This window comes from Streptomyces sp. NPDC101237 (assembly GCF_044767465.1).
GTDB classification, from domain to species: Bacteria; Actinomycetota; Actinomycetes; order Streptomycetales; family Streptomycetaceae; genus Streptomyces; species Streptomyces gramineus.
Window position 1 is genome coordinate 1 of record NZ_JBIWNY010000021.1, and the last position, 56598, is coordinate 56598.

The following is a 56598-nucleotide window of genomic DNA, read 5'->3' on the forward strand; positions in this document are numbered from 1 at the left end:
TGGCGTTGACTTTTGGCACGCTGTTGAGTTCTCAAGGAACGGTCGCTTCCTTTGTACTCACCCTCTCGGGCTTTCCTCCGGGCTTCCCTTCGGTGCTTCAAACTCTATCAGTGTTTTTCCGGCCCTCTGACCACCTTCCCGACGACATGCGGAAGGTGATCCCGAGTTGGGATCTGACGAATTTGGTTGCTGCCGAGTGAGGACGCCTTTACTGCGCGCCGCTCGGTCTCAAGCAGGGATACGACTGTACACGGGGCTTCGGAGCCCACGCAAATCCATTGAGCTGGTGGTCTAGACCACTAGGTGGTAGCTTCCATGCGGAACCGCCACTTCATCTGACATACGCTGCTGCTCAGTGCCGTCCGGAACAAGCAGTGACGGCCCAGGAACAGCGCCATCTCCGGGAGGCTTCCCATGACCACCGTGACGTCCCCACTGGCTGGACGCGCCATCGGACTGGCCGCCGTGCCGGACCCGGTCTTCTCCGGGGCCATGGTCGGCCCCGGCACAGCGATCGACCCCGCGCGCGAGCCCGCCGAGGCCGTGGCGCCCGTCGACGGTGTCATCGTCTCCCTGCACCCGCACGCCTTCGTCGTCGTCGACGAGAGCGGTCACGGAGTCCTTACCCATCTCGGCATCGACACGGTGCAGCTCAACGGCCAGGGCTTCGAACTCCTCGTCAACAAGGGCGACACCGTGACCCGCGGCCAGGGCATCATCCGGTGGAACCCGGCCGAGGTCGAGGCCGCCGGCAAGTCCCCGGTGTGCCCTGTCGTCGCGCTGGAGGCGACGGCAGACTCCCTCTCCCACGTCCGTGACGACGGGGATGTGAAGGCCGGCGACAACCTCTTCGTCTGGAGCTGACGGCCCCGACGCCGTCCCGTCGCCCGCCGAGGACGACGGCGACCACGACAACCACCGCGGCGGCGGGACCCGCCGCACTTATCGGAGACGGGTGAGATGGAGACAACGCTGCGAGGCGTCGGCGTGAGCCACGGTGTGGCGATCGGCGAGGTTCGGCACATGGGAACGGCGGTGCTGGAACCGCCTGCCAAGCAGATCCCGGCGGACGAGGCGGCGCGGGAGCCCGCGCGTGCCCGGCAGGCCGTGGACGCGGTGGCCGCCGATCTGACGGCGCGCGGCAACCTGGCCGGCGGTGAGGCCCAGGCCGTGCTCGAGGCGCAGGCCATGATGGCCCAGGACCCCGAGCTGATGGCCGACGTGGAGCGTCGGATCGCCGTCGGCAGCACCGCCGAGCGTGCGGTGTACGACGCGTTCGCCGCGTACCGCGAACTGCTGGCCGGGGCCGGCGAGTACCTGGCCGGCCGTGTGGCCGACCTGGACGACGTGCGGAATCGTATCGTCGCCCGGCTCCTCGGAGTTCCGATGCCGGGCGTCCCGGACAGTGACGAGCCGTACGTACTGGTCGCGCGGGACCTGGCGCCGGCGGACACCGCTCTTCTCGACCCGACCCTGGTGCTCGGCTTCGTGACCGAAGAGGGCGGGCCCACCAGCCACAGCGCGATCCTCGCGCGGGCGCTCGGCGTACCGGCCGTGGTGGCGCTGCCCGGCGCCGGTGAGCTCGTCGAGGGCACCGTCATCGCCGTTGACGGCAGCACCGGCGACATCTTCGTGAACCCGAGCGCCGAGAAGAAGGCGGAGCTGGAGGCCGCGGCCGCCGAGCGCAAGGCGGCGCTGACCGCCTCGACCGGTCCGGGTGTCACCGCGGACGGTCACAAGGTGCCGTTGCTGGCCAACGTGGGCGGACCGGCGGACGTGCCGGCGGCCCTGGCTGCCGGGGCCGAGGGTGTGGGTCTGTTCCGTACCGAGTTCCTGTTCCTGGACGACAGCAAGAACGCGCCGTCCGAGGAGAAGCAGGTCGAGGCCTACCGCCAGGTGCTGGAGGCGTTCCCGGAGGGCCGGGTCGTCGTACGGGTGCTGGACGCGGGTGCGGACAAGCCGCTGGACTTCCTGACGCCGGCGGACGAGCCCAACCCGGCGCTGGGTGTGCGTGGTCTGCGGACGCTGCTGGACCACCCGGACGTGCTGCGCACGCAACTGACCGCGCTGGCGAAGGCGGCCGAGGGGCTGCCCGTCCACCTTGAGGTCATGGCGCCCATGGTGGCGGACCGTACCGACGCCAAGGCGTTCGCGGACGCCTGCCGTGCCGCGGGGCTGCGGGCCAAGTTCGGCGCGATGGTGGAGATTCCGTCGGCCGCGCTGCGGGCGCGTTCGATCCTCCAGGAGGTCGAGTTCCTGTCGCTGGGCACGAACGACCTGGCGCAGTACACGTTCGCCGCGGACCGTCAGGTCGGTGCGGTGTCCCGGCTGCAGGACCCGTGGCAGCCCGCGCTGCTCGACCTGGTCGCGCTGTCCGCCGAGGCGGCGAGGGCCGAGGCCAGGAGCTGTGGTGTCTGTGGTGAGGCCGCGGCCGATCCGCTGCTGGCGTGTGTCCTGACGGGTCTGGGTGTCACCTCCCTGTCCATGGGTGCGGCGTCGATCCCCTACGTGCGCTCGACGCTGGCCAAGTACACGCTGGCCCAGTGCGAGCGGGCCGCTTCGGCCGCGCGGGCCGCGGACAGCGCGGACGAGGCGCGCGCGGCGGCTCAGGCGGTGCTGTCCGGCGAGTAGCCGGGCGCGGCCCTGACCGGCTGTCCTTCCGGGGGCGCTCCACCTGCGGGTGGGGCGCCCCCGTCGCGTGTCAGTGGTGGTGACCCGGTGCCGCCTCCTGGTCGCCGAGGTCGGGCGGGGTGCAGTAGTCGACGCCGGACTCCGGGGAGATGAGGTCGCCGGATGCGATGTCGGTGCAGTAGGCGTCGAAGACCTCGGCGGCGGTGAGCGGGGCGAGCCTGTTGCCGCGCAGGCGCCAGCCGCAGACGCGGTCGGCGGTACCGGGGGCGCTGGTGCGCATGACGAGGCCGCCGGGGCTGCGGGTGGCGAGGCCGAGCGCGAGGACGCTGGTGAATTCGAGGACCTCGGCTTCGTCGAGTCGGGTTGTGCCCTCGGTGTCCCGGTCGGCGTGCAGGACGGTGATCAGTGTTTCGGGTTCTCCGGAGACGCTGCACACGAGGTGCCGGTCGCCCGGCGGGGCCGTGTCGAGGATGCGGGTCAGGAGGTGGGAGGCGCGGGTGAAGGAGGCGCGTCCGATGTCCTCGCCGCAGGTGGGACAGGGGCCGAGGCGGGCCAGGAGGGTGCTGGCGTACTCCCAGGTGGCCTGGCGGACCGCTTCGTCGACGAGGACGGGGACGAGATCGGTGAGGGGGCGGCCGTCGTAGGGGACGGTGGCGCCGGTGGCCGCGAGTTCGGCGGTGAAGCGGGTGCGGGCCGCGGGGTCGTCCGGGTCGAGTCCGGTGTCCGTGCAGAACTCGGCGAATTCCTCGGGGTCGAAGAGGGCGAGGGTGGTGTGGGTGCCTTCCGCGGCGCGGGTCCTGAGGAGGGCTTCGATCTGTCCCAGGTAGGTGGGGTGGTCGTCGAAGACGAAGGTGCGGTAGCGCCGCATGGCGCGGAAGTCGTGTTCGTCGGTCAGCAGGCCGATGGTGCCGGCGATTTCGCGGCGCAGGACGCGTCGGAGGGCGCGGTGGTCGGTGCGTGCCATGGTTCCCCCTGTGAGCGGTCGATCAATGCTCACTCACAGTAATCGCCACCACTGACAGTGCGGCCCGCACGCCGGTCGTGCGGGCCGCCGGGGTCGGTCAGGCCCGTTTGCGGGCCAGGTCCTCGTAGAAGCTCAGCAGGTCGAGGTCGTCGATGGAGCCGGGGTTGACGGCCTTCTCCACGGGGGCGCCCTGGAGGAGGCGTTTGACCGGGACCTCGATGCGTTTGCCGGTGAGGGTGTGCGGGACGCCGGGGACCTCGATGATCTCGTCGGGGACGTGGCGGGGTGAGAGCTGTTCGCGGATGGCCTGCTTGATGCGGTTCAGCAGGGCGTCGTCGAGTGCGGCGCCCGGCGCCAGGTGGACGAACAGGGGCATCCAGTAGCCGCCGTCGGGCTGTTCGACGCCGATGACGAGGGATTCCTTGATCTCGGGCAGGCGCTCGACCACCTCGTAGATGTCGGCCGATCCCATCCGTACGCCCTGGCGGTTGAGCGTGGAGTCGGAGCGCCCGTGGATGATCACCGAGCCGCGGGAGGTGACGGTGATCCAGTCGCCGTGCCGCCACACGCCGGGATACATGTCGAAGTAGCTGTCGTGGTAGCGGCTGCCGTCGGGGTCGTTCCAGAAGCGGATCGGCATGGAGGGCATGGGGTTGGTGACGACCAGTTCGCCGACCTCGTCGATGACGGGGTCGCCGTTCGGGTTCCAGGCCTGGAGGTCGGTTCCGAGGCCGGGTGCCTGGAGTTCGCCGGTGTGGACCGGGAGGGTGGGGACGGCGCCGGCGAAGCAGGAGCACACGTCGGTGCCGCCGCTGACGGAGGCGATCCACAGGTCCTCGCCCACCTCGTCGTGGAGCCAGCGGAAGCCGTCCGGGGGCAGCGGCGAGCCGGTGGTGGCGACGCAGCGCACGCGGGACAGGTCGTAGTCGCGGGCGGGGTGCACGCCGGCCTTGCGGCAGGCCATGACGTAGGCGGCGGAGGTGCCGTACAGGGTGGCTCCGGTGCGTTCGGCGACCCGCCACTGGGCGCCGGTGTCGGGGTATCCGGGGCTGCCGTCGTACAGGACGATCGTGGTGCCGGTGAGGAGGCCGGAGACGAGGAAGTTCCACATCATCCAGCCGGTCGAGGTGTACCAGAAGAAGCGGTCCTCGGGACCCAGGTCGCAGTGCAGGCCGAGCTGTTTGAGGTGTTCGACCAGGATGCCGCCCTGGGACTGGACGATGGCCTTGGGCAGGCCGGTGGTGCCGGAGGAGTACAGCACCCACAGGGGGTGGTCGAAGGGGACCTGTTCGAACTCGGGCTCGGCGTCGGCGGAGGTCAGGGCCGACCACTCCAGGGCGCCCTCGGGTGCGGCGGTGCCGAGCAGCGGGATGTGGACGACGGCGCGCAGGGTGGGCAGTTCACGGCGGAGTTCGGCGACGGTGTCGCGGCGGTCGTGTTCCTTGCCGCCGTAGCGGTAGCCGTCGACGGTGAACAGGACGACCGGTTCGACCTGCTGGAAGCGGTCCAGGACGCTGCGGGCGCCGAAGTCGGGTGCGCAGGAGGTCCAGACGGCGCCCACGGCCGCGGTGGCGAGGAGGGCGGTCACGGCCTGCGGGATGTTCGGGAGGTAGCCGCTGACACGGTCGCCGGGGCCGACGCCGAGGGCCCGGAGTTCGGCGGCCAGGGAGCCCACCTGGCGGCGCAGTTCGGACCAGGTGACCGGGAGCGGTTCGTGGGTCTCGTCGACGTACAGCAGCGCGGGCTCGTCCGCGCGGCCGGCGGCGGCGCGCAGCGCGTGCTCGGCGTAGTTCAGTGTCGCTCCGGGGAACCACTGGGCGCCGGGCATCGCGCGGTCGCCGAGCACGCGCGCGTAGGGCGTGGCGAACCGGACGTCGAACCATTCCGTCACGGCTTTCCAGAACGTGTCGAGATGGTCGACGGACCAGCGGTGCAGGGCCGGGTACCCGCCGTCGGCGGGGGCTCCGTGGCGTTCTGCCGCCCAGGCCTGGAACCTGGTGACGTGCGCCTGGGCGATCCGTTGCGGATCGGGCTGCCAGAGCGGCTGGGGGTTCGCGGTCGACATGGGGCGGCTCCCGGGCTTCTGCGCTGGTGTGCGTCGGGCGCGCACGGGCTGGGGTGTGCGCGTACGCGGCTGACAGGGACGATGCCATGTGATCGACTTCTGCACCAGGGTGCGCTCCCCATGGTCCGTGTCGTGAAGATGTGGCCCCGGCACGGGTGAACGGCGGTTGAACGGCACACACGTGGGGAGCGCTGAGTGGCAGGGTGAGCAGCATGGACGGTCGTGACCTGGTGCGTTCGGTGAGTGTGGTCGGTTCGAGGAAGGCAGCTCAGGGGTTGCGCACCGTACGGGCGGCTTGGCGCAGGAGGCGCATCGACGCCGCGGGGCTGCCCGCGCGGGGGGTCGAGCGTGCGCGGGTGCCGGGTCCTGTGCAGGAGGCGGTGCCGGGTCCCGGTGGTGGTGTGATCCGCTTCAGCCGGTCGGAGCTGCGGATCACGGTGGCCGTGAACGGCGCGGTCTTCTGGGGCTGGGACGGTGCCGGTCCCGAGCCGTCGTACGCGCTCGCGGGCCGTTGCCCGGAGCCGGATCCGCGGGCGGTCCTCGAACCGGACACGGACGGCGGCTGGCGGGTGGTGGCGGAGCGGGTCAAGATCAGCGTCTCGCGGCACGGCGCGGTGGAGGTGTGCACGCCCGGTGGTGTGATGCTGCGGCGGGATCTGCCGCCGCGCTGGTGGGAGCCGGTGGACGGCGGGCCCGCGCGGTGGCTGCAGCGGTCCGAGGTGGCCGCGGACGCCCGGTTCTTCGGTCTGGGCGGGCGGGCTTCGGGGCCGCGGCTGCGCGACGGCACGTACCGGTTGTGGAACACGGATCCCGGGCGGCCCTTCGGACCAGGTGACGATCCGCTGTACGTGACGATGCCGGTGCAGCTGGTGGTGGCAGACGCGGCCGCGCACCTGGTGTTCCACGACACGTCGTGGGACGGGTCGGTGACCCTGCGGGAGGGCGAGGAGGGTGCCGGCTCCGGTCATGACCGGGCGGGGCGGTGCGAGGTGCGGATGGAGGGCGGTCCGCTGCGCTGCTGGGTGATGGCGGGCACGCCCGCGCGCGTGCTGCACACCTGGGCCTCGCTGACCGGTGCGCCCGCGCTGCCGCCGGCGTGGGCGCTGGGCCATCACCACGCGCGCCGGGGGTTCGGCGGCGAGCAGGAGGTCCGGCGGATCGTCGGCGGTTACCAGGAACGCGGTCTGCCGCTGGACGCGGTCCATCTGGACATCGATCACCTCGACGCCCATCAGGTGTTCACCGTCGACCAGGAGAGCTTCCCGAAGCTGCCGACGCTGGCGGAGGAGCTGCGGCGGGACGGGATCCGGCTGGTGTCGATCGTCGATCCGGCGGTGAAGGTCTCGCCGGGGAACGCGGTGTACGACAGCGGGACGGGGGTCGACGCCTTCGTGCGGGATCCGTCGGGGCGGCTGGTGGAGGGTGTGGGGTGGCCGGGCGAGGCGGTCTATCCCGATTTCACGCACGCGCGCGTGCGCAAGTGGTGGGGCGGGTTGTACGAGGAGCGGCTCGCGCAGGGCTTCTCCGGGGTCTGGCACGACATGAACGAGCCGACGTCGTTCACCGCCTTCGGCGAGTCCACGCTGCCGCGCGCGTCTCGGCACGCTCTGGAGGGGCGCGGCGGAGACCATCGCGAGGCGCACAACGTCTACGCGCTGTGCATGGCGCGCGCGGCCTACGAGGGGCTGCGGGAACTGGCGCCCGAGGAGCGGCCGTTCCTGTTCTCCCGGTCCGGCTGGGCCGGTGTGCAGCGGTACGGGGGCACCTGGTCCGGTGAGGTCGCCACCGGCTGGCCCGGGCTGGGCGCGTCCCTGTCGCTGGTGCTGGGGCTCGGGTTGTGCGGGGTGCCGTACTCGGGGCCGGACGTGGGCGGTTTGGACGGGAGTCCGTCGCCGGAGCTGTTCCTGCGCTGGTTCCAACTGGGCGCGTATCTGCCGTTGTTCCGCACGCGCGCGAGCATGCGGGCCGGGCGCGGGGAGCCGTGGGAGTTCGGGGCCGAGGTGCTGGAGCACGCGCGCGAGGCGCTGCTGGAGCGGCGGCGTCTGCTGCCGTACTTCGTGACGTTGGCGCATCTGGCCCGGCGGACCGGCGCGCCCTATGTGCGTCCGCTGTGGTGGGGTGCGCCCGAGGACCGGGCGCTGCGTGACTGCGAGGACGCGTTCCTGCTGGGCGACGGGCTGCTGGTGGCTCCGGTGCTGGATCCGGGCGCCGAGGGGCGTGCGGTGCGGCTGCCGCGCGGGCGCTGGTACGACACGCGGACGGAACGGGTCTACGAGGGGCCGGGGCAGGTCCTGGTGGACGCTCCGCTGTCGCGGATCCCGGTGCTCGCGCGCGCGGGTGCCGTCCTTCCGGTGCGGGCGGAGGACGGCGGTGTGGGACTGGAGGTGTGGGCGCCCGCCCGGGGCAGGACCGGGGGCGGGCTGTTCGTGCCGGACGCGGGCGACGGCTGGGACGAGCCGGAGGTCGAGCGTTTCGTCGCCCGCTGGGAGGGCCGGCGGGTGGTGGTGAGACGCGAGGGGGACGACGGGGTGAGCGAACCGCCGTACCCGGTGCGGGTCCGGGGGCTGGGGTAAGCCGGAGGGCTCAGTAGCGGCCCTCGAACCACGCGCGTACGGCGACGCTGTGCAGCGGGAAGGCGAGTTCCTCGGGCCTGCGCAGCAGGTGCCAGCCCTCGGTCTCGTCCGTCGCGTCGGAGGGCGGGAGGCCTTCGGCGGGACGTTCGGGGAGGAGGCCGAACAGCAGCAGGTGCCCGTCGGGTGAGCTCATGGCGTCGACGAGCCGTACGTCGCGTGCGGCCGCGTCGATGCCGGTCTCCTCCTTGAGTTCGCGTACGACGGCGTGCCGCCAGTCCTCCCGGTCGTCGACGTACCCGCCGGGCAGGGCCGTGCCGCCGCGCGCGGGGGCGACGGTCCGGGTGATGACGACGAGGGCGGTGCCCTTCGTGTCGTACACGGGCTGGAGGGCGATCGCCACCGGCAGCGGGTTGCGGTAGGCGATGTGGCCGCAGGCCGGGCAGGTGCGCGGCCAGCCGGAGACTCCTGCTCCGTAGGGCGCTCCGCAACTCGAACAATGCGAGTCCGGAGCGGAGTTGGCAGTTGGGTGCTGATTTTCGGACACGCGCGGACTTTATCCGATCACGGGGGTGACGTCTCACGGTCACGGGAACGCCTCGTTCCGGAAGTGAACCGACGCCCGTGACCGGTGCGGTCCTGGGCGCGGCCTGTCCGCGCGCGGCGAGGCGTGGCACACTTCTGACGTTCCGTCAGATCTGGTGCCCTGGAGGAGCTTTGTCGCGTACACGCACGCCTGCGGTCGAGGGCTGGTTCAGGGGCGAGGGGGACGGGTTCCGGCTCCTGGGCACCCGGTGCGCGGCCTGCGCCTCGGTCTTCTTCCCGCGCGAGGACGGCCACTGCCGCAATCCCGGTTGCGGCGGCGACGACCTGGTGGAGATCCCGCTCTCCCGGCGCGGGCGGATCTGGTCGTACACCGACAGCCGCTACCGGCCGCCGTCACCCTATGTGAGCGACCCGGAACTTCCGTGGGAGCCGTACGCGTTGATCGCGGTGGAGCTGGAGCCCGAGCGGATCGTGGTGCTCGGACAGGCGGTTCCCGGGGTCACCGTCGCCGATCTGGCGGTGGGCATGGCGGTCGAGGTCGTCCCCGGAGTGCTCGGCGAGGACGCCGGGACGCTCTGGACGACGTGGCACTGGCGGCCGACGGGGGTGGCGGCGTGACGGCGGACGTGGCGGTGCTCGGCGCGGGCATGCACCCCTGGGGCAAGTGGGGGCGCGGCTTCGTCGAGTACGGGACGGCGGCGGCCCGCGCGGCCCTGGCGGACGCCGGACTCGCCTGGCGGGACATCGGATCCGTCGTGGGCGCCGACACGGTGCGTGGCGGGTATCCCGGCTATGTCGCGGGCGCGACCTTCGCCAGGGCGCTGGGCTGGCAGGGCGCGCGCGTCGCGAGCGTGTACGCGGCGTGCGCGTCCGGGGCGCAGGCGGTCGCGGCGGCGCGGGCGCAGATCCTGGCGGGCCTCGCCGACGCGGTGCTCGTGGTGGGCGCGGACGCGACGCCCAAGGGGTTCTTCCGGCCGGCCGGCGGAGAGCGCCCGGAGGATCCCGACTGGCTGCGCTTCCGGCTGCTGGGGGCGACGAATCCCACCTACTTCGGGCTGTACGCGCGCCGGCGGATGGCACTCTTCGGCGACACCCCGGAGGACTTCGCGCTGGTCAAGGTGAAGAACGCGGCCCTGGGCGCCCTGAATCCGTACGCCCGCTACCGCGAGCGCGTCACCGCCGAGCAGGTGGCGGCCTCACCGGTGGTCGCGGATCCGCTGCGGCTGCTGGACATCTGCGCGACCTCCGACGGCGGCGCCGCGCTGGTGCTGTCCAGCATGGAGTTCGCGCGGCGGCACGGCGCCGCCGATCCGGTGCGCATCCGCGCGGTGTCCACGGTCACCCCGCGCTACCCGAACACGGTCCTGGACCTCCCGGACATCGCCACGGACTCGGCGGCCGCCGTCGAGCCGCCGGCGGAGTCCTTCCGCGCCTCGATCGCGCGGGCCGCCTACGAGGAGGCGGGCATCGGCCCCGAGGACCTCTCGCTGGCGGAGGTGTACGACCTGTCCACCGCGCTGGAGCTGCAGTGGTACGAGGACCTGGGCCTGTGCCCGGAGGGCGAGGCGGCCAAGCTGCTGCGCGAGGGCACGACGGGCCCGGGCGGCCGGACACCCGTCAACTCCAGTGGCGGGCTCGCCTCCTTCGGGGAGGCGGTACCGGCCCAGGCGATCGCCCAGGTCTGCGAGCTGACCTGGCAGTTGAGGGACGCGGCGGGGGACCGCCAGGTGGCCGGCGCGCGCGTGGGGATCACGGCCAACCAAGGCCTGTTCGGCCACGGCTCGTCCGTGATAGCCGTGCGCTGACGGGACGGGTGTGGCAGCGGGGGCCGCGCACCCTGTGTGATCGCTCCGGAATGACGCGTGAACGTCGTATGAACCGGCCCTGGGCGTGCACCGATGGCGTCATCATGCTCCCGTGCGCTCATGGACGGGTGCTCTCCGTTTCGCCTTCCAGCCGGTGGTCGATCTGACGACCGGCGGGGTCGCCGCACTGGAGATCCTGGCCCGCCCCGAGGCCGGTGACATCCTCGCCGAGGCCCGCCGCGACCCTCGACGGCGGACTCGTCGTGCTGGCCCTGCGCGCGGCGGTCCGCCGGGAAGCCCTGCTGCCGCTGCACGTCAACGTGTTCGCCGCCACCCCCGCCGACCTGGGCGGCATCGGCCCGCTGCCCGGAGCCGTCCGGGAGGCCGGCCGGATGCCCTGGGAGGTGACCCTGGACATCGTGCCGCCGTACCCGCACGTGCCGCACCGGGCCCTGCTGGAGGCCGTGGCGGCGCTGCGCGGCGAGGGCTTCCGGATCAGCGCCGACGGCATCGGTGACGGCGACGTGCCGCTGCGGCTGCTCACCGACCTCTCCCCCGACCTGGTCAAGCTGGACGCCTCGCTGCTCGGCCGACCCGCCGCGGTGCGGGCGATGCGGACCCTGTGCGCGGAACTGGGCGCCCTGGTCGGCGGGCGGCCGTCCCGTCACGCTGTCCCTGGCCACCGTCGTGTGCGGTCCCGGCGGTGTGGCCGACCACCGGGAGGCGGCCGCGTCCCTGGCGCCCCTGAAGAAGGCGGCGAAGGCGTTGCGGGGCGCGAGTTGGGTGCTGGGGCGGTCGGGACTGCCCGGGCCCGAGATCCGGCGGGGCTCGGGCGCGTGTCCGGCCCAGGCCGGCTGCGCGACGGCGGAGCCGTGAGAGCGGTCTTCGGCGCGTCGCCCGTCATCGTTGCCGTCGGCGACCTTGACGCTCCCTGAGTGCCGGTGAAAACTTCCGGTGTCGGTCGACATCGCCGCACATTCTCGGCGTAATCAGGCACTGCGCCATGGGCCGCTCCTGTCCTGCGGCCCGTCCCCGCGTGGGCGATTCGGCTGCCACGGCACGCTCGTCACCGACGCCGGGCGGGGCGCGGGATCTTCCCTGCCTTCGGCTGACGTCGTCAAGGGAACCGTTCCTGTTCGATGCGCCGGGGCAGATCCTCCGGCCAGCGCCCTGGGAGCCGCCATGAGCGACGGAGACATCTTCACCGGCGAAGTCATCGGCACCGCCATCCTGATCCTCTTCGGTGCCGGCGTCTGCGCCGCCGTCACCCTCAGACACTCCAAGGCGAGAGCGGCGGGATGGGTGGTGATCGCGTTCGGCTGGGGATTCGGCGTCCTGGGCGGCGCCTACACCGCCGCCCCCCTCTCCGGCGGCCAGCTCAACCCCGCGGTCACCATCGGCATCGCCGTCGACACCGGGGTGTGGGGCAAGGTCTGGGTCTATCTGCTCGGCCAGTTCACCGGCGCGGTCCTCGGCGCCGTCCTCACGTACCTGGTGTACCTGGCCCAGTTCCGCGCCAACGTGCCCGACGCGGAGACCGCGGAGGAGCCGACGCCGACGCTCGGCGTCTTCTCCACCATTCCCGAGATCCGGAACCCGGTGGCCAATCTCATCACCGAGATCATCGCGACGATCGCGCTCGTGCTGCCCGTCCTCGCCTTCGGGCTGACCAAGGGGCTCGGCGAGTCCGGCACCACCGTGCTGATCGTCTCCCTGCTCGTCGTCGGGATCGGGCTGTCCCTCGGCGGGCCCACGGGCTACGCCATCAACCCGGCGCGCGACCTCGGCCCCCGGATCGTGCACACCTTCCTGCCGATCCCCAACAAGGGCACCTCCGACTGGGGTTACGCCTGGATACCGGTCGTCGGCCCCCTGATCGGCGGGGCCCTCGCGGGCCTCATCTACCACGCGGCCTTCTGAGCCGCGGTCCGCCCGCCGCGGTGCACCGCCCGCGGCCGTCCGGGGAACCGATCGTCCCGGACGCGGCCTTCCGATCCCACGCAGCCTTCCGACCCAGCCACCGAGGGGTAGCCATGACGGACACCGCCGAGCGGTACGTCGCCGCGATCGACCAGGGCACCACGTCGAGCCGCTGCATCATCTTCGACCACGGCGGCGCGATCGTCGCCGTCGACCAGCGCGAGCACCGCCAGATCTTCCCGAAGCCGGGCTGGGTGGAGCACGACGCCACCGAGATCTGGTCCAAGGTGCAAGCCGTGGTCGACGGCGCGCTCGCGCGGGCCGGCCTGCGCCCCGACCAGCTCAGCGCGCTCGGCATCACCAACCAGCGCGAGACGACGGTCCTGTGGGACCGCGCCACCGGCAAGCCCGTGCACAACGCGATCGTCTGGCAGGACACCCGCACCGCGGCCCTGTGCGGCCGCCTCGGCGGCAGCGACGGCCAGGACCGGTTCCGCGACCAGACGGGGCTGCCCCTGGCCAGCTACTTCTCCGGGCCCAAGGCGGCCTGGCTGCTGGACAACGTGCCGGGGCTGCGGGACCGCGCCGAGCGCGGCGAGATCGCCTTCGGGACCATCGACTCCTGGCTGATCTGGAACCTCACCGGTGGCACGGACGGCGGCCGGCACGTCACCGACGTCACCAACGCCGGGCGGACCATGCTGATGAACCTGGAGACCCTCCAGTGGGACCGCTCCATCCTGTCCGCCATGGACATCCCCGAGGCGGTCCTGCCCGAGATCAGGTCCTCCGCCGAGGTGTACGGCACCGCCGTCGGCCGGCTCGCCGGAGTACCGGTGGCGTCCGCACTGGGCGACCAGCAGGCGGCGGTCTTCGGACAGGCCTGCTACGACGTCGGCACGGCGAAGAACACCTACGGGACGGGCAGCTTCCTGCTCCTCAACACCGGCGACCGGCCGGTGCCGTCCAAGAACGGGCTGCTCACCACCGTGGGCTACAAGATCGGCGACGAGGCGCCGGTGTACTGCCTCGAAGGGTCGATCGCCATCACGGGCGCGCTCGTCCAGTGGTTCCGGGACCAGCTCGGCATCATCCGCTCCGCCGACGAGATCGAGCCCCTGGCGGCCGGCGTCGACGACAACGGCGGCGCCTACATCGTGCCCGCCTTCTCCGGGCTGTACGCGCCCTACTGGCGCGCGGACGCGCGCGGGGTCGTCACCGGCCTCACCCGGTACGTCACGAAGGCACACCTCGCGCGGGCGGTCCTGGAGGCGACCAGCTGGCAGACGCGGGAGGTCGTGGACGCCATGTACCAGGACTCAGGGGTGCAGATCACGACCCTCAAGGTGGACGGCGGCATGACGGTGAACAACCTCCTGATGCAGCACCAGGCCGACGTCCTCGGGGTGCCGGTCGTCCGGCCCCGGGTCGCCGAGACGACCTGCCTGGGCGCCGCCTACGCGGCCGGCCTCGCGACCGGCGTGTGGGACGACCTCGACGAACTCACCTCGCACTGGCGGAAGGACGCGGAGTGGACGCCCGCCATGGAGGCGTCGGTGCGCGACCGGGAGTACGCGAACTGGCGCAGGGCGGTGGAGAAGAGCTTCGGCTGGCTGGAGGACGGCGCGTAGCCGCCCACACCGGGACCACGGCCCGTACCCCGGTCGGCGGGGGTACGGGCCGTGCCGGAGCGTCAGGTGGTGACGGCCCGGCCCCGGTCGGCCGCGTACGCCATCGCGTGCTGGACCACGCCGATCAGCACCTCCTTGGCCGACGCGCGGTCCCGGGCGTCGCACAGCAGGACGGGGACGTCCGGGTCGAGGTCCAGGGCCTTGCTGACGTCCTCGGCCGGGTAACGGTCGGCTTCCTCGAAGCAGTTGACGCCGATCACGAACGGTATGGAGCGCCGCTCGAAGTAGTCGACGGCGGCGAAGCAGTCCTCCAGACGGCGTGTGTCGGCGAGCACGACGGCACCCAGCGCGCCCTCGGACAGCTCGTCCCACATGAACCAGAACCGCTCCTGTCCGGGCGTGCCGAACAGGTACAGCACCAGGTCCTCGCGCAGGGTGATGCGGCCGAAGTCCATGGCGACGGTGGTGGTGTGCTTGCCCTCGACGCCGTCGGTGTCGTCGATCGGCCGCCCGGCCTCGGTGAGCACCTCCTCGGTGCGCAGCGGCCTGATCTCGCTCACCGCGCCGACCAGCGTGGTCTTGCCCACGCCGAATCCGCCGGCCACGAGGATCTTGAGCGTGACGGGCTCGACCGGGGGCTTGCCGCGCTCAGATCGCCCGAAGATCATCGATCTCTTCTCCTGCTTGATGGGGTCGTTCCTGGTGGGGATCGTTCTTGCCGGGGTCGGGTGACGGCCGTCCGTATCCGCCGCCGCCCGGTGTCTCGACGACCAGTACGTCGTCGGCGCCGACGTCCGTGCTGTCGCTGCCGCCGAGTTCGGTCACCGTCCCGTCGGCACGCTCCACGCGGTTCGCGCCGAGCGTGCCGGGTGCGCCGCCGGCCATGCCGTACGGCGGGACCCGGCGGTGCTGGGACAGGGTGGAGACGGTCATGGGTTCGAGGAAGCGGATCCGGCGGACCGCGCCGTCGCCGCCGTGCCAGCGGCCGGCGCCGCCGCTGCCGTGCCGTACGGCGAACTCGTCGAGCCGCACGGGCAGCCGCCACTCCAGGACTTCCGGGTCGGTGAGCCGGGAGTTGGTCATGTGCGTCTGTACGACGCTCGCGCCGGGGAAGCCGTCGCCCGCCCCGGATCCGGAGGCGACGGTCTCGTAGTACTGGTGGTGCTCGTTGCCGAAGGTGACGTTGTTCATGGTGCCGGAGCCCTCGGCCTGCACGCCGAGCGCCGCGTAGAGGGCGCCGGTGATGGCCTGGGAGGTCTCGACGTTGCCCGCGACGACCGCGGCCGGCGGCTCGGGGGCGAGCATCGAGCCGGGCGGTACGACGATGTCCAGGGGGCGCAGGCAGCCGTCGTTGAGCGGGATGTCGTCGGCGACCAGGGTGCGGAAGACGTACAGCACGGCCGCGTGGACGACGGCGGAGGGGGCGTTGAAGTTGGTGTCCAGTTGCGCGGAGGTGCCGGTGAAGTCGACGGTCGCGCGCCGGTTCTCGCGGTCCACGCGCACGCGTACCCGGATGACGGCTCCGGAGTCGGTCTCGTAGGCGTACGCACCGTCGTCCAGGGCGTCGACGACGCGGCGGACCGCTTCCTCCGCGTTGTCCTGGACGTGCCGCATGTAGGCCTGGACGACGTCGAGGCCGTACTCCTCGATCATGCGGCCGACTTCGTCGACGCCCTTGCGGTTGGCGGCGATCTGCGCGCGCAGGTCGGCGAGGTTGGTGCGGATGTTGCGGGAGGGATGGCGGGCGCCGGCGAGCAGCGCGCGGGTCTCGGTCTCGCGGAACCGGCCGTCCTCGGCGAGCAGCCAGTTGTCGAAGAGGACGCCTTCCTCCTCGATGGTGCGGCTGTCGGCCGGCATCGAGCCGGGGGCGATGCCGCCGATCTCGGCGTGGTGGCCGCGGGAGGCGACGTGGAAGAGGATCCGGTCACCCTGGGTGCCGAAGACCGGGGTGATCACGGTGACGTCGGGGAGGTGGGTGCCGCCGTGGTACGGGTCGTTGACGGCGTAGGTGTCGCCGGGGCGCATCGAGGTGCCGCGGCGGCGGACGACCTCCTTCACGCTGGTGCCCATGGAGCCCAGGTGGACGGGGATGTGCGGGGCGTTGGCCACCAGGTTCCCGTCCGGGTCGAAGAGGGCGCAGGAGAAGTCCAGGCGTTCCTTGATGTTGACGGACTGGGCGGTGGACTCCAGCCGGGCACCCATCTGCTCGGCGATGGACATGAAGAGGTTGTTGAAGACCTCCAGCAGGACGGGGTCGGCTTCCGTGCCGAGATCGGAACTCTCCGTGACCGCCGCCCGTTCCATGACCAGATGCCCGTCGTCGGTCGCCGTGGCCCGCCAGCCGTCGTCGACGACGGTCGTGGCCCCGGCCTCGGCGATGATCGCCGGTCCGGTGACGGGCTCGCCGGGAGGAAGGCACTCGCGGCGGTGCAGGGATACGTCGCGCCAGGTGCCGCCGGTGTGCAGGCGGACGCTCTCCGGGGCGGCGGGGCGGCCTTCGTACGGGGCGAGGGCGCGGGGATCGGGGGGTGGGGTGATGCCGGTGGCTTCCACGGAGAGGGCTTCGACGACGACCGGGCGGTCGAGGGTGAAGGAGTACGTGGCGCGATGGCGTTCTTCGAAGGCGTGTCTCATGGCGTCGGGCTCGGTGAGCTCGACGGTGAGGGTGGTGTCGGTGCCGTCGTAGCGGAGCTGGGCGCGGCGGGTGACGTCGATGCGCTCCTCGGGGACGTCCTCGGCGAGGAGTTCGGAGCGGGCCGCGGCCTCCAGGTCGTCGGCGGTCCTGCGGACGCCGGGCATCGCGGCGGGCTCCAGGGGCACCTCGACGGACTGTTCGCGCATGGCGGTGGTGTCGGCCAGCCCGATGCCGAGTGCGGACAGGAGTCCCGCCATGGGCGGGACCAGGACGGTGCGGATGCCGAGCGCGTCGGCGACCCTGCAGGCGTGCTGGCCGCCCGCCCCGCCGAAGGTGGTGAGGGCGTACCGGGTGACGTCGTGGCCCTTCTGGACGGAGATCCGTTTCACGGCGTTGGCGATGTTGGCCACGGCGATGCTCAGGTAGCCCTCGGCGACCTGTTCCGGTGTCCGGTCGTCGCCGGTCCGTTCGCGGATCTCCCGTGCCAGGTCGGTGAAGCGGTCGCCGACCAGGGCGTCGTCGAGCGGCTGGTCGCCGTCGGGGCCGAACACGCGGGGGAAGTGGGCGGGCTGGATCCGGCCGAGCATCACGTTGGCGTCGGTGACGGTGAGCGGGCCGTCGTCGCGGTAGCAGGCGGGGCCCGGGTCGGCGCCCGCCGAGTCGGGGCCGACGCGGTAGCGGGAGCCGTCGAAGTGCAGCACCGAGCCGCCGCCCGCGGCGACGGTGTGGATGTCCAGCATGGGGGCGCGCAGCCGGACGCCCGCGAGCTGGGTGGTGAAGACGCGTTCGTACGAGCCGGCGAAGTGGGAGACGTCGGTGGAGGTGCCGCCCATGTCGAAGCCGATGACCCGGTCGAAGCCCGCGAGCTGCGACATCCGGGCCATGCCGACGATCCCTCCGGCCGGTCCGGACAGGACGGCGTCCTTGCCGCGGAACTGTCCGGCCTCGGCGAGCCCGCCGTTGGACTGCATGAACATCAGCCGGACGTCGTCGAGGTCGTCGGCGACCCGGCGGACGTAGCGGCGCAGGACCGGCGAGAGGTAGGCGTCGACGACCGCGGTGTCGCCGCGCGGCACGAGCTTCATCAGCGGGCTGACCTCGCTGGACAGCGAGATCTGCGGGAAGCCGGTGCGGGCCGCCAGCTCGCCGATCGCCTGCTCGTGCGCGGGGTGGAGATGGCTGTGCATGCAGACGACGGCGACGGCCCGGATCCCGTCGTCGTAGGCGTCCTGGAGCGGGCCCGCGAGGGCGTCCAGGTCAGGGGCGCGCAGGACGGTCCCGTCGGCGGCGATCCGCTCGTCCGCCTCGACGACCCGCTCGTAGAGCGGCTCGGGAAGGTCGATGCGGCGGGCGAAGATGCGGGGGCGGTTCTGGTAGGCGATGCGCAGGGCGTCGCGGAAGCCGCGGGTGACGACGAGCAGGGTGCGCTCGCCCTTGCGTTCCAGCAGCGCGTTGGTGGCGACGGTGGTGCCCATCCGGACGGCGTCGACCCGCTCGCCGGAGCCCGCGAGCAGTTCACGGACGCCGGCCACGGCGGCGTCGGCGTACCGCTCGGGGTTGTCGGAGAGCAGTTTGTGGGTCAGCAGCCGGCCGTCCGGGCGCCGCGCGACGACGTCGGTGAACGTTCCGCCCCGGTCGACCCAGAACTGCCAGCCTGTCACGTCACCACTCCGTATCCGCGCCGGTCACAGCGCCCGGAGGCCGTTGATCACGTCGCGCAGAATACTCTCGTCCACCAGCTCGGCCGGGGGGACCGGCCGGTTGACGTGCACGAGTTCTCCATCGACGAGGTCGCCGACGAGGACCCGGACGACTCCGACGGGCAGGTCGAGTCCGGACGCCAGCTCAGCGACCGACTGCGGGGTGTCACGGCAGAGCTCGACGATGTCGACGTGCTCCGGGGACAGCATCCGGTCGTCCTCCGGGTCGTCCGCGTGCGGCTCCGTGACGACCACCGCGATCAGATCGAGGCGGTGCTGGGCCGCGCTGGTGGTGCGGCCCCGCGTCATGGCGTACGGACGGACGACCGGACCGGCCTCGTCGTCGAACCAGTGACTTCTTCCCTGACCGTCTCCGCTCATGTCATCCCACTACCCGCCCGCGGGCAGATCGGTGCGCGGAGCGGACACCAGATGTGCGCCGACCCGCTTGACCAGGAGCGTCATCTCGTACGCGACCTGGCCGACGTCGGAGTCCGCGTCGGACAGGACGGCCAGGCAGCTGCCGTCGCCGGCCGCCGTGACGAAGAGGAAGGCGTCGTCGAGCTCGACGACGGTCTGCCGGACGCTGCCCGCCTCGAAGTGGCGGCCGACGCCCTTGGCGAGGCTGTGGAAGCCGGAGGCCACGGCCGCCAGGTGCTCGCCGTCCTCCCTGGTGAGGTCCTTGGAGACCCCCATGGCCAGGCCGTCGCCGGAGAGCACGACGGCCTTGCGGATGCTCGCGACCCGGTCGACCAGGTCGTCCAGGAGCCAGTTCAGCTCGCCCTTGCTCGTCGCCGTGCGGCCGGTCGCCTTCGGATCGGTCATCGACCGTCCCCCTTAGTCGTTCCTCGTGCTGTGTCGTTGCCGGACGCGTCGCCCGCGGTGTTCTCCGCCCGGCCGCGCTGCCAGCCGCGCTGGAGCGAGGCCATGCGGCTGCGGACCTCGTCGGCGTCGCGCTCGGCGGGTTCCTGCTCGGACCCGGCGGGTCGGGCCGGGTCCTGCCGCAGCTGTGGGGCCAGGTTGGCCTGCCGTACCCGCCTGGGCAGCGGCCGGCTGCCGGGAGCGGCCTCGACGGGTGTGCTGCCGAGGGGCGGGACGGAGTCGTCGGTGCCGCTGCCGGAGCCGATCGCGGGGCGGCGGGTACGGCGGGGCAGGGCCGGGGGCCCGGCGGGTTCGGCGGCGCTGTCCGCGTCGGCCGCCGTGTGCCGCCCGTCGCGGCCGTCCGGCCGGCCGGAGCCCTGCCCGGACGGATCGGTGCGGCGGCGTGAGGGCAGCGGGGCGAGACCGCCGGGTTCGGGGCGCCCCGGGTCCGCCGGGTCCCGCTCGTCGGGTCCGGTGCGGCGGGAGCGTGGCTCGGTGACGGGCTTGCCGTGCGAGCTGACCAGCTTGGGGGCGCTTCGCCGGGGCAGCGGCACCGGAGAGCCGGGACGCTCGTCGCGGAAGCCGTCCGCGGCGTCCGGTGCGGGCTGACGCAGCTCGCTCACGGCCGGCTCCGTGTCGTCGTCGGGGTGGGCGAGGGAGCGGCGGGGGCGGAACAGGCCGCCGCGCTCGCTGTCCTCCTCGCCGAGGGCGCCGGGAAAGCCGTCGAGGGCGTCCAGGTCGACGGGTGCCTCCAACTCGACCGGGCCGCCCAGCAGCGCGGTCGGCAGCCCAGGGCGCTGCGCGGGCACCTGGGCGAGGGTGCCGGCGCGGCTCTCCTCGGCGCCGGTCTGCGCGGCGGGCCGGGAGCGGTCCAGGCGGAAGCCGACTCCGTTGGTGTCGGGGATGTCGTCGGTCAGCAGCAGGTCGGGGATGAAGACGACGGCGGTGGTGCCTCCGTAGGGCGACGGCTGGAGCGAGACCCGGACGTTCTGGCGCTGTGCGAGGCGGCTGACCACGAACAGGCCGAGCCGGTCGGTGTCGGACAGCTCGAACTCGGGGGTCTCGGCGAGCCGCAGGTTGGCGTCGAGGAGCGCCTCGGCCGCCATGCCGAGTCCCCGGTCGTGGATCTCCAGGGTGAAGCCGTTGGCGACTCGTTCGCCGAGCACCTGGACGGCGGTGTGCGGCGGCGAGAACACCGTGGAGTTCTCCAGGAGTTCGGCCACCAGGTGGGTGAGGTCGGCGACGGCGGGGCCGGTGACGGCGACCCGGGGGAGCCGGCGGACCTCGATGCGCTCGTAGTCCTCGACCTCGGCCACGGCGGCGCGCACCACGTCCATCAGCTGGACGGGGCGCCGCCACTGCCGGGAGGGGGCCGCTCCGGAGAGGATCACCAGGCCCTCGGCGTGCCGGCGCATGCGGGTGGTGAGGTGGTCGAGGCGGAACAGGTCGGCGAGTTCGTCGGTGTCCTCGGTCCTGCGCTCCATGGTGTCGAGCAGGGTGAGCTGCTTGTGCAGCAGTACCTGGCTCCGGCGGGCGAGGTTGACGAAGACCTCGGAGACGCCGGAGCGCAGTTCGGCCTGCTTGACGGCGGCTTCCACGGCGGCGCGCTGCAGGGTGTTGAGGGCCTGGCCGACCTCGCCGATCTCGTTCCTGTCGTATTCGAGGCGCGGGACCTCGGTCTCCACGTCGACCTCTTCGCCCGCGGACAGCCGGCGCATCACGCTCGGCAGCCGGATCCCGGAGGCCTCGTGCGCCTCCTGCCGCAGCAACCGCAGGTCGCGGATGAGGCTCCGGCCGACCCGGACCGACACGATCAGCGAGAAGAGCACGGCGACCAGGCCGAGGACGCCGACGACGGCCGCCTGCACGATCACGCCGACCGCGACGGGCCGGATGCGGTCCTGGTAGCGGTCGCCGAGCTGGTCGTCGAGGGTGCGCAGTTCGTCGAGGACGATGCCGGCGGAGGTGTCCCAGCTCTTGGCGGTGACGTCGTTCGGCACGCCGGACCCGGCGTCGGTGACGGATTTCTCCGCGGCGCGCAGTGGGGCGGTCGTGGCGTTCTTCCAGAAGCGGTCGAAGCGGTCGCGTTCCGACGCGGGCAGCAGCGGCAGGCTGATGTCGTACAGGAGGGTGCGCTGGGCGACGAGGTCGGATATCTGGCGGGTCTCGGTGCGGGAGATCCTGCCGACCACGAGGGCGGAGCCGAGCAGGGCGTCCTCGCGGGAGAGGAGTTCGCGGGCGCGGGTGACGTTGACGAGCGCGCGGGCCTGCTTGTCCATCTCGACGTCGTCGAGCCCGCCGAGGGAGGCGAGCAGCGTGTAGCAGGGGTCGACCACGCGGTTGTAGAGGTCGAGGGCCTGGGCGCGGCTGACGGTGCCCTGTTCGACGCTGTGGCGCAGGGCGCCGATGCCCTCGAACGCGTCGAGGACGGCGGTGAGCCGTTCGGTGTCGTCGGCGCTCATGCCGTCGCGGGCGCTCTGCCTGCCGGCGTTCCCGCGCAGTTCGGCGACGGCGGTGTCGGTGGCCGCGCGGGTGCGGTACAGGGCGGCGAGGGCGTCGGCGGCGCGCGGGTCGGCGAGGTAGACGAGGGTCTGCCGGCGTTCCTGCTGGAGGACCCGGGCGGTGTCCTCGGCGGGGTAGCCGAGGTCCTCCACGGTGTGCGACACGTGCAACATCCGGGTGACCTCGCGGCCCGTGAGCACGGCCGCGAAACCCCAGACGGCGGTCAGGGACACCAGCGGCACGAGAAGCAGCGCCACGATCTTCCGGCGGATCGACTTCCCGCGAAAGCGCATGGCCTCCCCCAGCTCGACCCCCGCCGGCCGGGGGTACACGTGTACGTCAACAAACGGCGCGAGCCTACTACCGCCGCGTGGATAACTCGAAGGCGTGTCGGGACGGTGAACCTCCGCCGCCGGGCCGGGACATGGGGACGCCACGGGGAGAGATGTCCGGGCATTACGGGAGATTGCCGCCGCGATCGTGCCGACTTCGCGTGCGTGAGGGCGGGAACGGCCCGAAGGATCAATTGGCCGGAATTTTTCACCGGTGGGGAATCTTCGGGCGAGTTCGTTCGTCCTTGTTGGTGGGCGACGGGTGCGAAATCGGCCACAGGAGCCGTAGTTCGCATCCGGGCAGCGTAAAACAGCGCAAGCCGGGCAGCCACAGGGGAGCCGGGGTCGTGGGACCCGGGTGCGACGGGGTCTGTCGGCGGTGGGGAGTGACACCTTGATGGGGACGGCTCAGCGACGCTCGGCGTCCGAGGACGGCACGGCGGAGCAGGCGCGGGAAGAGGCGCAGTACCGGCCGTTGTGGGTCGAGGAGCCCGCCAAGCGGTACCGGATGCCCGATCCGGTGCGCAGGTCGGCGGTGCGGGCGCTGATCATAGTCGCCGTCACGCTGATCCAGGCCATGGTGGCGTTCTTCTGCACGATGGCGGAGTCCTGGCTGGCGTTCCCGATGGTGATCAGCAGTGTGGCGAGCACGGTGGCGGCCACCTGGGGCGCGGTGGACGTGCTGGTGACCCGTCAGGTGTGGAACCAGCGTTACGGCGTGGTCTCGGAGCCGAGCAGCACGGCGCGTTCGCTCCGCCGTGAGCGGCGCGCTGCCCGGCGGCGCGGTGGCGCCGGGCAGCTGTCCCACTCCTGAGACCGATGGGCGCCCCGGGAGACCGGGGCCTCAGGCCGACGGCTTCCGGTACATGCGGGTCGCCGTGATCTCGCTGTGCCCGGCCTCCCCGGCCTGCGGCTGCTGCGGCAGCCCGGGGCGCAGGTGCTCCTCGACGCTGATGTACTTCAGCCCGGCCCTGAGGTCGGCGTCGTTCCGCAACCGGATGACCAGCGGGAACTCGGCCAGCGCGGTGGTGTCGAACAGTCCGGTCGTGTAGAGCAGCTGCACGCCCAGCGCGTCGGACACGGCCCGCTGGAGTTCCAGCAGATAGGTGGCGTTGGCCCGTCCGATGGGGTTGTCGAGGAACAGCGTGCCCGCGTGCCGGTGCTTGTCGCGGCCGCGGTCGTTCGACCTGAGCGCGGCCATGGTGCAGTACAGGGCGATGGCCGCGGTGAGCAGCTGCCCGCCGGAGAAGACGTCCCCCATCTGTCCCACCGGCACCCGCTCCGCGCGCAGCACGGCGTCCGGCTTGAGGATCTCGACGGCCACGCCCTTGGGCTGCAGGGCCGCCCCGACGCCCCTCAGCAGCAGGGACATGCCGTCCCGCCGCAGGTCGGAGTTCTTCTTCACGGCGGCCCTGGTCGCCTCGTCGATGACCTCGCCGAGCCGTTCGGCGAGGGTGGCCTGGTCGGGCTCCTCGAAGCGGATCCGCAGGAACTCCTGCCCGGACCACTCGCCGAGTCCTTCGGGCAGCCGGGACAGCCGCTGGGCGGACCGCAGGGTCGCGAGGGCCGACTCGACGAGCCCGCGCAGCCGGTCCACGATGGAATCGCGGTTGCGCTCCAGCTGGGCCAGCTCGTCGGTCAGCACGCGCAGTCGGGGCGCGAAGGCGTCCGCCCACTTCTGCGCGTGCTCGGGCAGCGCGGAGGCGGGCAGTTCCCGGATCTGCTGCCGCGCGGGCGTGCGGACCGCCTCGTAGCGGGTGGAGTTGGCGTGCCGGACGAGGACGTCGCTCGCCTCGCGCACGGTGGACTCGGCGGCGGAGAGGTCACCGGCGCAGCCGCGCAGCGACCGGCGGGCCTCGGCGGCGGACTGCCGGGCCTCCTCCAGGGTGCCGGGGTAGGGCTCGGGCTCCTCCTGCTCCTCCTCGGCGACGTGTTCGCGCAGCAGGTCGCGGAGCATGGCGGCGATCTCGTCGAAGCCGCCGGCCGCGTCCTCGGCCGCCCGGTGGGCGTCCTGCAGTTCGGCGTGCGCCTCCCGGGCCTCGGCCAGGGACTCGGTGCGGGTGGCGAGTTCGGCGGTCGCGGTGCGCAGCAGGGCCTGCGCGTGCTCGGCGTCGCGCGGCTGGAGCTCCTCGGGCAGTTCGGTGTGCGCCTCGCCGTCCTCGGGGGCGTGCCGTTCGGCCTCGCCGCGCAGCCGGCCGAGCTGCTCGCTGGCGGTGGACATCCGGGTCTCCAGGAGCTGGACCAGCTCCTCGGCGCGGGCCGCGGCGGCCTGCCGGGACGGGCCGTCGGAGCCGTCGGGCGAGCCGAGCAGCTGCTCCGCGCGGGTGCGGACCTTGTTGGTCAGCCGTTCCAGTTCGGCGAGCGCGGCGCTCTCGTCGCTCTCCGAACGGGCCTGCTCGGCACGGAGGTCGGCGCCGACGCCGACCTTCTCGTACACCTGTGAGGCGGCCCGGTAGGCCTCCCGCAGGGCGGGCAGCGAGGACCTGGCGGTGTCCTCGTCGGCTTCGGGCACGTCGTCGGGGGCGCCGGCGATCTCGGCGCGCTCGGCGCGCAGCGCGCGGGCGGTGCGGCGGGCGTCGTCGGCGGCGCGCTGGGCGCCGCGCCGGTCCTCGTCGGCGGCTCGGGCACGGTCCAGGCAGGACTGGGCGCGGGCCTCCGACTCGGCGGCCTCGTCGGCGAGTTCGCGCAGTCTGACCTGCCAGCCGGCCCGCTCCCGAAGCCGGAACGCGAGGCCGGCGAGGGCGTCGGCGGCGCGCCGGGCCTTCTGCGCCGCCTCCTGCCGTTCATCGCGTACCTGAGCGGTCTCGGCGGCCGCCTCCTCGGTCTCGGCACGCAGGGTCCGTGCCTCGGCCAGCTCGGCCTCGGACTCCTCGGCGAAGGCGCGGGCCTCGCGGGCGGTGCCGGCCAGCTCCAGGAGCCGTCCGGCCGGGCAGCCGGTGCGCCAGGAGGCGAGCCGCGCGGCCAGCTCACGGTCCTTGCCGAGCCGGGCGGCGAGGCCGCGGATCTCCTCGTCCCGATCGGTGGCACGGGCGCGCAGTGCCTGCCGTTCCTCGTCGGCGGCGTGCTCGTCGTGCATGGCCGGGTTCGGCGGGACGAGGAACACGTCGCCGAGTGCGGCGTCGGCGGCCGGGGTCGGCGCGAGCAGGGCGGCGGCGGTGCCGACGGCGACGGCGGAGCGCGGGAGCAGGGCGGCCTCGCCGAGTGTCTCGCGGGCGCGCGCGTGGGTGTCCGGGTCCGTGATGATGACGCCGTCGACGAGTTCGGGGCGGGCGGCGAGCACGCGCGCGTGGTCGGCGGGGTCGACCGCCTGGGCGAGATAACGCCAGCCGGGGAGCGCCGGGATGCCGTGCTCGCCGAGGTACTCGACGGTGGCCAGCACGTCGGGGCCGGGCGGGAGCAGGCCGCCGTCGCCGAGGGCGCCGAGGATCCGGGAGTCGTCGGCGGCCGCGGTGCGCAGTTCGAACAGGTGCCGTTCCGCGGAGCCGACGGCGTCGTCGAGCAGTTCGCGCAGCTCGTCGGCGAACCGGTCGAGTTCCTCGGCGCCGAGGGACTCGTCGGTGTCCTCGCCCCGGGGGCGCGGAATGGTCGTGCGGGAACCGGTGAGGCCCAGCAGTTCGGTGAGCCGTTCCTCGGCGGCGAGGGCCGTCGCCAGGCGCTTCTCGGCGTCGTAGGCCCGCTCGGCGGCGCTCGCGGCGTCGAAGGCGCGGGCGGCGGTGAGTTCGGCGCGGGACTCGGCGGAGGCCGCCTCGCGTGCGTGCTCGGCGGCCTTCCGGGAGGCCTCGCGTGCGGTGTCCCAGGCGGCCACGGCGGTCTTCTCGGCGTCGCTGGCCGCGAGGGCGGCGCGGGCCGGGTCGGCGTCCGGGGCGCTGTCGTCGAGCCAGCCGGCGCGGACCGCCTCGGCGGTCTCCTGCTCGACCTCGCCGAGGCGCTGGCGCAGGTGCCCGGCCTCGCTGCGGGCGCGCTGTGCCTCGGTGGCGGCCGAGGTGGCGTCCCGGTGGGCCGCGTCGCTGACCTCCTGGAGGGCGGCGGACCGCTCCTCCTCCTCGTTGGCGAGGTGCTCCGCACTCTGGGCTGCGGCGTGCAGGGCCCGTACGAGGTCGGCAGCGGCCTTGGCGCGGGCGGCGAGCGCGGGTGCGGCGTCGCGCTCGGCCTCCTGGATGACCGCGGACACCCGGGCGACGCGGTCGGCGGCGGCGCGGTGGCGGAGCACGGCTTCGGCGGCCTGCCAGGCCGAGTGCAGGGTGCGGGCCTCGGCCAGCTCGCGTTTCTGCGCGGCGGCCGACTTCTCGCCGACGGCCAGGGCCAGCGAGGCGTGCCGGTAGGCGAGTTCGGCGGCGATCCGGGCGCTGCGCTCGCGGGCGCCCTCGGAGTGCGTGACGGCGTAGGCGGCGGCGGTGACGCGCTGGGCGAGGTCGGCGGCGCGCACCCGTTCCCGCGCGGCGCGCGCGGACAGCCGGCGCGCGAGCGTGCGGGTGCGGCGCTCGGCGCCCGTGTGGATGTCACGCGCGCGCGAGCGTGCTTCCGCGGCGTCCACGATCCGGCCGAGCAGGTCCACCGATCCGGCGGTGAAGTCGCGTTCGGCGATCAGCTCGGCCCGGCGGCCGAGTTTGTTGCCGAAGCCGCCGACCAGGTCGGCGAGCCCGTCGGTGTCGCGGGTGTCGGTCACGGCCCGCAGCAGCAGATCGGTGAAGTCGGAGTCCTTCTTGACCGCGAAGAGGCCGGCGGCCTCGCCCTCGTCCGCGTTCATCTCCCGCTGGTAGCGGAAGAGTTCGGGGTCCAGGCCGAGGTCGCCGAGGTGCTCGATCCAGCGGTCGTGGATCTCCTCCCAGTGAACCTCCAGATGCGGGTACGCCTTGCCGGCCTCGGTGAGGGCGTCGCGGAAGCCCTTCATGGTGCGCCGCCGTCCCCGCGCTCCGGAGGCGCCTTCCACGGGGGGCCGTACGGCGGTGGACTCGGCGACCGGCAGGTTGTCCAGGGCGAGCCCTGGTCCGGGCCGGAACGAGTACCAGGCCTCGGCGAACTTCCGCGGGTCGTTGGAGACCTGCCGTCCCCGCCACTCGCTCACCTTGCCGACGACCACGGATTCGCCGGTGAGCGTGTGCTGCCATTCCAGGGCGACGTGTCCGCAGTCGTCGGCGAGCAGGAACTTGCGCAGCACGCCGGAGCTGGCGCCGCCGAGGGTGTTGCGGTGGCCCGGCAGCATCACCGAGAAGATCAGCTTGAGCAGGACCGACTTGCCGCCGCCGTTCTCCAGGAAGAGGACGCCGGCGGGCGCGGGTCTGCGCGGCGGGCCGGTCGGCTCCTCCTCGAAGAACTCCGCCTGGGTGGGGGCCGGGTCGGGCACCGGGCGGCCGACGCCCCGCAGGTCCAGCACGGTGTCGGCGTAGCGCGCACCGGCGGGCCCGATGGAGTAGAGGCGGACCCGGGACAGCTCGTACATGGCGGACTCTCGTAAATCTGGGGAAGGGTGCGGTGGTTCGGGACGGTCAGGAGTGGAACGGCAGCCCGGCGTCGGCGGCCAGGTCGTCGCTGTCGTCGGCGGGCAGCAGGCTGGCCGTGCCGTCGGTGACCGGGACGACGCCGAGTTCAAGGAGTTCGGCCATGGCGGCGCTGCCGGCCATGTCCCGTACCTGGAGCTGGTAGCGGGCCGTCGTGCGGTAGGTGCCGCCCTGGTCGTCGCCGGTGCGCTGGAGGAAGCCCGAGTCGGTGAGGAAGACGACCGCCTTGCCGATGATGCCGGTGGTGGATCCGGCGAGCCGGCGGGCGTCCTTGGTGGCGCCGGTCGCGCTGCGTCTGGCCCAGATGCGCCAGGCGGCCTCCAGGCCGGGCGCGTCGCTGGCCGGGTCGGTGTTCTCGCCGCGTTCGTCGGCGCGCTCCTCCAGGCGGCGGCAGGCCTGCCGGACGAAGGTGTCGACGCCGTTGACCGTGATCCGCCCGATGTAGCCGTCGTCGGCCAGGTCCTCGGGGCGCGGGAAGGCCAGCGCGGCGACGGCGAGGTGGGCGAGTCCGTGCAGGAACCGGTCGCTGCCGTCGGCTGAGGTGCGCCGCGCGTAGTCGCCCATGCGGACGGCGAACACCGAGTCCTCCGCGGCGGTCACGGCCATGCCGGCGCGGGGCGACACCTCCAGCACGACCAGGCCGAGTCCGGCGGCCACGGCGTCCGCGAGCCGCGCGAAGGGCGGGTCCTCGCGGTAGCGGCGCAGCAGCTCGGTGTACTCCTGGTCGCGCGCGGGCTGCAGCTTGGGCTGCAGCCCGAAGGCGACGAGCCGGGCCGCGTCGGCGGCGTCGGCGGGCGTGACGGCAGCGTTGGCAGGCGCGGGGGGCGCGTCGGCCTCCACGTACTCGTTCACGAGGGCAACTCCTTGAGCTTGAGGACAGGGGCCGGCGTGAGCGGCCCGTGGGGGGCGCGGGGCGGCGTCGGATGCGCGCCTGCCGCCGCGCGCAGGCGGCCGGCCGCGTACGGCCCGCACCCGACGCACGGCATCACGCGGCCTCGGTCCGGTCCGCGGCCATCCCCGCCGCGTCCAGCAGGGCGGTCCCGACGATCAGGTCGGCGCCGCCGAAGCCGGGGTCGTCCAGCTCCGCGCCGTCGTCCACGGCGAAGAGCAGTTTCTCCTCGCCCTGGCGGTAGGCCGTGCCCACGGCCGGGCTCGCTGCGTGCACGGCCAGCAGCGCGACCAGGTAGGCCAGCTCCTCGCCGCCCGCCCGCCGTGCCTCGGCGAGCAGTCCGGACAACCGGCGCGGCGCGTCGGCCGGAAGGTCCAGCAGCCGCATGGCGTCGGCCAGCTGCTCCTCGCTGAACCGGCTGTCGTCCGGTGTGGCGATCAGGTCCGGCTCGGGCATCTCCGCGCCCAGGTGCTCCCGTTCGACGGGCGGGGTCAGCAGTATGTCGACGAGGTCGCCGACGCGCACCGCCACCGGTGTCCGCAGTCCGGTGCCGCGCGCGAAGAACGCTCCGGTGACCCGGCTCGCCTGCTCCAGCGGCAGCGGGAGCAGCGGCGCGAGCAGGTGCCCGTACAGGTCCGTCCCGGACGTGGTCATCGGTGTCGCGAACGCCTGCCGGTCCTGTTCCGCGCGGAACAGCGGGCCGGCCTCCAGCAGCCGGGACTGGAGCTGGGTGTGGCGTCGGATGCAGTCCTTGACGATGTCGACCAGTTCGGCGGCGCGCCGCTTGTTCTCCGGGTCCTCGGTCTCGTCGCGGGCCTTGCGGATGTTGGTGAGGATCGCGTTCTCGTGGCGGTAGCGGTCGGCGACGTGGTCCAGGGCCTCGGCGATCATGTCGGGGACGGCGTTGAGCCAGTCCACCGCGCGGACGTTGCGGCGGGTGGCGTCCAGGGCGCGGCGCAGTGTCTCCGAGTACTGCACGGTCCGGTAGCGGGCCTGCTCGGCGGCGAGCTGGGCGTCGGCGAGGCGGCCGCGGTTGATCAGCACCTCCAGCTTGACCTCGGCGGCGATCTGGGCGCTGGTGACGTCCGTGTCCAGGGCGCCGACCAGGACGTTGACCGCCTCGTCGGTGGTCCGCAGGTACACCGTGCCGCCGGGGCCCGGGACCTCCTCGATCAGCTTGAAGTCGTAGTCCCGGCGGACGTAGGACCCGTCCGGCGCGAAGGTGCCGTACACCGCGCGGAAGCCGCGGTCGACGCTGCCGACGTTGATCAGGTTCTCCAGGACCCAGCGGGCCACGCGCTCGTGCTCGGCCACGGGACGGTGCGGGGTCTGGGCGGAGATGCGGGGGATCAGCCGGGCGACGATCTGTTCGTGGTCGGCGCCGGTGTCGAAGTCCATGTTGAGCGTGACCAGGTCGATGGCGGTAAGGGCCACCTCCGCCATGCCGTACACCGAGTACTCGCCCGCGAGGTTCGCCTTGCGGGTGTCCAGGTCGTGCAGCGGCGCGGTGCAGGCGAGCGCGCGCAGCCGCCGCGCCAGCCCCTCGTCGGCGGCCGGGCCCGGCGCCGGGCGCGGCCCCGCGCTGAGCTGGGGCGGAACGCTGTCCGTCGTCGCAGGCGAAGTCACGGTGCACAGACTAGGTCCTTGGTCTGACAACGACCCAAACGGCGCGGGTGGCCGCCGGCGGCTCCCCGCGCCCCTGACGGCGCGCCACCCCCTACGGGGCCGGATCCTCGCCGACCCGGCGGCGGTAGACCTCGACCACTCGTTCCAGGGAGTCCGTGAGGTAGGTCTCAAGAAGGTGTTCCGCCCCGCGCCGGTCACCGTCCTCCAGGCGCTGGAGGATCTCCAGGTTCCGGGACAGGTAGGGCTCGTGCAGGGCGTGCGGGTCGTCGACGACGTGGAACGCGAGGCGGAGTTCGGCGAAGACGCTGCGCATGAGTTCGTCGGTGCGTTCGCTGCCGGCCAGCGCGACCAGTTCCCGGTGGAAGTGGATATTGGCCGTACCCACCGCTTTCCAGTCATCTCCGGCCGCCGCCCGCCGGCCCTCCGTGACCGCTCCGGCGAGTCGGTCCAGCGCGTACGGGGGCTCGCCGAGGCCGCGGACGACGGCGCACTCGACCAGGGACCGGGTGCGGTAGATGTCCTCGACGTCCTCGACCGTCAGGACCCGGACGAAGACGCCCCGGTTGAGTTCGTGGACCAGCAGGCGTTCGTGGGTGAGCAGCCGGAACGCCTCGCGCAGGGTGTTGCGCGAGACACCCAGCGCGCCGCCGATGCCGTCTTCGGAGAGGCGGGTTCCCGGTGGGAAGAATCCGTCGGCGATGCGGCCCCTGAGGATGTCGGAGACCCGTTCGGCGGTGCTGGTGCGCCCGAGGAGCGCGCGGTCGTCGGCCAGTCCCGTCAGCTGCTCTGCCATGCCCGGAATTCAACCGCAGACACCGGAACGAAACAACGTAGGTATTGAAGGATCGTTGAACGATCCTCTACGGTGCTCAGCACGCTCACCTTGGCACGGCACCGCACCGCTCAGTCCCGCACCCTTCGTCCTCCTCTTCCGCGAGGTGCACATGAGCACGACTCCTCCATCGCAGGCCCCCTCCGACACCCACTCCCGCAAGGACGAACGCACCGCCGAGGACGGCGCGTTCGGATGGCTGCGCGCCCTCGGTCCGCGCGGCCGGCACGCGTTCGCCGGCGCGTTCGGCGGATACGCCCTGGACTCGTACGACTACTTCACCCTGCCGCTGAGCATGGTCGCGATCGCGGCGTACTTCGGTCTGGACAGCGGCCAGACCGGCCTGTTCACCACCGTCACCCTCGTCGTCTCCGCGGTCGGCGGCGCCGCGGCGGGCGTGGTCGCGGACCGGGTCGGCCGGGTCCGGGCCCTGATGATCACGGTCGTCACCTACGCCGTCTTCACGGTGGCCTGCGGCTTCGCCCCCGACTACGGGACGCTGCTGGTGTTCCGGGCCCTCCAGGGCCTCGGTTTCGGCGGCGAGTGGGCGGTCGGCGCCATCCTGGTGGCCGAGTACGCGAGCGCCCGGCACCGCGGCCGCACGCTCGGCGCGGTCCAGAGTTCGTGGGCCGTCGGCTGGGCACTTGCCGTGGTCGTCTACACGCTGGTCTTCTCGTTCGCCGGCGACGACCTCGCCTGGCGCGTGATGTTCTGGACCGGCGCGCTGCCCGCGCTGCTCGTGGTGTGGCTGCGCCGCCGCGTCCACGACGCCCCGCAGGCGGTCGCGGCACGTGAACAGAGCCCGCGGCGCGGGTCGTTCGCCGCGATCTTCCGTCCGGGCACGGCCGGGTCGCCGGGCCTGCTGCGCACCACGGTCTTCGCGGGCCTGCTCTCCACGGGCGTCCAGGGCGGCTACTACACGCTGGCGACCTGGGTCCCCGCTTACCTGAAGACCGAGCGCGGCCTCTCGGTCGTCGGTACCGGCGGCTATCTGGCCCTCCTGATCTCGGGAGCCTTCCTCGGCTACCTGACCGGCGGTCACCTCACCGACCGGCTGGGCCGGCGCCGCAACATCTGGCTGTTCGCGCTGCTGTCGGCGGTCTGCGTGCTGGTCTACGCGAACATCCCGGACGGCGCCAACGGCGCGCTCCTGGTGCTCGGTTTCCCGCTCGGCTTCTGCATGTCGGCGATCTTCAGCGGGTTCGGCTCCTACCTCAGCGAGCTGTACCCGACCGCGGTGCGCGGCACCGGACAGGGCTTCACCTACAACGCGGGCCGCGCGGTGGGCGCGGTCTTCCCGACCCTGGTGGGCTTCCTGGCCGACAGCTGGGGCGTGGGCGGCGCACTGGTCTTCGGCGCGGCCGGCTACGGCCTCGCCGCCCTGGCTCTGTTCGGACTGCCGGAGACCCGTGGGCGGGAACTGCCCGGGACGCTCGGGAAGGAGACGGCGTGAACCGCACGCAGGACCGCCCCGTCACCCTCGTCGACGAGCACGCGCGCGCGTGGCGCCCGGAGACGGCACGGGCCCGCTTCCGGGAGGGCCTCACGGGCGCCACGGCCGGGGTCGCGGCCGGTCACACCCAGGCCAACCTGATCGCGGTGCCCGCCGACTGGGCGTACGAGATGCTGCTGTTCTGCCAGCGCAACCCCAAGCCCTGCCCGGTGCTCGACGTCACCGACCCCGGCGCGACGGGCACCGTGCTCGCCGACGGCGCGGACCTGCGCACCGATCTGCCGCGCTACCGGATCTGGCGGGACGGGGAACTGGTGGAGGAGCCGACGGACGCGACGGCCCACTGGCGGGACGACCTGGTGTCGTTCCTGATCGGCTGCAGCTTCACGTTCGAGTGGGCGCTGGCCGAGGCCGGGGTGCCGATCCGCCACGTCGAACAGGGCCGCAACGTACCGATGTACGTGACCAGCCGCCCGTGCCGTCCCGCGGGGCGGCTGAGCGGGCCGATGGTGGTGTCCATGCGCCCGGTCCCGCCGCAGCACCTGTCGGCCGCGATCCGCGAGAGCAGCAGGCTCCCGGCGGTGCACGGCGGCCCCGTGCACTGCGGCGATCCCTCGGCGCTCGGCATCCACGACCTCGCCCGGCCCGACTTCGGCGACCCGGTGGACGCCGGACCCGACGACATCCCGGTGTTCTGGGCCTGCGGGGTGACCCCGCAAGCGGCCGTGATGGCCTCCCGGCCGCCGTTCGCCATCACCCACGCGCCGGGCCAGATGTTCATCAGCGACGACCGCGACGAGCAGTACCGCGTCGCCTGACACGAGAGACGGCTCTCCCATGACCTCGATCGACCTGAACGCCGACCTCGGCGAGGGCTTCGGCCGCTGGCGCCTCACCGACGACGAGCGGCTGCTGTCGGCCGTCACCAGCGCCAACGTGGCCTGCGGGTTCCACGCGGGCGACGCGGCCACCATGCGGCGGGTCTGCGACCTGGCGGCCGAACGCGGGGTGACGATCGGCGCCCAGGTGTCCTACCGGGACCTGGCCGGTTTCGGCCGGCGCGCGATGGACGTGCCGTCAGCCGAACTGGCGGCCGAGGTGGCCTACCAGATCGGAGCGCTGGAGGTCTTCGCACGCGCGGCAGGCGCGCGCGTGGCGTACGTGAAACCGCACGGCGCGCTGTACAACCGGGCCGTGCACGACGAGGAGCAGGCCGCCGCGGTGATCGACGGCGTGCTCCTCGCGAGCACGTCGCTGCCGGTCCTCGGACTGCCCGGGTCGCGGCTGCTCGCGCTGGCCGCGAAGGCGGGACTGCCCACCGTCACCGAGGCGTTCGCGGACCGCGCCTACACCGACGAGGGCACGCTCGTCCCGCGCGGGCGCGAGGGCGCGGTGGTGAGCGACCCCGAGGCGGTCGTGCAGCGCTCGGTGGAGCTCGCGCGCTCCGGAGCGGTCACGGCGCACTCCGGCGCGCGCATCATGGTGCGCGCGCGCTCGCTCTGCCTGCACGGCGACACCCCGGGCGCCGTGGAACTGGCGCACCGGGTCCGCACGCGGCTCGCGGAGGCCGGCGTGACCGTGGCGGCCTTCGCGTGAGCACGGTCCCGGAGCCCAGCCCGCGCATGACGACGCGTCTCGTCGGCGACGACGCCCTCCTGATCGAGGTCGGCTCCGGCGCGGCCGCCCAGGCGCTGCACGCCGAGCTGGTGCGCCGACGCGCGGAGGGTTCGCTGCGGGTGCGCGAGATCGTGCCGGCCGCCCGCACGGTCCTGCTCGACGGCCTCGACGACCCGGCCCGCCGGGCCGCCGAACTGGCCGCCGCCGAGATCCCCTCCGCTCCCCCGCACACGCGTGCGGCCGTCGAACTGCCCGTCCGCTACGACGGCCCCGACCTCGCCGAGGTCGCCGCCCACTGGCACGTGCCCGTGCACGAGGTGGGCCGCATCCACGCGGAGACCGAGTTCACGGTCGCCTTCTGCGGTTTCGCGCCCGGCTTCGGCTACCTCACCGGGCTCCCGGACCGCTTCGGCGTACCGCGCCGGGCGACTCCGCGCACCGCCGTGCCCGCGGGTGCCGTGGCGCTGGCGGGGCCGTACACGGGTGTCTACCCGCGCTCGTCGCCGGGCGGCTGGCAGTTGATCGGAACGACGGAGGCGGTGCTGTGGGACCACGCGCGCGTGCCGGTGGCGCTGCTGACGCCGGGGACGCGGGTGCGGTTCGTGCCGGTGGGGGACGCGTGACGGACCGTGCGCTCGTCGTCGTACGGGCCGGGGCGCTGACCACGGTGCAGGACCGCGGCCGCCCCGGCTACGCGCATCTCGGGGTGCCCCGGTCGGGGGCGCTGGACGCGCCCGCCGCGGCGCTCGTCAACCGGCTGGTCGGCAACTCCCCCGACGCGGCCGTCCTGGAGACCACCCTCGACGGGTGCGCCGTGCGGCCGCGTTCGACGGTGGTGGTCGCGGTCGGCGGCGCGCCCGGCCCGGTCACCGTCGGCGGACGGCCGGCGGCTTGGGGCGCCCCGGTGGTGGTGCCCGCCGGAGAGCTGCTGGAGGTGGGGGCGGTCCGCCGCGGCGTACGGAGCTACGTGGCCGTCTCGGGCGGGATCGCCGTGGAGCCGGTGCTGGGCAGCCGGGCCACGGATCTGCTGTCCGGGCTGGGACCTGCCCCGCTCGCGGCCGGCGATGTGCTGCCCCTGGGCCCCGCGGCGGGTGTCCACGCGCGCGTGGACGTCGTACCGCAGCCGTCGCCGCCCGCGGAGCTCGTGCTGCGGGTGACGCTCGGGCCGCGCGACGGCTGGTTCACGCCGGCGGCCGTGCGGACCTTCACCTCGCGCGCGTACCGCGTGTCCTCGGCGAGCAACCGCATCGGGCTGCGCACGGAGGGGCCCGCCCTGGAGCGGGCCCGTCCCGGTGAACTCCCCAGCGAGGGCATGGTCCTGGGCGCCGTGCAGGTGCCGCCGGACGGCTGTCCGGTGGTGTTCCTCGCCGACCATCCCACCACCGGCGGCTATCCGGTGATCGCGGTGGTCCGCGCCGCCGACCTCCCGGCCGCGGCCCAGGCGGTTCCGGGCATCCCCGTCCGCTTCGTGCCCGTACGCCGTCGCTGACCCGCCCTCACGCCGCGTCGGCGGGCCGCTCCGGGGCCTGGAGGGCGGCCAGCGCGGCGGACACGGCGGCGGAGGCGCTCAGGTCCAGACGGGCACTGGTGCCCCGGCGACGGTGCCGCATCTCGTCGACCGCCAGCCGCAGCAGCTGGGGCAGCAGGTCGCGGCAGCGCCTGATCACCCAGGCGGTGCCGGCCGTGGCCAGCCACAGGAGACTCGCCTTCTTCGTCGGAGGCGGGTACTGCGGCTCGGGGGACGGCGCCGTCCCCGTCGCCATGCCCAGCGGGGCCAGCAGGGCGTGGAAGCGGACGGCGAGCTGCCGGTGCCCGCGCTCGCACGGGTGCAGCCGGTCCGCGCTCCACATCGCACGGTCGGTCAGCCAGGCGCCCTCCGACGCGTGCAGGTGAACGGCGCCGTACCGGTCGGACAGGGCGTGCACCACCGCGTTGACCGCACGCCCGCGGCGGGCCAGCGGACGGGCCAGCGCGCCCGGGAGTCCCCACATCGCGCCGGGGTCGGGCAGGCACGCCGTGAGCAGGGTCGCGCCCTGCGCCGTCAGGGCCGCGTAGACCTCGTCGAGCCGTTCGGCCACCGCGTGGATGTCGAAGGTGCAGCGCAGGGTGTCGTTGACGCCGATGACGACGGCGGCGATGTCGGGGCGCAGGTCGAGCGCGACCGGGGTCTGGCGTTCCAGCACGTCCCGGGTCTGCGCCCCGCTGACCGCGAGGTTGGTGAAATCCACGTCCTTCGCGGCGAGTCCGCCGGCGAGCAGCGCGGCCCAGCCGCGCCACCCGTCGCCGGCGGGGTCGCCCACGCCCTCGGTCAGCGAGTCACCCAGCGCCACGAACCGGACGGCTCTCATGCCACGCCCTCCGGCACGACACGGCGGACCGGTTCCGTCGCCGCGTTCTCGTCGCGGAGGCACAGCACCGGGGCGTCGTGCGCGGCGAGGAAGGCCTCCACGGCCGTCCCCCAGCCGAAGCACTCCGCACGCGCGCGTGCCGCTTGCCTGCGCTCGGGACCGGGCCGCTCCAGGAGCAGTTCCACCGCGTCGGCGAAGGCGTCGCCGCGGTCGGCCGCGGTGGCCCCCGCGGACCCGATCACCTCGGGCAGCGCCGAGGAGGCGCTGGCGACCACGGGCGTCCCGCAGGCCATGGCCTCCAGCGCGGCCAGCCCGAAGGTCTCCGCGGGACCGGGTGCCATGGCCACGTCCGCGGACGCCTGCAACGCCCCCAGCATGTCCCGGTCGGAGACGTGCCCAAGGAAGGTCACCGGCAGCCTGCGCTCCCGCGCGCGCTGTTCCAGCCGGGCCCGCAGCGGACCGTCGCCCGCGACCACCAGGACGACCCGGCGACCGCGCCTGACCAGCGCTTCCACGGCGTCCAGGGCGGTGCCGGGCCGCTTCTCCACGGACAGCCGCGAGCACATGACGAGCAGCGCCTCGTCCTCGCTCGCGTACCGAGCCCGCAGGTCGAGGTCGCGCATGGAGGGGTGGCGGCCGGTGAGGTCGACGCCCAGCGGAGCGCGTACGACGTTGCGCGCGCCGATGCGGACGAACTCGCGCTCGGCGAACTCGGTGGTGCACACCACGCGCGCGTAGGTGTGCGCGGTGCGGATGTTGAGGGCGTCGGCGGTGCGCCGGGAGAGGTTCTCGGACATGCCCCAGGTGCGCAGGACGCCGTCGGCGGTCTCGTGGGAGACCATCACGGCCGGGATCCGGGCGCGCCGGGCCCAGCGGCCGGTCCAGCGCAGCGTGGTGCGGTCGGAGACCTCCAGGCGGTCCGGGGCCAGGTGCTCCAGAAGCGTCTGCACGCGGGTCCTGTCGACGAGGACGCGGTAGCCGCCGGTGCCGGGCAGCACCGGTCCGGGCAGGGTGATGACCCGGCCCTGCTCCTCGATCCGGTCCGAGTAGCGCTCGCCGGGCACGATCAGGACCGACTCGTGACCGGCGGCCACGAACCCCTTCCCGAGTTCGCGCAGGGCGGTGCGCAGGCCGCCGGAGGAGGGTGCGACGAAGTTGGCGAGCCGCACGATGCGCAGCGATTCACCGCTCATGCCGCCATCACCGGCCGGCGTGCCGCGAGGACGTCCTCGTAGTGGTGGATCAGCTGGTCGCCGACCGCGGCCCAGGTGCGGCCCTCGACGGTCGCGCGGGCGGCGGCGCCGAAGCCGGCCCGCAGCACGGGGTCGGCCACCAGGGAGGCCACGGCCTCGCGGACGGCTGCCGCGTCGCGCGGCGGGACCAGGAATCCGGTACGGCCGTGGTCGACCAGGTCGATCGGGCCGCCGGCGGCGGGCGCGACGACCGGGACGCCGCTGGCCATGGCCTCCTGGACGGTCTGGCAGAACGTCTCGAAGGGGCCGGTGTGCGCGAACACGTCGAACGAGGCGAAGATCCGGGCGAGGTCGTGGCCGGTGCGGCGGCCGAGGAAGACGGCGCCGGGCAGTGCCTCGGTGAGGTGGGGCTGGCTGGGGCCGTCGCCGACGATGACGACCTTGACGCCGTCCAGGCCGCAGACCCCGGCGAGGAGTTCGATCTGCTTCTCGGGCGCGAGGCGGCCGACGTAGCCGACGATGATCTCGCCGTTCGGGGCGATCTCGCGGCGCAGCGCCTCGTCGCGGAACTCGGGGCGGAAGCGGACGGTGTCCACGCCGCGCTGCCACAGCTGGACCCGGGGCACCCCGTGCGCCTCCAGGTCGCCGATCGAGGCGGTGGACGGGGCCAGGGTGCGGTCGGCGGCGCCGTGGACGGACCGTATCCGCCGCCAGGCGGCCGCCTCTCCGGCGCCGACGTAGGTACGGGCATATCCGGCCAGGTCCGTCTGGTAGACGGCGACGGCGGGGATGCCGAGCCGGGCCGCGGCGGCCATGCCGCGGACTCCGAGGATGAAGGGGCTGGCCAGGTGGACGACGTCCGCGCGGTGCTCGATCAGCGCGGCGGCGAGCTTGCGGCTGGGGAGGGCCACGCGGACCTGGGGATAGCCCGGGAGCGGGAGGGAGGGGACGTGGACGACAGGGCACGGCGCGGCGGCCGCGGCGAGCCTGTTTCCGGGGGCGGGGGCCGGAGCGACGACGAGGGGAGTGTGACCGCGGTCGACGAGGTGTCGGGCGGTCTGGAGCGCGCAGTGGGCCACGCCGTTCACATCGGGGGGAAAGGATTCGGTCACGATGACGACACGCATACCGGTGTTGTCGCCGCGCTGGACGTGGCCGCGTCAAAGTGGATCTTTCCGAATGTTAAACGTCCCATGAGCGTTGCCCCGCACACCGGAGCGGGCCGGCCGGTGTCCATGCCCGGCTGGTCTGTCCGTCACCGCCGGTTCACTTGGCGGGCGGACTTCCGCGGAGGGAACGTGTGCGGGACCCTGCGTGGTTCCCGGGATGAGGATGAAGCCGTGGTCCCCCGTGGCGATGCCTCACACGGCGGGCGTGTCCGGTCCGATGCGGCTGCGGACGGCGGTCTGGACCTCGTCCTCCTCGGCGGGGTCGGCGGCCAGCCGGCGGAGTTGTTCGACGACCCGGGCGTCGGCGGTCTCTGCGTGCCGGGCGGCGATCTCGCGCGTGGTCTCCTCGCAGTCCCAGAGGCATTCGACGGCGAAGCCGGTGGCGAAGGAGGGATCGGTGGCGGCCAGGGCGCGGGCGGCGCGGCCGCGGAGGTGGGAGGAGGCGGTCTCGCGGTAGACGTGGCGCAGGACGGGCGCCGCGCAGGCGATGCCGAGGCGGCCGGTGCCGTCGACGAGGGTCCACAGGGTCGGCGCGTCCGGGCCTTCGCCCCGTACGGCCTCGCGGAGGGCCGCGAGGACCAGTTCGCTGTCCTGGGCACCGCCCCGGCAGGCGAGCATCCGTCCGGCGGCGGCGCCGAGGACGTCGGGCCGCCGGGCCCAGCCGCGGGCGCGGTCGACGGCGGCGATGCTGCGCATGCGTTCGAAGGCGTCGACGGCCGCCTCCACGACGGCGGCGGTGCCGTCGGCCACGGCGGCCTCGATCAGGCCCAGGGCGCCGGGGTCGTCGCTGTCGGCGAGGTAGCGCAACGCGGTGCAGCGGGCTCCGTCGGTGCCGTCCTTGGCCGCCTGGATGATCTCCGGCCGGTCCTCGGGACCGGCCACGGCGACCAGACAGCGGGCGGCCGGCACATGGAGGGCCGCGCCCCGCTCGACGCCCTGCTGGGCCCACTCGAAGACCGCGCGCACGCTCCACCCCGGGCGGGGTCCGGTGGGCCGCATCTGGCGTTGCCAGCGGTCGAAGCAGCCGGCTTCCTGGGCGGCACGCACGCGCGTGGCGATCGGTTCGCGGGAGTCCTCGGCCCACAGCCGCCAGGGCCGCGGTTCGAAGGCGTCCCGGACGGCGGCGGCCAGTTCGGCCTCGCCCTCGGCGTCCGTGGTGAAGCGGGCGAGCACCGGCGCGGCGAGCGCGCGCAGTCCGGCGTCGTCGTCGCGCAGCGCCAGCTCGTCCAGGGCCCACGCCCAGTTGGCGCCGGTGGCGGCGTACCTGCGCAGCAGCGCGAGGGCGTCCCGCCTGCCGTAGGAGGCAAGATGCCCGAGCACGGCCAGCGCGAGGCCGGTGCGGGACTCCTCGGTGTCGAGGACGTCGTCGGGATCGAAGAGATGCGCCTCGATGGCGTCCAGCTCGCCGTGCAGGTCGAGATAGAGGCGGGCGTAGTAGAGGGAGCGGTTCTCCACCTGCCAGTCGTGGCGGGGATCGCGGAGCACGCAGTGGTTCAGTGCCGCGAGCGCTTCGGCGCGCGGGGCGGTGAGCGCGTGCAGCGTGCCGTCGCCGCGGCCCCGCTGGAGCAGGCCGAGCAGCGTACCGCTGGGCGCTATGACCGGATCGAACATGGGAAACAGCCTCACATCAAGCGTCGACGCAACCGGAGAACACGCACTACTTGGCCGCGTGACACAACGTCGGGGCGCCCGCCGTCTTCTGCTTGCTGTAGACCATTTCTCTCTGCCTCTCGTCAGTGGCCCATGCGGGCCGCGTCACGGCTCGCATGGTGCGGCGTCACCTGCCCGGCCATCGCGTCCGTGAATCACGACGTCATGATGACCCGGCACTTCGACCTGCCGCGACCGAAATTTCGGCGGCCCTGTACCGCCTCCCCCGTTTTGTGTGTTTTCGCTGGCCGGATGGGACGGTTCAGCCGATACCGAACAACTCGACAAGTTCCGTCTTGCCGAACATCCGGGCGGTGTCGACGGCCGAGGGAGTGCCCGCCGCGGGATCCGCGCCGGCCTCCACGAGCGCCTTGACGACCTCCGTCTCGCCCTTGAAGACAGCTCCGGCGAGCGGGGTCTGGCCCCTGTCGTTGATCCGGTCCGCCTCGGCACCGCGGGAGAGCAGTTCGCGCACCGCGTCGGCGTGGCCGTGGTAGGCGGCGAGCATCACCAGGGAGTCACCGCGGTCGTTGGTGAGGTTGGCCGGAACGCCCGCGTCGAGGTACGCCACGAGTGCCTCGGTCCGTCCCTGCCGGGCCAGATCGAAGATCTTGGTCGCCAGCTCCACGACCTCGGGGTCGGGGGCTTCGCTCATCGAACGGACCGCCTCTCCTGTGTGCTGCGGGGACTTCCGCGGACGGGGGGAGCGTACGGCAACGGGCGGGCCGCGCGGCCGTACGAGTGAATCGTCAGCGTACTGGCTTCAGGGTGCACATGACCGGAACCGCCCGAGGTAAAGATCACCGCAGTTCCGCCGGAGCGTCGCCGAAAGCCCACCCGAACGGCCTCCGACCTGCCCGGTTCGGGCCGAAACGATCCGCCGGTCGAGTGAAATACTCCGAAATTCACTCGTTTGCACCTTTAATCGTATAGATACCTTCTGTGATGCTGGAAGAACTCATGGTGACTGTCCCCCCTCGACACCAGGAGATCGCAAATGATCCTCTCCATCTCAGGCGTCATCGTGCTCGGCATCGTCGTCTTCCTCTTCTTCCGCAAGGACGGGCTGAAGCCGTCGCACGCCACGGTCTCGGCGCTCTTCGGCTTCTACCTCGCCAGCACGGCCATCGCGCCCAGCATCAAGGCCGGCGGCGAGAGCCTGGCCAGCCTGCTCGGCGGCATCAAGTTCTGACGCCCCTCCCGTCCCGACGCACCTTCAGGAGACAGCAGTGGTCCGGCGCCCTCTCCCCCGCATTCTGAGCAACGGCACCGCGCAGCTCGCCCGGAGCAGGGAGCTGGCCCGGACCGCTGCCGACAACGCCACCGACGTCCTGCATCCGCTCATCACCGTCACCCGCGGACTGCGCCGGCTGGCCTCGGCCGGGCGGCACAAGTGGGCGGAGACCCCCAAGGACAAGCGCGGCCCGCTGCTGTTCCTGGTGGCCTCGGTCGTCCTGGTCGTGGCCCTGGTGCCGTACGGGCCGCTGCTCGCCGTCATCACCCTGATGGCGGCGAGCGCCTGGCACGGCCGGGACCGCACCCCGCCCCCGCCGGAGGGCCCCGACGAGTCGCAGACCCAGCGGCTCCAGTCCCTGTACGAGGCCCTGGTGCCGTACTTCTCGGCCGCCGAGGACCCGGCGCCGCTGTACGCGCACGGCGGGGAGTGGGAGAAGGCCTTCCTCTCCCACGAGTTCGACGACGCCGGCCGCATCGGCCAGCTGCTGATCCGCTACCCCGCGTACTTCCCGGACGGCGAGCCCGGAGCCCGCGCCCGGATCGAGTACCTGCTCACCGCGAAGTCCGGGCGCGGCCGGGAGTACCACTTCGCGTGGGACGAGGAGGGCAACCGGCTCACGGTGACCGCCCTCGCGCCGCTGCCCACCGACATCGCCGCCCAGCGGTTCGTCACCGCGCCGGGCGAGACGGTGCTCGGCTTCACCGATCCCAGCGAGGTCCAGCGCACGCTCCCGCTCACCTACGGCGAGGAGCGGCGGGACGTCCCACCCGTCGTGTGGCGCACCGGCGCCCGCTCCACCGAACCCCATCTGCTGGTCATGGGCCGCCCCGGCAGCGGCACCTCCACCCTGCTGCGTTCGGTCGCCCTGCAGGCCCTCCAGCACGGTGACGTGCTGATCGTCGAGGGCGGCGGCACCGGCGAGTACGCGTGCCTGTCCGGGCGGGAGGGGGTGCTCGGCGTGGAGTGCGGTCTCGCCGGGGCGCTCGCCGGCCTCGAATGGGCCGCGCACGAGACGGAGCGGCGGCTCATCGCCCTCAACCGCGCGCGGCAGGCCGGCCATCCGCCGCCGGAGGACTGCCGGCGTCCGCTGTGGATCCTGCTCGACCGTCCCGGCTCGTTCGTCCACCTGGCCGCGGCCAACGGCCGGCAGGACCCGCAGGCCCTGCTCCAGACCCCGCTCCGGCACGGGCGCGCGGCGAACGTCACCGTGGTGGTGGCCGAGCACCTCGACAGCACGGACGCGGTCAGCGAGGCGCTGCGGCAGCACACGCACGCGCGGGTCGTGCTCGGGCCCGCCCTGCCGGACGAGCTGGAAGCGGCTCTGGGGGCGCCCCCGCACACGACTCCGCTGACCCAGATGCCGCCCGGCCGGGGGTACGCGCGGATGGGCCACGGCCCGGTGCTGCGGCTCCAGGTGCCGGCCACGCCGGATCCGTACGACGACGCGACGAGTGACGCGGACCGGCAGGCGGTGCTGGAGCTGCTGCCGCCGCGGAGCGAGCCGGTGGAGCGGGCGGTGCCGGTGGAGGCGGCTGTCGCCGAGGGCTGAGCCGGCGCCGGCCACCATCCGGCCGCGCCCCGGCGGGCTGGTCGCGCGACGCAGAGACACAGGCCGGTCGTCCACCCGCGGCCCGGCCGGGGGCTGGTCGCGCGACGCTCAGACACAGACCGTCATCCACCCGCGCCCCGGCGGGGGCTGGTCGCGCAGTTCCCCGCGCCCCCCGAAGGGGCACTGCCACCAGCGCCCCCGAAGAGGCACGGGGAACTGCGCGACCAGCGCCCTGAAGGGGCGCGGGGAACTGCGCGAACACCCCCACCGGCCCGCAGCCGGAGAACCCCCGAAGCGACGCTGCGCGAGCGGCCCCCGCCGGGCCCGCAGCCGGACAGCTGCCATGATCGGCGGCTACGCCACGAACGTTCGTGGTGAGTCGCCGCCGCCCGTCGCTCCCGCCTCGACCAGCCGTGCCGCCGCCGCCAGCCGCGCCGCCGCCTCCTCCGCCACCGCGCCCCCCACGGTGAACGGCAGCCGCACATACCCCTCGAACGCGCCGTCCACCCCGAACCGCGGCCCCGACGGCACCCGCACCCCGACCCGCTCCCCCGCCTCAGCCAGCCGCGAGCCGGACAGTCCGCCCGCCCTGACCCACAGCGTCAGCCCGCCCCGCGGCACCTCGAACTCCCAGTCGGGCAGCTCCCGCCGCACGGCGGCCAGCAGGTCGTCCCGGTTCTGGCGGGCCTGGACGCGGCGCACCTCGACCGCCTGCTCCCAGCCGCCCGTGCCGAACAGCCAGTTCACCGCCAACTGCTCCACCACCGGCGTCCCGAGGTCGGCGTAGGCACGCGCGGCGACCAGGCTGCGGATGACGTCCGGGGCCGCCCGCACCCACCCGATCCGCATGCCCGCCCAGAACGCCTTGCTGGCGGAGCCGACGGTGACCACGGTCGAGCCCGCCGGGTCGAAGCCGCAGACCGGGCGGGGCATCTCGACCCCTTCGTCCAGCCACAGCTCGCTCATCGTCTCGTCGGCGACCAGCACCGTGCCCGCCGAGCGAGCCGCGTCGACCAGCCGGCGGCGCTGGTCCTCGTCGGCGAGCGCCCCGGTGGGGTTGTGGAAGTCGGCGACGACGTAGGCGATCCGGGGCGCGGCCTCCCGGAGCACCTGGCGCCAACGGTCCATGTCCCAGCCCGTCAGGCCCTCCGCCATCGCCACCGGGACCAGCCGGGCGCCCGCCTCCCGCATCAGCTGGAGGATGTTGGCGTAGGACGGGGACTCGACGGCGATCCGCTCGCCGCGCCCGCCGAAGAGGTGGCAGATGGCGTCGATCGCGCCCATCGCACCGGTGGTGACCATGATCTGCTCGGGCATCGTGGGGATCCCGCGCGCGGTGTAGCGGTCGGCGATCATGGCGCGCAGGACCGGGAGCCCGGCCGGATAGTCGCCGTGCGTATGGGCGTACGGCGGTAGTTCCTCCAGGGCGCCCTGGACCGCGCGGGTCAGCCAGGGTTCGGGGGCGGGCAGGGCGGCGGTGCCGAGGTCGATCACCGAGCCGAGCGCCTCCGGCGGCAGGGGTTCCAGGCCGCGGGCCGGCAGCGGGTTGCCCGCGGGGACGGCCGTCCAGCTGCCGGCGCCCCGGCGGGACTCCAGGAAGCCCTCGGCGCGCAGTGCCTCGTACGCCGCCGCCACGGTCGTACGGCTGACGGACAGGGCGAGGGCCAGTTCGCGTTCGGCGGGCAGCCTGGCGGCGACCGGGACGCGTCCTTCGAGGACGAGCAGGCGGACTCCGTCGGCGAGGGCCCGGTAGGCGGGCGGGCGCCGGGTGCCGGGGCCGGCCGGACGGTCCTGCTGCGAGTTGAGCAGCCGGGCGAGCTGTGCGGCACCCACCGCCGAGGTCCACTGCGCCATGGAAATCAGTCCACCTTCCCCGAATTGGCCATGGATGCCCTTACTTCCCCCGCCACAGAGTGACACGGACCAGTCCACCAGCACCACGGGGGGTATCTCTTGTCCACGCGAGGCCGGCTCGGGCGCCGGCTGATCCAGCTCTACGCGGGGCTCACCCTGTACGGCGTGAGTTCCGGGCTCCTCGTCGAGGCGGGCCTGGGCCTGGAGCCCTGGGGCGTCCTGCACCAAGGGCTCGCCGAGCACGTCGGGCTGAGCATCGGCACGGTGTCGATCATCGTGGGGGCGGCGGTGCTGCTCCTGTGGATCCCGCTGCGCCAACGGCCGGGCCTCGGCACGGTCTCCAACGTGTTCGTCATCGGCCTGGCCATGAACGCCACGCTCGCCCTCGTGCCCGGCGCGCACGAGCTCGCGGTGCGGATACCGCTGATGGCGGCGGGCATCGTCCTGAACGGCGCGGCGACCGGGCTGTACATCGCGGCGAGCTTCGGGCCGGGGCCGAGGGACGGTCTGATGACGGGGCTGCACCGACGCACCGGACGGTCGATCCGGCTGATCCGGACGGCGATCGAGGTCGCGGTGGTCGCGACCGGCTTCGCGCTCGGCGGGACCATCGGCGTGGGAACGCTGCTCTACGCGGTGTCCATCGGGCCCCTGGCCCAGCTCTTCCTGAAGGTGTTCGCCGTCCCGGCGGCATCCGCAGGCAGCACGGTCGTTGCCAAGGGGTCATCGGAGCAGGCCATACTTCGCCCGTGAGCACGCTGACACGCCATCCGTACCTGGACCACCCCGGCCCCATCGCCTTCGCCCACCGCGGCGGGGCGGCGGACGGCCTGGAGAACACCGTGGCGCAGTTCCGGCGCGCGGTGGAGCTCGGCTACCGGTACATCGAGACCGATGTGCACGCCACGGCGGACGGCAGGCTCGTCGCCTTCCACGACGACACCCTGGACCGGGTCACGGACGGGGCGGGCCGGATCGGCGACCTGCCGTGGGAGACCGTACGGCAGGCGCGCGTGGCGGGCCGCGAGCCGCTCCCTCTCTTCGAGGAACTCCTGGAGGAGTTCCCGGACGTCCGCTGGAACGTGGACGCCAAGGCGGAGCCGGCGCTGCGGCCGCTGCTGGACCTGGTGGACCGGACGGACTCCTACGACCGGGTGTGCGTCGGGTCGTTCTCGGAGGCGCGGGTGCTGCGGGCGCAGCGGATCGCCGGGCCGCGGCTGGCCACCTCGTTCGGCACCCGCGGTGTGGTCGGGCTGCGGCTGCGCTCCTGGGGGCTGCCCGCGTCGGTGCGCCGGTCGGCGGTGGCCGCGCAGGTTCCCGAGTCGCAGTCGGGCGTCCCGGTCGTCGACCGGCGCTTCGTCCGCGCGGCCCACGCGCGCGGGCTGCACGTCCACGTGTGGACCGTCAACGCACCCGAGCGGATGCACCGGCTCCTGGACCTGGGAGTCGATGGCATCATGACCGATCACATCGACACGTTGCGTGAGGTCATGCGGGACCGCGGCGTCTGGGTCTGAGACGCGCGTCGGCACCGCCGCGGGAAAGGCGAGGGCACGGGTGGGCACCGAAACCGTGCGGACGGGGGCCTCGGACGAGGTCGCCGGGCTGCGGCGCGAACAGCGCGGCTGGTACTTCTACGACTGGGCGTGCTCGGTCTACTCGACGAGCGTGCTCACCGTCTTCCTCGGTCCGTACCTCACGTCGGTCGCGGACCACGCGGCCGACGCGGACGGCTACGTGCATCCGCTGGGCGTCCCGGTCCGCGCGGGCTCCTTCTTCGCCTACTCGGTCTCGCTGTCGGTGATCCTGGCGGTCGTGGTGATGCCCCTGGTGGGCAGCGTGGCCGACCGTACCGGCCGCAAGAAGAGGCTGCTCGGCGCGGCCGCGTACACCGGGGCCGCCGCGACCACGGGCATGTTCTTCCTCGACGGCGACCGCTATCTGCTCGGCGGGCTGCTGCTGATCGTGGCGAACGCGGCGCAGTCGGTGGCCCTGATGCTCTACAACTCCTACCTGCCGCAGATCGCCCCGCCCGAGGAACGCGACACGGTCTCCTCGCGGGGCTGGGCGTTCGGGTACGCGTCCGGATCCCTGGTGCTGACAGCCAACCTGGTCCTCTACTCCGCCCACGACTCCTTCGGTCTGTCGGAGACGGAGGCGGTCCGCGTCTGCCTGGCCGCGGCGGGGCTGTGGTGGGGGCTCTTCACCCTCGTACCGCTGCGCCGGCTGCGTGACCGGGGCGGCCGGGAGGCCGGGGCGACGGTACCCGGGCTGCGCCAACTCGCGGCGACCGTGCGGGACATGCGCCGGCATCCGCTGACGCTCTCCTTCCTGCTGGCGTACCTCGTCTACAACGACGGGATCCAGACCGTGATCTCGCAGGCGTCCGTGTACGGCTCCGAGGAGCTCGGGCTCGGTCAGTCGACGCTCATCGGCGCCGTCCTGCTGGTCCAGGTGCTCGCGGTGGCCGGCGCCCTGACGATGGGGCGGCTGGCCAGGACGTACGGGGCCAAGCGCACGATCCTCGGGTCGCTGGTGGCGTGGACGCTGACGCTGGCGGCCGGGTACTTCCTGCCGGCCGGGGCGCCGGTGTGGTTCTTCGTGCTCGCGGGCGGCATCGGCCTGGTCCTCGGCGGCAGCCAGGCGCTGTCCCGCTCCCTGTTCTCGCATCTGGTGCCGCCCGGCAAAGAAGCCGAGTACTTCGCGGCGTACGAGATGAGCGATCGGGGGATGAGCTGGCTGGGACCTCTGTTGTTCGGGATCACCTTCCAGCTGAGCGGGAGCTACCGCTCGGCGATCATCTCGCTGGTGGTCTTCTTCGTCATCGGTTTCGCGCTGCTCGCGCGGGTGCCGGTGCGCAGGGCGATCGGCGAGGCCGGCAACCCGGTCCCGGAGAAGATCTAGGTCGGGCCGGAGGAGCCGTCGGGAAGATTTAGCGTTCAACGCCGAAGAGCGGTAGTGTACGCGTTTGGCCTGCCAGGCGGACCGTTACTGCGCGTCAAAGGTGCCGAAACGCTGGGTGACATCTGTTAGCAGATGTGACAAACCGGGCGCTGGTGGGTACAACAAGGGGCGGCTACGACGGCGACGCATGACCCGGAACGGGAATCTTTACCGCCGACCGGACGTTGACCGGATGACGACGACAGCGACACCTGTCCTGTGGGCGACAAGCCCGGGAGGCACGATTCATGAGTGAGCGAGCTCTTCGCGGTACGCGCCTCGTAGTGACCAGCTACGAGACGGACCGCGGTATCGACCTGGCCCCGCGCCAGGCCGTGGAGTACGCATGCGAGAAGGGGCATCGCTTCGAGATGCCCTTCTCGGTCGAGGCGGAGATCCCGCCGGAGTGGGAGTGCAAGGTCTGCGGGGCCCAGGCACTCCTCGTGGACGGCGACGGCCCTGAAGAGAAGAAGGCCAAGCCCGCGCGTACCCACTGGGACATGCTGATGGAGCGACGCACCCGTGAGGAACTCGAAGAGGTCCTCGAGGAGCGTCTGGCGGTTCTGCGCTCCGGCGCGATGAACATCGCGATTCATCCGAGGGACAGCCGCAAGTCCGCATAGTCCCGTCCAACGGGAAGCCGACACAACCGACCGAGGGCGCCGTACGTTCACCGAACGTACGGCGCCCTCGTCTGCGTGGTCTCAGCGCGTCAGCGGCGGCCGCTCCCCCGCCGCCTCGCCGCCGTGCTCCGGCCGGTCGTCCCGGACGATCACCTCGCCCCGCACCACCTTCCCGTCCGGACGGTGCATGCGGGCCTGCTGGAAGGCGTCGCCGAGGGAGCCAGGGGCGGAGGCGCGGAGCCGGCGGCCGATGGTGCGCTCGGTGAGGCGGGAGACCGCCTTCTGCACCGGCGGCACCAGGAGCAGCAGACCGAGGACGTCGGAGACCAGGCCGGGGATCATGAGCAGCAGGCCGCCCAGCATCATCAGGCCGTTGCCGCCGCCGCGCTCCGGCGAGCCGCCGCGCTGGATCGCCTCGTTGAGGCTGCGGAACGCGCGCCGCCCGGCCCGCTTGATGACCACCGCGCCCGCGACGAAGCCGGCCACCAGCAGCAGGAGCACGGTCACACCGCCCGCCGCGCCCGCGACGACCGTCAGCAGCCAGATCTCCAGCACCAGCCACGCGGCCAGGCCCAGCGGCAGGTATCTGCCGAGCCGGGACCGGCGGGGCCGGTCGGTGGTCCGCGGAGGGAGCTGCGCGCCAGTCGTCATGCTCCCAGTGTGCCTGGGCCCGGCTCAGTGCGGGATAAGGGGGACGATCAGGCGGAACCGGCCGGCCGGGACGGCTTGCCCTTGCCGCTGATCTTGCCCATCCGCTCGGTGAGACCCCACGACGTGACCCGCCACAGGGCCTCCACCATGATGTCGCGGCTCATCTTGGAGTCGCCCAGCTCGCGCTCGACGAAGGTGATGGGCACCTCGACGACGTGGAAGCCCGCCTTGATCGCCCGGCGGGCCAGGTCGACCTGGAAGCAGTAGCCCTGCGAGGCGACCTCGTCGAGCCCCAGGCCCTCCAGGGTCTCGCGGCGGAAGGCGCGGTAGCCGCCGGTGATGTCCCGCAGCGGCAGGTCGAGCGCGAGGCGCGAGTAGAGCGAGCCGCCGCGGGAGATGAACTCGCGGGACTTGGGCCAGTTCACCACCCGGCCGCCGGGCACCCAGCGGGAGCCGAGCACCAGGTCGGCGCCCTTCAGCGCGGTCAGCAGGCGGGGCAGCTCCTCCGGCTGGTGGGAGCCGTCGGCGTCCATCTCGATGAGGACGCCGTAGTCGTGTTCCATGCCCCAGCGGAAGCCCGCGAGGTAGGCGGCCCCCAGGCCCTCCTTGCCCTTGCGGTGCAGCACCTGGACGTGGTCGTCCTCGGCGGCCAGTTCGTCGGCGAGCTTTCCGGTGCCGTCGGGGCTGTTGTCGTCCGCCACGAGCACGTGCGCCTCGGGAACGGCCCGGCGCACCCGGCCGACGATGGACTTGATGTTCTCCGCCTCGTTGTACGTGGGAATGATCACCAAGGCCGTGCCGAGCGGGCCGAACCGCCTCTCCTGGGCCTGTGCCGCGAGGGTCCCGTCGCCGTCGTTCACTGCTGCCCCTTCATGTCGTACGCAGGGGACCACCATAGTGGCCACAGCCTGCACTGACGTGACAGCTCGTGCGTGTGGTGGTGTCGATTCCGAAAGAACGGGGTAAGGATGCCCGTTTCGGGTGCCGTTCATCCGTGATTTCACCGGCCCGTCCGACTGCGGATGGGGGCCCGGCGCCCTTCGGGCCGACCTGGGACCCGCTGGCTGCGGGTCGACCGAAAGCCGTTGTCTACTGAGCGTCCGGGCCCCACCCGGGTCACACCTCCCGACCGGCCTGAACGTTCCCCCGTCGGCGCGGGCGCTGAGCCTGGCTCCCAGTGGCGGCACCCCGGTGCGGGGCTCCGTCCCTGACCCAGCGGCGCTGCGACGAGTCGCGAACTGCTCTCCGGTCGGGCGTCCGGTGGTGGACTCGGCCGAACCTACCGGCCTGCTGCCGCTCACTGTCAACAGTCGTCTGACCTGCGAAAACGGCATCAAACCGCTGGTCAGCGCGGAGGATGCGCAGGTCGCGCGACGGAGCGGCGGCCGTCGATGGCGACCGCGCCACCCCGGGAGATCACTCGCCCGGCCGTACGAATGCGGCCGGTCACCCGCCCGGTCGTACGAACACGGTGCGGCCGCCCACCACCGTGGTCAGGCAGACCGGCAGGTCACGGCCGGGGGTCAGGTCGGGCAGGCCGGGGGTGCCGGAGCGCGGGTCGGTGGACCAGCGGGCGACCCGGTCGTCCGGGGCCTGCACCACCAGCTCCTCGGTGCGCCACACCGCGTAGTCGGCGGGCGCGCCCGGCACCAGGACGCCCGCGTCGTCCCGGCCGGTGGCCCGCCAGCCGCCCCTGGTGTGCGCGGTGAACGCGGCCCGTACCGAGACCCGGTGTTCGGGCGTGTGGTGGAAGGCGGCGGCGCGCACGGTCCCCCAGGGGTCGAGCGGGGTGACCGGGCTGTCGGAGCCGAAGGCGAGCGGGACCCCGGCCTTCAGGAGGGCCGCGTAGGGGTTCAGGGTGCGGGCCCGCTCGGCGCCGAGCCGCTGGGCGTACATCCCGTCGGCGCCGCCCCACAGCGCGTCGAAGGCCGGCTGCACGGAGGCGATGAGACCGAACTCGGCGAAGGCGCCGATGTGCTCGGCGGTGAGCATCTCGGCGTGCTCGACGCGGTGCCGGGCGGCGCGGACGCGGGCCGGGCCGAGCTTCTCCGCGGCGGCGCGCACGCCCTCCACCACGGCGCTCACGGCGGCGTCCCCGATGGCGTGGAAGCCCGCCTGGATCCCGGCCTCCGTGCAGGCGACGACATGGGCGGCGACGGCGGCCGCGTCCAGGTAGGCGGCGCCGGTGGTGTGGCCGGCGTCGGCGTACGGCGCGTGCAGGCAGGCGGTGTGGGAGCCGAGGGCCCCGTCGACGAAGAGGTCGCCCGCGGCGCCGAGCGCGCCCAGGGCGCGGGCCTTGTCGGCGTCCTCCTCCGCCCAGTAGCCGACGACCCGGGGGCCGGGCACCTCCGCGGCCAGCCGCAGCAGGCCGGTGAAGTCGTCCTCGGAGGAGATCTTCGGGCCGCCGCACTCGTGGAGGGTGCCGATCCCGAGGGACGCGGCGTGCGCGAGCGCGGCGCGCTGGGCCTCGGCACGCTGTGCGGGCGTCACGGCCGCGAACGCCGCGGCGCGCACCGCGTGGTGGGCGTCGCCGGTGAGCGGGCCGTCCTCCCGGGAGGCGGTCGCGGGCAGCAGGTCGAGCAGGGCCGTGCTGACGACCGCCGAGTGGACGTCGATGCGGGAGAGGTAGAGCGGGCGTCCGCCGGTGGCCGCGTCCAGCTCGGCGCGGCTCGGCGGGCGGCCGTCGGGCCAGCGGGAGGCGTCCCAGCCGTGCCCGAGCAGGACCCGGTCCTCCGGGTGGGCGGCGGCGAAGTCGCGCACCAGGGCGAGCGCGGCGTCCGGCGAACCGGCCCCGGACAGGTCGAGCCCGGTCAGTGCGAGCCCGGTCGAGGTGGTGTGGACGTGGGCGTCGGTGAAGGCGGGGGTGACCAGGGCACCGTCCAGGTCCACGACCTCGTCGACCCCGTCCGCGAAGGCGTCGGCGGCCCCCTCGGACCCGACCCAGGCGACCTGCCCGCGCTCCACGACCATCGCGGTCGCGAACGGATCGGCGGGGCTGTGCACCTCGCCCCGGCGCAGGAGGACGGTCTTGGTCTGGTCGATGCGCTCACTCATGAGGGACAGTCTCGCGCCTCACATCGATCACTCCGAACCCGGGGCGGTTCGCACGCACCCCCGAAGGGGCGCGCGGAACCGGGCGACCGGCCTCCGGCCGCCCGCGGCGGACGAACGGCCGGCACCGGACGGCGTCAGACCCTCGGCGGCCGTGCCTCGTAGGGCGTCGACAGCACCACCGTGGTCCGGGTGGACACGCCCGCGAGCCCGCGCAGCCGCGCCAGCAGCTCCTCCAGCTCGTGCGGGGACGCCACCCGCACCTTGAGGATGTAGTTCTCGTCCCCGGCCACGCTGTGGCACGCCTCGATCTCGGGGACGCCGGCCAGCCGGTCCGCGATGTCGTCGGGGGCGCTGGGGTCGAACGGTTTCACCGAGATGAACGCCGTCATGGGCAGTCCGACGGCCTCCGGGTCGACGACCGCGGCGTAGCCGCGGATGACACCGCGCTGCTCCAGCCGGCGCACCCGCTGGTGCACGGCCGACGTGGAAAGGCCCGTGGCCTTGCCCAGGTCCGTGTAGCTCATCCGCCCGTCTTTGACGAGCAGCTGCACGATTTGACGGTCCAGCTCCTCCATGGCGCAAAAACTACCGCGCGCTTGATCTCCCGGGATAGCTCGGCGGCCCAGGTCATGGCCGGTTCGTGATGTGCGGAAGGGCCGGCGGCGGCCCTTTCGGGGGGACAAATCCGCCGCACCGGGCACCTGCGACCGGCATGTGACGAACGCCACAGTCCTTGGAGGGGGTCTGTGACGGTCTCGTGATTACCGCCGAGACCGGACGGGAAGTGCTTGCTGTGGTCGAGGCCGCAGCGCCGTAACGGCCCAGCCCGAGGGGGAGTTACCCATGCAGAGTCTTAAGCGCCCTGGTCGTACCGCGTCCAAGCGCCCGCAGTTGATCGTCGAGCCCGAGCCGGAGGGCGTCGAACCCGACCTCTACGAGGCCGAGGAGTCCGACGCGTACGACGCGTACGACACCTTCGAGATGTACCGGGTGATCTGCCCGGACTGCGCGCAGCCGATCGCGCTGCTCGCGGACGAGGAGTTCCTGCCGGAGCACGCGCTGTGCGCCTCCCCGTGGAACCCGTTCGGTCTCACGGTCTGCGCCGGCACCGGCCGGGCCGCGGCCGAGGCCCCGTCGGCCGACGAGACGGTCGAGCCGCAGGAGCAGGACACAGCCCTCCTGCTCACCCTCCCGCAGGGTCTGGACTGGCGCACGCAGCCGTTCTCGCACGTCGGCGGTCCGGGCTCGCGCCCGATGCGCGTCCCGGCGATGCGCCTCGGCGGCGGGACCCTCGGCCGTCAGGCCGCCTGAGTCACCGCACCGCATCCCAGTAGCTGCCCTGCACCATGGCGCGCAGACTGCCGTGGTGCAGGATCAGTGTGTCCGGGTCCGCCGGGACCGTGGCCTCGCCGAAGTGCACCTGGCGGTAGGCGATGCGCAGCATGACGATCGCGTGCCGCAGGGCCGCGTACAGGGTGTAGAAGTCCATGTCCCGCGGGGTGTGGCCGGTGAGCGTGGCGTAGCGGGCCTCGATACGGTCGCGGCGCAGGAAGCCGGGCAGTCCTGGCTGGCCGGAGGCGGCCGTGAGGTCCTGGAAGAAGCGGTGCAGGTAGACGGTCCAGCCGAGCTCCACCTCGCGGGGGGCCAGGGCCGCCATCTCCCAGTCGAGCACGGCCACCGGGTCGAAGCCGTCGTAGACGACGTTCCCGATGCGCGCGTCGCCCCAGTTGAGGACCGGCGTGCCGGGCTCGGCCGGCCACAGCTCGGCGAGCCGGCCGAACGCGGCCTCGATCAGGGGTGAGCGGGCCAGTCCGTCCACCACCCATGCGTAGTAGGCCTGTTGGGACTCGACGTGCCGGCGCAGTGCGTCGCCGTCCCCGGGCAGCGCGAGGAACCGCGCGTCCGCGAGCGGGACTTGGTCGTGCAGCCGGGCCAGCAGGCCCACCGAGGCCGCTTCGAGCCGCTCGCGTTCGGCGTCGGTCGCCGCGTGCAGCCAATTCCCCTGGTACGTGTAGGGCATGACATCGGGCGGGACGCGGCCCTCGGCCCGTTCCATCACGAAGAAGGGCGCGCCGAGCGGTCCGGGGTCCTCCTCCGACCACAGGACGCGGGGCACCGGCAGGTCCGTGCGGTCGGCGACCAGCCGCATGGTGCGGTACTGCCGGGTCAGGTCGCGGGACGGGAAGACCGTGTACGCCGAGGGGTCCGCCGCCAGTCTCAACGCGCAGGCGCGCAGAGGCGGGTGGGGGTGATCGATGTCGAACAGCAGCGTCTCGCCGGACATGCCGTTGGAGGCGGGCACCGTGACGCCGACGGCCCGCGCGCCGGGGAGCCGGGCGTCCAGCCAGGCGGTCAGCCGACGGGCGAGGTCCTGCGGGTCGCGCGTCGTGGTGCGCGGGCGCGGTGCTGCCGTCATCCGGGCCTCCTCCTTCAGGGCGCCACCGAGTCGAAGCCGGTGAAGCCGCTCGGGTCGTGCCTGCCGAACGAGCCGTGCTCGAAGACGCCGTGGCCGGTGCGGCCGTCCAGCCGGAAGCGCGCGGAGTGGTCGGTGACGCCGTAGGCCGCGCGCGGGTGGTGGGCGGTCATGTCGTAGGTACGGCGGTCCGTCCAGGAGCGGCCCTGCCAGGTGCCGTGCTGCCAGTCGTCGGCGGGCGGGTAGCCGGCGCCGATCGCGAGCGGCGAGGAGGCGAGGATCTCCGCCTCCAGCTCCTGCGGCTCGCGCGGGCCGCCGAGGTGGACGACGGCACGCTCAGGGTGGCGGGTGCCCGCGCGGTAGGTGATCTCGGCCTGCGGCCAGCCGAGTTGGCGGTCCGGCCGGCCCGGGCGGACCAGGGTGGCGTCGTTCAGGGTGCGGTAGCCGTCGGCGTCCTCCTGGACGACGATCATCAGGAACCGGTCCTCGAAGCGCACGGGGCACCAGATCCGGTGGAAGCCCTCGGCCGGGTTCTCCTCGGCGAACCTGCCGCCCTCCTCCCCCGGTATGGGCCGCACGCCCCAGCTGCGGTCCCGGGTGCCGGTCCAGCCGCCGGGTTCGACGCGGAACTCCTCGCCGCCGGCCCGGATCACCCCGGACACTCCCCCGGCCTGCACGAACCTGCGGCCCTCCAGCGTCAGCCGGTCGCCGCGGCGCTGCAGGTGGTGCGGCTCCCACAGGGCCGGGAAGGCGGCGGTCCAGGTGAGGTCACAGGAGATCGCGTCGTCGCAGGTCAGCCGGAAGCGCCGGAGCGGTTCGCGGACCTCGACGCGCAGCGGGCCGACCGCGAGGCGCATCCGGTCGTCGCCGAGTGCGTCCGAGGCGCGCACCGCGTGCAGGGTGTCGCCGGTGCGCAGGGTGGCGTAGGCGTCGATCACTCCGACGTTCGGGTAGACGCCGAGGCCGAGGATGAGCAGGGCACGGCCGTCGTGGTCGAAGACGTGGAAGATGCAGCGGTCGTAGGCGTTCCGGTCTCCGGTGGCGACGTGCTTCATGGAGAGCGGGACCTGGTGCACCGGGTAGTCGTCGAGCGGTACGGGACGGTCGTCGGCCATGCGGGCCTCCCCGGAGGCTGGAGACGGTCCGGCTGACGGTACGTCAGAAACTCGGGGGTGGCCAGATCCGGGACCGGACGTCCACGAACTCACGCACGATTAGCGGGATCGGTGACCAGGGCGGCCGCAGCCGCGTTGGCCGGGCATGACGACCACCTACACCGCCCTCGGCCGTCAGCGCCGTATCTTCGTGCCCCAGCCCGCCTCACCGGCCCCGCCGCCCGCGCCGCAGGATCCGCCGATCTACCGCGATCTGCTGCGCGCCTGGGCGGACCGGGGCCGCACCCTGCCGGGCCGCCACGACCCGGAGTGGGTCAGGCTGGCGGCCCCGACGGTCACGCGCGGGCAGTTCAGCGGCTTTCCGGCCCCGCAACATGACGGGCGATGACCATCCGCTGGATCTGGTTGGTGCCCTCGACGATCTGCAGGACCTTGGCCTCGCGCATGTAGCGCTCGACCGGGAAGTCGACGGTGTAGCCGTAGCCGCCGAGGATCTGGACGGCGTCGGTGGTCACCTTCATCGCGGTGTCGGTGCAGTACAGCTTGGCCATGGCGGCCTGCTTGGCGAACGGCCGGCCCGCGTCCCGCAGCCGCGCCGCCGCGAGGTAGAGGGCGCGGCCCGCCTCGATCCGGGTCGCCATGTCGGCGATCATGAAGCGCAGGCCCTGGAAGTCGGCGATGGGGTGGCCGAACTGCCGCCGTCCGGTGGCGTAGGCGACCGC

The 56598-nt window shown here is 73.3% G+C and carries 47 protein-coding genes and 1 pseudogene (1 of these 48 only partly in view); 23 read left to right on the top strand and 25 right to left on the bottom strand.

The window, feature by feature from the left end:
* The 3 genes from ACIRQ9_RS28310 to ptsP form a co-directional block, all read left to right on the top strand.
* On the top strand, positions 1 to 200 hold a 200-nt coding region (locus ACIRQ9_RS28310), incomplete at its 5' end, for a hypothetical protein (RefSeq protein WP_404179331.1).
* A gap of 214 nt (positions 201 to 414) precedes the next feature.
* Entirely contained in the window at positions 415 to 864 is a 450-nt protein-coding gene (locus ACIRQ9_RS28315) for a PTS glucose transporter subunit IIA (RefSeq protein ID WP_404179334.1), read from the top strand.
* A 96-nt stretch (positions 865 to 960) separates the two neighbouring features.
* A complete protein-coding gene (gene ptsP, locus ACIRQ9_RS28320; protein ID WP_404179337.1) occupies positions 961 to 2631 on the top strand; it encodes a phosphoenolpyruvate--protein phosphotransferase in 1671 nt (556 codons plus the stop codon).
* Between the two features lie 70 nt (positions 2632 to 2701).
* On the opposite strand, the gene ACIRQ9_RS28325 is transcribed toward ptsP, so the two are convergent.
* Positions 2702 to 3595 carry a hypothetical protein gene (locus ACIRQ9_RS28325; RefSeq protein WP_404179340.1) on the bottom strand — a complete coding sequence of 298 codons (894 nt, stop codon included), beginning with the start codon at positions 3593 to 3595 and terminating at the stop codon, positions 2702 to 2704.
* Positions 3596 to 3692: 97 nt separating this feature from the next.
* A complete protein-coding gene (locus ACIRQ9_RS28330; RefSeq protein WP_404179342.1) occupies positions 3693 to 5660 on the bottom strand; it encodes an acetoacetate--CoA ligase in 1968 nt (655 codons plus the stop codon).
* A gap of 212 nt (positions 5661 to 5872) precedes the next feature.
* Between ACIRQ9_RS28330 and ACIRQ9_RS28335 the strand changes: the two genes are divergently transcribed.
* Complete coding sequence (locus tag ACIRQ9_RS28335; protein ID WP_404179345.1) at positions 5873 to 8233, top strand: glycoside hydrolase family 31 protein; 2361 nt, start codon at positions 5873 to 5875, stop codon at positions 8231 to 8233.
* A 10-nt stretch (positions 8234 to 8243) separates the two neighbouring features.
* Here ACIRQ9_RS28335 and ACIRQ9_RS28340 read toward each other — a convergent pair whose 3' ends face one another.
* Entirely contained in the window at positions 8244 to 8777 is a 534-nt protein-coding gene (locus ACIRQ9_RS28340) for an NUDIX domain-containing protein (RefSeq protein ID WP_404179348.1), read from the bottom strand.
* Between the two features lie 170 nt (positions 8778 to 8947).
* On the opposite strand from ACIRQ9_RS28340, the gene ACIRQ9_RS28345 reads away from it, so the two are divergent.
* The 5 genes and pseudogenes from ACIRQ9_RS28345 (at position 8948) to glpK (ending at position 14132) form a co-directional block, all read left to right on the top strand.
* Positions 8948 to 9394: a Zn-ribbon domain-containing OB-fold protein gene (locus ACIRQ9_RS28345; protein ID WP_404179351.1), complete on the top strand. Its 447-nt coding sequence runs from the start codon at positions 8948 to 8950 to the stop codon at positions 9392 to 9394.
* Positions 9391 to 10581 carry a lipid-transfer protein gene (locus ACIRQ9_RS28350; protein ID WP_404179354.1) on the top strand — a complete coding sequence of 397 codons (1191 nt, stop codon included), beginning with the start codon at positions 9391 to 9393 and terminating at the stop codon, positions 10579 to 10581. The genes ACIRQ9_RS28345 and ACIRQ9_RS28350 overlap by 4 nt, the downstream gene beginning before the upstream one ends.
* A 112-nt stretch (positions 10582 to 10693) precedes the next feature.
* Positions 10694 to 11228, top strand: a pseudogene (locus tag ACIRQ9_RS28355) (EAL domain-containing protein); the annotation flags it as partial.
* Positions 11229 to 11763: 535 nt separating this feature from the next.
* A complete protein-coding gene (locus ACIRQ9_RS28360; RefSeq protein ID WP_404179356.1) occupies positions 11764 to 12501 on the top strand; it encodes an MIP/aquaporin family protein in 738 nt (245 codons plus the stop codon).
* Positions 12502 to 12614: 113 nt separating this feature from the next.
* Entirely contained in the window at positions 12615 to 14132 is a 1518-nt protein-coding gene (glpK, locus tag ACIRQ9_RS28365) for a glycerol kinase GlpK (protein WP_404179359.1), read from the top strand.
* 62 nt (positions 14133 to 14194) lie between these two features.
* On the opposite strand, the gene ACIRQ9_RS28370 is transcribed toward glpK, so the two are convergent.
* From ACIRQ9_RS28370 to ACIRQ9_RS28390, 5 genes are read right to left on the bottom strand one after another with little or no spacing between them, the layout of a single operon-like run.
* Positions 14195 to 14800: a GTP-binding protein gene (locus tag ACIRQ9_RS28370; RefSeq protein WP_404179362.1), complete on the bottom strand. Its 606-nt coding sequence runs from the start codon at positions 14798 to 14800 to the stop codon at positions 14195 to 14197.
* Entirely contained in the window at positions 14781 to 18428 is a 3648-nt protein-coding gene (locus tag ACIRQ9_RS28375; protein WP_404179365.1) for a hydantoinase B/oxoprolinase family protein, read from the bottom strand. Before ACIRQ9_RS28375 ends, ACIRQ9_RS28370 begins: the two co-directional genes overlap by 20 nt.
* 24 nt (positions 18429 to 18452) lie before the next feature.
* On the bottom strand, positions 18453 to 18848 hold the full coding sequence (locus ACIRQ9_RS28380) for a DUF742 domain-containing protein (protein ID WP_351319941.1): 396 nt from the start codon (positions 18846 to 18848) through the stop codon (positions 18453 to 18455).
* A 9-nt stretch (positions 18849 to 18857) separates the two neighbouring features.
* On the bottom strand, positions 18858 to 19292 hold the full coding sequence (locus ACIRQ9_RS28385) for a roadblock/LC7 domain-containing protein (RefSeq protein ID WP_404179368.1): 435 nt from the start codon (positions 19290 to 19292) through the stop codon (positions 18858 to 18860).
* Positions 19289 to 22123 (bottom strand): nitrate- and nitrite sensing domain-containing protein, encoded by a 2835-nt coding sequence (locus tag ACIRQ9_RS28390; RefSeq protein ID WP_404179371.1) that lies wholly within the window; start codon positions 22121 to 22123, stop codon positions 19289 to 19291. Before ACIRQ9_RS28390 ends, ACIRQ9_RS28385 begins: the two co-directional genes overlap by 4 nt.
* A gap of 436 nt (positions 22124 to 22559) precedes the next feature.
* On the opposite strand from ACIRQ9_RS28390, the gene ACIRQ9_RS28395 reads away from it, so the two are divergent.
* Positions 22560 to 22976: a hypothetical protein gene (locus tag ACIRQ9_RS28395; protein WP_404179374.1), complete on the top strand. Its 417-nt coding sequence runs from the start codon at positions 22560 to 22562 to the stop codon at positions 22974 to 22976.
* A gap of 30 nt (positions 22977 to 23006) precedes the next feature.
* Here the strand turns inward: ACIRQ9_RS28395 and ACIRQ9_RS28400 are convergent, their stop codons facing one another.
* The 4 genes from ACIRQ9_RS28400 to ACIRQ9_RS28415 all read right to left on the bottom strand — a co-directional run bounded on the left by ACIRQ9_RS28400 (position 23007) and on the right by ACIRQ9_RS28415 (position 30968).
* Positions 23007 to 27602: a hypothetical protein gene (locus tag ACIRQ9_RS28400; protein WP_404179377.1), complete on the bottom strand. Its 4596-nt coding sequence runs from the start codon at positions 27600 to 27602 to the stop codon at positions 23007 to 23009.
* Positions 27603 to 27648: 46 nt separating this feature from the next.
* Positions 27649 to 28512, bottom strand: a complete 864-nt coding sequence (locus ACIRQ9_RS28405) for a hypothetical protein (protein ID WP_404179380.1) — start codon at positions 28510 to 28512, stop codon at positions 27649 to 27651.
* A gap of 133 nt (positions 28513 to 28645) precedes the next feature.
* A complete protein-coding gene (locus ACIRQ9_RS28410; RefSeq protein WP_404179383.1) occupies positions 28646 to 30175 on the bottom strand; it encodes a hypothetical protein in 1530 nt (509 codons plus the stop codon).
* Between the two features lie 91 nt (positions 30176 to 30266).
* On the bottom strand, positions 30267 to 30968 hold the full coding sequence (locus ACIRQ9_RS28415; protein WP_404179386.1) for a GntR family transcriptional regulator: 702 nt from the start codon (positions 30966 to 30968) through the stop codon (positions 30267 to 30269).
* Positions 30969 to 31119: 151 nt separating this feature from the next.
* Between ACIRQ9_RS28415 and ACIRQ9_RS28420 the strand changes: the two genes are divergently transcribed.
* From ACIRQ9_RS28420 to ACIRQ9_RS28440, 5 genes are read left to right on the top strand one after another with little or no spacing between them, the layout of a single operon-like run.
* Positions 31120 to 32460, top strand: coding sequence for an MFS transporter (locus ACIRQ9_RS28420; protein WP_404179389.1), 1341 nt, complete (start codon positions 31120 to 31122; stop codon positions 32458 to 32460).
* On the top strand, positions 32457 to 33278 hold the full coding sequence (locus tag ACIRQ9_RS28425; protein ID WP_404179392.1) for a putative hydro-lyase: 822 nt from the start codon (positions 32457 to 32459) through the stop codon (positions 33276 to 33278). Before ACIRQ9_RS28420 ends, ACIRQ9_RS28425 begins: the two co-directional genes overlap by 4 nt.
* A 19-nt stretch (positions 33279 to 33297) precedes the next feature.
* Positions 33298 to 34056, top strand: a complete 759-nt coding sequence (locus ACIRQ9_RS28430; RefSeq protein ID WP_404179395.1) for a LamB/YcsF family protein — start codon at positions 33298 to 33300, stop codon at positions 34054 to 34056.
* A gap of 26 nt (positions 34057 to 34082) precedes the next feature.
* Positions 34083 to 34700, top strand: coding sequence for an allophanate hydrolase subunit 1 (locus ACIRQ9_RS28435; protein ID WP_404179398.1), 618 nt, complete (start codon positions 34083 to 34085; stop codon positions 34698 to 34700).
* The gene (locus ACIRQ9_RS28440; protein ID WP_404179401.1) at positions 34697 to 35566 is read left to right on the top strand and encodes a biotin-dependent carboxyltransferase family protein; all 870 of its coding nucleotides are present in this window, start codon (positions 34697 to 34699) and stop codon (positions 35564 to 35566) included. The genes ACIRQ9_RS28435 and ACIRQ9_RS28440 overlap by 4 nt, the downstream gene beginning before the upstream one ends.
* 7 nt (positions 35567 to 35573) lie before the next feature.
* Here ACIRQ9_RS28440 and ACIRQ9_RS28445 read toward each other — a convergent pair whose 3' ends face one another.
* The 5 genes from ACIRQ9_RS28445 to ACIRQ9_RS28465 form a co-directional block, all read right to left on the bottom strand.
* Positions 35574 to 36425, bottom strand: a complete 852-nt coding sequence (locus ACIRQ9_RS28445) for an SGNH/GDSL hydrolase family protein (RefSeq protein ID WP_404179404.1) — start codon at positions 36423 to 36425, stop codon at positions 35574 to 35576.
* A complete protein-coding gene (locus ACIRQ9_RS28450; protein WP_404179407.1) occupies positions 36422 to 37618 on the bottom strand; it encodes a glycosyltransferase in 1197 nt (398 codons plus the stop codon). The genes ACIRQ9_RS28445 and ACIRQ9_RS28450 overlap by 4 nt, the downstream gene beginning before the upstream one ends.
* Positions 37615 to 38745: a glycosyltransferase family 4 protein gene (locus ACIRQ9_RS28455; RefSeq protein ID WP_404179410.1), complete on the bottom strand. Its 1131-nt coding sequence runs from the start codon at positions 38743 to 38745 to the stop codon at positions 37615 to 37617. Before ACIRQ9_RS28455 ends, ACIRQ9_RS28450 begins: the two co-directional genes overlap by 4 nt.
* A 234-nt stretch (positions 38746 to 38979) precedes the next feature.
* The gene (locus ACIRQ9_RS28460; protein WP_404179413.1) at positions 38980 to 40398 is read right to left on the bottom strand and encodes a HEAT repeat domain-containing protein; all 1419 of its coding nucleotides are present in this window, start codon (positions 40396 to 40398) and stop codon (positions 38980 to 38982) included.
* Positions 40399 to 40699: 301 nt separating this feature from the next.
* Positions 40700 to 41092, bottom strand: a complete 393-nt coding sequence (locus ACIRQ9_RS28465) for an ankyrin repeat domain-containing protein (protein WP_404179416.1) — start codon at positions 41090 to 41092, stop codon at positions 40700 to 40702.
* Positions 41093 to 41434: 342 nt separating this feature from the next.
* On the opposite strand from ACIRQ9_RS28465, the gene ACIRQ9_RS28470 reads away from it, so the two are divergent.
* Together ACIRQ9_RS28470 and ACIRQ9_RS28475 are read left to right on the top strand one after the other, a co-directional pair.
* Positions 41435 to 41629, top strand: coding sequence for a hypothetical protein (locus tag ACIRQ9_RS28470; protein WP_189268091.1), 195 nt, complete (start codon positions 41435 to 41437; stop codon positions 41627 to 41629).
* A 37-nt stretch (positions 41630 to 41666) separates the two neighbouring features.
* Positions 41667 to 43223 (top strand): ATP-binding protein, encoded by a 1557-nt coding sequence (locus ACIRQ9_RS28475; RefSeq protein WP_404179420.1) that lies wholly within the window; start codon positions 41667 to 41669, stop codon positions 43221 to 43223.
* A 354-nt stretch (positions 43224 to 43577) separates the two neighbouring features.
* Here the strand turns inward: ACIRQ9_RS28475 and ACIRQ9_RS28480 are convergent, their stop codons facing one another.
* The gene (locus ACIRQ9_RS28480; RefSeq protein WP_404179423.1) at positions 43578 to 45077 is read right to left on the bottom strand and encodes a PLP-dependent aminotransferase family protein; all 1500 of its coding nucleotides are present in this window, start codon (positions 45075 to 45077) and stop codon (positions 43578 to 43580) included.
* Positions 45078 to 45176: 99 nt separating this feature from the next.
* On the opposite strand from ACIRQ9_RS28480, the gene ACIRQ9_RS28485 reads away from it, so the two are divergent.
* The 4 genes from ACIRQ9_RS28485 to ACIRQ9_RS28500 all read left to right on the top strand — a co-directional run bounded on the left by ACIRQ9_RS28485 (position 45177) and on the right by ACIRQ9_RS28500 (position 48643).
* Positions 45177 to 45830: a YitT family protein gene (locus ACIRQ9_RS28485; RefSeq protein WP_404179426.1), complete on the top strand. Its 654-nt coding sequence runs from the start codon at positions 45177 to 45179 to the stop codon at positions 45828 to 45830.
* Positions 45827 to 46594, top strand: coding sequence for a glycerophosphodiester phosphodiesterase (locus ACIRQ9_RS28490; RefSeq protein WP_404179429.1), 768 nt, complete (start codon positions 45827 to 45829; stop codon positions 46592 to 46594). The genes ACIRQ9_RS28485 and ACIRQ9_RS28490 overlap by 4 nt, the downstream gene beginning before the upstream one ends.
* Before the next feature lie 40 nt (positions 46595 to 46634).
* Positions 46635 to 47981 (top strand): MFS transporter, encoded by a 1347-nt coding sequence (locus ACIRQ9_RS28495; protein ID WP_404179432.1) that lies wholly within the window; start codon positions 46635 to 46637, stop codon positions 47979 to 47981.
* A gap of 287 nt (positions 47982 to 48268) precedes the next feature.
* A complete protein-coding gene (locus tag ACIRQ9_RS28500; protein WP_010046329.1) occupies positions 48269 to 48643 on the top strand; it encodes an RNA polymerase-binding protein RbpA in 375 nt (124 codons plus the stop codon).
* Positions 48644 to 48724: 81 nt separating this feature from the next.
* On the opposite strand, the gene fxsA is transcribed toward ACIRQ9_RS28500, so the two are convergent.
* From fxsA to ACIRQ9_RS28520, 4 genes are all read right to left on the bottom strand, one after another.
* Positions 48725 to 49294: an FxsA family membrane protein gene (gene fxsA, locus ACIRQ9_RS28505; protein WP_404179435.1), complete on the bottom strand. Its 570-nt coding sequence runs from the start codon at positions 49292 to 49294 to the stop codon at positions 48725 to 48727.
* A gap of 47 nt (positions 49295 to 49341) precedes the next feature.
* Positions 49342 to 50154, bottom strand: a complete 813-nt coding sequence (locus ACIRQ9_RS28510) for a polyprenol monophosphomannose synthase (protein ID WP_404179438.1) — start codon at positions 50152 to 50154, stop codon at positions 49342 to 49344.
* A gap of 586 nt (positions 50155 to 50740) precedes the next feature.
* Complete coding sequence (locus ACIRQ9_RS28515; protein ID WP_404179441.1) at positions 50741 to 52348, bottom strand: amidohydrolase; 1608 nt, start codon at positions 52346 to 52348, stop codon at positions 50741 to 50743.
* 134 nt (positions 52349 to 52482) lie between these two features.
* The gene (locus tag ACIRQ9_RS28520) at positions 52483 to 52923 is read right to left on the bottom strand and encodes an Lrp/AsnC family transcriptional regulator (protein WP_404179444.1); all 441 of its coding nucleotides are present in this window, start codon (positions 52921 to 52923) and stop codon (positions 52483 to 52485) included.
* 268 nt (positions 52924 to 53191) lie between these two features.
* On the opposite strand from ACIRQ9_RS28520, the gene ACIRQ9_RS28525 reads away from it, so the two are divergent.
* Positions 53192 to 53659: a hypothetical protein gene (locus tag ACIRQ9_RS28525; protein ID WP_404179447.1), complete on the top strand. Its 468-nt coding sequence runs from the start codon at positions 53192 to 53194 to the stop codon at positions 53657 to 53659.
* 1 nt (position 53660) lies between these two features.
* Here the strand turns inward: ACIRQ9_RS28525 and ACIRQ9_RS28530 are convergent, their stop codons facing one another.
* Positions 53661 to 54764 (bottom strand): phosphotransferase family protein, encoded by a 1104-nt coding sequence (locus ACIRQ9_RS28530; RefSeq protein WP_404179450.1) that lies wholly within the window; start codon positions 54762 to 54764, stop codon positions 53661 to 53663.
* A 14-nt stretch (positions 54765 to 54778) separates the two neighbouring features.
* Complete coding sequence (locus tag ACIRQ9_RS28535; RefSeq protein WP_404179453.1) at positions 54779 to 55876, bottom strand: hypothetical protein; 1098 nt, start codon at positions 55874 to 55876, stop codon at positions 54779 to 54781.
* A gap of 145 nt (positions 55877 to 56021) precedes the next feature.
* Here ACIRQ9_RS28535 and ACIRQ9_RS28540 point away from each other — a divergent pair, with 145 nt between their 5' ends.
* On the top strand, positions 56022 to 56264 hold the full coding sequence (locus ACIRQ9_RS28540) for a hypothetical protein (protein ID WP_404179456.1): 243 nt from the start codon (positions 56022 to 56024) through the stop codon (positions 56262 to 56264).
* Here the strand turns inward: ACIRQ9_RS28540 and ACIRQ9_RS28545 are convergent.
* Positions 56227 to 56598, bottom strand: the 3' end of a protein-coding gene (locus ACIRQ9_RS28545) for an acyl-CoA dehydrogenase (RefSeq protein WP_404179459.1). 801 nt of this gene lie beyond the right edge of the window; 372 of the gene's 1173 nt are visible here — the last part of the coding sequence; its start codon lies off the right edge, out of view; it ends in the stop codon at positions 56227 to 56229. The two genes, ACIRQ9_RS28540 and ACIRQ9_RS28545, sit on opposite strands and share 38 nt — an antisense overlap.

Coding starts and splice junctions, on each gene's coding strand:
- ACIRQ9_RS28315 (WP_404179334.1), top strand. CDS start 415: ATGACCACCGTGACGTCCCCACTGGCTGGACGCGCCATCGGACTGGCC.
- ptsP (WP_404179337.1), top strand. CDS start 961: ATGGAGACAACGCTGCGAGGCGTCGGCGTGAGCCACGGTGTGGCGATC.
- ACIRQ9_RS28325 (WP_404179340.1), bottom strand. CDS start 3,595: ATGGCACGCACCGACCACCGCGCCCTCCGACGCGTCCTGCGCCGCGAA.
- ACIRQ9_RS28330 (WP_404179342.1), bottom strand. CDS start 5,660: ATGTCGACCGCGAACCCCCAGCCGCTCTGGCAGCCCGATCCGCAACGG.
- ACIRQ9_RS28335 (WP_404179345.1), top strand. CDS start 5,873: ATGGACGGTCGTGACCTGGTGCGTTCGGTGAGTGTGGTCGGTTCGAGG.
- ACIRQ9_RS28360 (WP_404179356.1), top strand. CDS start 11,764: ATGAGCGACGGAGACATCTTCACCGGCGAAGTCATCGGCACCGCCATC.
- glpK (WP_404179359.1), top strand. CDS start 12,615: ATGACGGACACCGCCGAGCGGTACGTCGCCGCGATCGACCAGGGCACC.
- ACIRQ9_RS28370 (WP_404179362.1), bottom strand. CDS start 14,800: ATGATCTTCGGGCGATCTGAGCGCGGCAAGCCCCCGGTCGAGCCCGTC.
- ACIRQ9_RS28380 (WP_351319941.1), bottom strand. CDS start 18,848: ATGAGCGGAGACGGTCAGGGAAGAAGTCACTGGTTCGACGACGAGGCC.
- ACIRQ9_RS28385 (WP_404179368.1), bottom strand. CDS start 19,292: ATGACCGATCCGAAGGCGACCGGCCGCACGGCGACGAGCAAGGGCGAG.
- ACIRQ9_RS28390 (WP_404179371.1), bottom strand. CDS start 22,123: ATGCGCTTTCGCGGGAAGTCGATCCGCCGGAAGATCGTGGCGCTGCTT.
- ACIRQ9_RS28395 (WP_404179374.1), top strand. CDS start 22,560: ATGGGGACGGCTCAGCGACGCTCGGCGTCCGAGGACGGCACGGCGGAG.
- ACIRQ9_RS28400 (WP_404179377.1), bottom strand. CDS start 27,602: ATGTACGAGCTGTCCCGGGTCCGCCTCTACTCCATCGGGCCCGCCGGT.
- ACIRQ9_RS28415 (WP_404179386.1), bottom strand. CDS start 30,968: ATGGCAGAGCAGCTGACGGGACTGGCCGACGACCGCGCGCTCCTCGGG.
- ACIRQ9_RS28420 (WP_404179389.1), top strand. CDS start 31,120: ATGAGCACGACTCCTCCATCGCAGGCCCCCTCCGACACCCACTCCCGC.
- ACIRQ9_RS28430 (WP_404179395.1), top strand. CDS start 33,298: ATGACCTCGATCGACCTGAACGCCGACCTCGGCGAGGGCTTCGGCCGC.
- ACIRQ9_RS28435 (WP_404179398.1), top strand. CDS start 34,083: ATGACGACGCGTCTCGTCGGCGACGACGCCCTCCTGATCGAGGTCGGC.
- ACIRQ9_RS28445 (WP_404179404.1), bottom strand. CDS start 36,425: ATGAGAGCCGTCCGGTTCGTGGCGCTGGGTGACTCGCTGACCGAGGGC.
- ACIRQ9_RS28450 (WP_404179407.1), bottom strand. CDS start 37,618: ATGAGCGGTGAATCGCTGCGCATCGTGCGGCTCGCCAACTTCGTCGCA.
- ACIRQ9_RS28455 (WP_404179410.1), bottom strand. CDS start 38,745: ATGCGTGTCGTCATCGTGACCGAATCCTTTCCCCCCGATGTGAACGGC.
- ACIRQ9_RS28460 (WP_404179413.1), bottom strand. CDS start 40,398: ATGTTCGATCCGGTCATAGCGCCCAGCGGTACGCTGCTCGGCCTGCTC.
- ACIRQ9_RS28465 (WP_404179416.1), bottom strand. CDS start 41,092: ATGAGCGAAGCCCCCGACCCCGAGGTCGTGGAGCTGGCGACCAAGATC.
- ACIRQ9_RS28470 (WP_189268091.1), top strand. CDS start 41,435: ATGATCCTCTCCATCTCAGGCGTCATCGTGCTCGGCATCGTCGTCTTC.
- ACIRQ9_RS28480 (WP_404179423.1), bottom strand. CDS start 45,077: ATGGCGCAGTGGACCTCGGCGGTGGGTGCCGCACAGCTCGCCCGGCTG.
- ACIRQ9_RS28500 (WP_010046329.1), top strand. CDS start 48,269: ATGAGTGAGCGAGCTCTTCGCGGTACGCGCCTCGTAGTGACCAGCTAC.
- fxsA (WP_404179435.1), bottom strand. CDS start 49,294: ATGACGACTGGCGCGCAGCTCCCTCCGCGGACCACCGACCGGCCCCGC.
- ACIRQ9_RS28515 (WP_404179441.1), bottom strand. CDS start 52,348: ATGAGTGAGCGCATCGACCAGACCAAGACCGTCCTCCTGCGCCGGGGC.
- ACIRQ9_RS28520 (WP_404179444.1), bottom strand. CDS start 52,923: ATGGAGGAGCTGGACCGTCAAATCGTGCAGCTGCTCGTCAAAGACGGG.
- ACIRQ9_RS28525 (WP_404179447.1), top strand. CDS start 53,192: ATGCAGAGTCTTAAGCGCCCTGGTCGTACCGCGTCCAAGCGCCCGCAG.
- ACIRQ9_RS28530 (WP_404179450.1), bottom strand. CDS start 54,764: ATGACGGCAGCACCGCGCCCGCGCACCACGACGCGCGACCCGCAGGAC.
- ACIRQ9_RS28535 (WP_404179453.1), bottom strand. CDS start 55,876: ATGGCCGACGACCGTCCCGTACCGCTCGACGACTACCCGGTGCACCAG.
- ACIRQ9_RS28540 (WP_404179456.1), top strand. CDS start 56,022: ATGACGACCACCTACACCGCCCTCGGCCGTCAGCGCCGTATCTTCGTG.